This is a genomic window from Sediminibacillus halophilus, from assembly GCF_900103695.1.
Classification (GTDB): Bacteria; Bacillota; Bacilli; order Bacillales; family Amphibacillaceae; genus Sediminibacillus; species Sediminibacillus halophilus.
The window spans coordinates 691054-748724 of sequence record NZ_FNHF01000002.1; the positions used below are offsets into that span (position 1 = coordinate 691054).

Consider the following 57671-nt stretch of genomic DNA (forward strand, 5'->3'; position numbering starts at 1 on the left):
ATAGCCCTGTCCGATTTCACTGCCTAAATACAAACGCGATAATACTTCACGGACTTTTTCCTGTGTTTTATCCGGCTGGCCGGCATAGTTGTACATATATGGAATGTGATGTGCCGGTTGATTGCTGTGACCGTACATTCCCATACGTACATCTCTGGCCTCCCGCATTTCATGAATCAGTCCGCCGTAGTGTCCCGGATGCCCGGCTGTTTCTGGCGTGGTGAAAAATTCGTCCAGTTTCTCGGCAAGTCCTTCTCTTCCTCCATAAAGGTTTGCCAATCCCTGTCCGTCCTGAGGCACATGGAAAGCCATATTCCAGGCATTCGTTTCTGTGTAGTCTCCACCCCAATCAGCCGGATTGAATGCTTCCGCATCCGTCCGCCATTCTCCTGATGGATTGCGGCCCATGAAGAAGCCTGCCTCTTGATTGAACATTTCTTCATAGTTGCCCGCTCTCTCTTTATAATAGGCGGCATCCGTTTCATATTTTTTCTCGCCAGTTTCTTCTGCAAGTTTATTTGCAATATTTGCAATGGCATAGTCATTGATATAACCGTCCATCGCCCACGACATGCCCTCGCCGGTAGCCGTATTGGTATAACGATCAAAAATCGACGAAGCGAGCCCTTTACGGCCCACACTGTCGTCATCGCTGCGGACGGCAGCATTTTTGATTGCCGATTCGTAAAAGGCATCGACATCGAAATTGGTTACCCCTTTAAGATAGGCATCAGCAAAGGCAACGTCCGAGCTGGTTCCGACCATCAAGTTCGCATAGCCTGGAGACGACCATCTGGAAATCCAGCCGCCATCTTTATACTGCTGGACGAAGCCGTCGATCATTTCCCCAGCTTCCGTCGGCCTCAACAAGGAGTACGCCGGCCAAGAAGTCCGGTACGTGTCCCAAAACCCATTGTTGACATATACCCTGCCATTGACGATCTTCGCCCCTGTTTCCGTTGCCGTATTGTCCCCTGCCGGGTCGGAAAAAGAACTGGCATATTGGTATTTCGGTTCTTCTATCGTTCCAGTATTTTCATAGCCGACATTGGGATAGAGGAACAGACGGTACATGTTGGAGTACAACGTGGTCAACTCATCTTTGCTGGCTCCCTCAACTTCGATGATATCCAGCTTGTCTTCCCATGCCTGCTTGGCAGCCTGTTGCAAGCTCTCAAAAGTTTCATCCGGTTGAATGTCCTGTTCCAGATTCTTTTTCGCCTGGTCTACGCTAAGTAAGGATGTCGCGACTTTCATGGTGACAATTTTGCCAGCAGACGTATCAAACGCATAATACCCCGCTACATTGTCTCGTCCTTCGCCAGTCAATTTTCCGCTGTCGATGATATCCTGGTCAAACTCAGCATATACGAACATACGGGTCGCACCTGTGGAAAGACCACTCTTCACATCGGTATAACCGCTGAGTGTTTGTTCATCCGGATTCAGTATCAGCCCCCCATTATTATTGACGTTGTCAAAAATCAGCTTGCTGCTGTCTCCGGTAAAGGTAAAACGCAGCATGGCTGCTCGGTTTGTCGGCGTCATTTCGGTTTGAATACCATTTTCAAAGCTGACGCTGTAATAATGTGGCTTGGCAATCTCATTCGCATGCTTGAAAGCAAGCGCTCGCTTTTCACGGTCCGCACTTGGCTCCTCGGCAGCAGATGGCATTACCTGAAACGTCTGGCGGTCACCCATCCATGGACTTGTCTCATGACTGAGTGAAAAAGCCTCCAATTCCGGCAGATTATCTTCGTTGTTTGCCTGCTGATACGTGTACAGCCAACTGGTCGAGCCAGCATCCGTTACAGGGGCCCAAAAGTTAAAACCGTGCGGTACAGCGACTGCAGGGAAATTGTTGCCTCGTGAAAAGGTAGAATTGGAATTCGTTCCTCGCAAGATATTTACGTAATCAACCGGGCTGTCGTAAACAGGTTCCTCCGGGTTACCCTCAATATGGATATCATCGATACTTCCTTTAAACACGCCAGGGCCCTCCGGATTGTCGTAAGCTATAAGGATACGGTCGATCGTTTTTCCTTCCGCTACTTCACCGATATCAGATGATTTGAAGTTCCACTGATTGGCGTAAAGTGCTTTGGATTCTCCCTGGGCCTGGGGAGTCAACTCCACACCGTGCTGGTCTTTCGCACCGAGCTCGCTTAAATACGTACCATCAGTAAAAGCGAGATCCACTGAAACATACGTACTGGAGTAATCCAGGTGGTCCTCGTCAGCAAACTGTGGATGCACATAATAGGAGAGCTTGGTTTCATCTGTTACCGCTATGTCTACATCAAACACTTTGTTATAAGAATATCCCCTGTCTTCTGCTGTGTGGGTGCCTTGATAAGTCAATGCGTTTTGCCCCGACCATCCGACATTTGTTTTTCCAGTGTAACTGCTATTCGGTCCATCCCCTACCATGGTCTTCATGCCGCCTGTAGTTTCTACAGGTGGGGCATCTTCACCGTTTGAAAGGGCGATCTCCGCTAGTTGCGTCAAGTCTTCACCGGCATTTGCGGTGATTTCAAACCGATAATACTGATAAGCTTGATTATTGCTGAACTCATAAATTTTTCGCTGATAACGCTCGTCGAATTCCTGATCGGACTGTTGGTCGAGCTCTGTCCAATCCTGTTTATCATTGGAACCATAAAGCGTCCAATTTCTCGGATCTCTTCCAGGTACATCATTGGCCGATGTGAACGCATACTTGATCACTTGCTCTGGTTCGGAAAAATCAAGCTCTATCCAAGCGGTCGGCTCAAATGCCAGCCACTTCGACTGACTTGTCTGATCTATGAGCTTATCCGCGACTTCGTTAGGTGGATTCTCAGCGCTGGCTGTTACGTTTTCTACACGCTGGGTGATGTCTCCCTGAATCCCTTCATAGAGAATTTCTCCTTGGACGCCTGATGTCTTTTCATTCCCTTCCACGATTTCCACCGTATCCTCCCAGTCCGGCAAGCGATCTTCCGCTTCAAAAGATGTTGAAAAATCCACTTCTTCCCCTTCTTCTGCATAAGTCCGGTTAATTCCCAAAACAGACAATGTTTGCATAATCAAAAACAAGATAAGAAAAACAGAAATATTTCTCAAAATAAATCTTTTTTTCACAAACTTCCCTCCCCTTAGTTAGATTTTCCGACTTGCATGGATTGTCATTCTTTCCTTTTCACCCCCTATCTGGTGAAGCGCTTACATATATCGAGTTCATTATAAAAGACACGACAAAAATTCCTCAACTTTTATTATATGAATTTTCAGAAAACAGTTAAAAGGTATTACGTTAAGGGGATAAATGTATGGAGTGCAGGACTTATCTCCTACCGTTTAGAGGAATTTAAATGGAAGAAAAATAACCAGAAGCGGATGTTGACACCCACTTCTGGCTATAAATCAATTGTCTAAAAATCCTGGTTGCTCATAGCTCGGATTAGGATAGGTATAGAACCCTTCTCCGGTTGCCGCTCCCAATTTTCCTTTATCGATATACTCCGTTTTCAACAGCTCCGCCAGTTTTTTGAACTGCGGATCGCCTGTTTTGTCTGCTTTCGCTTTGACAATGTTATAGGAAGTCGTAATTCCGACAACATCTAAAATGGCAAACGGTCCTTTAGGAGCTCCGGTTGCAATCATCCATGTTTTGTCGATGGTTTCAACGTCGGCCACTTCATTGGACAATAGCAATTCTGCAGCATCCAGCAACGGAACCAGAAGCGAATTCAGGATATATCCTGGCTGCTCCTTATGTAATGGCAAAGCAACCATTCCGATGGCTTTCGCAAAGTCAATTACTTCTTCAAAATACCGGTTATTTGTTCCAGGGTGCTTCATGATCTCTGCCGTATTGTTCTTCCAGATTTCATTGGCAAAGTGCAGGGCAAGAAATTTCTCCGGACGGCCTGTTGCTTCTGCAAACTGGCTTGGCAGCAAGGTAGAAGAGTTGGTCGCAAAAACCGTTTTTTCCGGTGCCGCTTCTCCCAACTGATTATAAAATTTCGTTTTAATATCGACCACTTCCGGAATCGCTTCAATGACAAGATCTGCATTTTCTGCTGCTTCTGCTAAATCCGAACTAAATGAAATGCGATTGTAAGCAGCATCCAACTCTGCCTCTGCTGCTCCCAAATCTTCCTGATAACTGCCCTTTAGGTTGCGAATTCTCTCTTTCGCTTTCTCAAGTGCTTCCTCATTGATGTCATATACAAATACATTAAATCCTTTGTAAGCAGTCTGGTAGGCTATTTGGCTTCCCAATACGCCGCTTCCGGCTACGGTTATGTTTTGGTAATTCATGAGTATTCCTTCTTTCTGTGTCATTAGGCCTAGATGCCTGTCCTTTTATTATAAACCTTTACAGAAAAAGGATGAATGGAATTGCTTATTACCAAACTGCTGACAACAAAAATAGCGCTGCTGCGACGTTAGAAAAATCAATTTTTCTCCTGTGTTATAATGCAAGGGAAATAATCCAGAAAGAAGTGATAAAAGTGAAAATACTTATTGTCGGGGCAAGCGGGACGATTGGAACGGCAGTCGCCAAAGAATTGGAAAAAAAGCATGAAATAATCCGCGCTGGTCGAAATGGCGCTGATGTTCAGGTGGATCTTCAATCCACAGATAGTATAAAGGATATGTATGAAAAAATTGGAAAAGTCGATGCAGTCATCAACGCTTCAGGAGGGGCAAGCTTTGCTCCCGTTACGGAACTGACTCCAGAGTTAAATGAGGTGGCAATCAGCAGTAAACTGAAAGGCCAAGTGAATTTGGTGCTTTTGGGGATCGACCATGTAAACGACGGCGGCAGCTTTACTCTGACAACAGGCGTGATGATGGATGACCCGATTCCAAAGGGAGTGTCCGCAGCCATGGCAAACGGCGGTGTTAAGGCATTTGTAAAAGCTTCAGCAATTGAAATGCCAAGGGGGATTCGTATTAATAACGTAAGTCCAAATGTTTTGCAAGAATCTCTAGAAAAGTATGGCGACTTTTTCCCGGGATTCGAAGCGGTTCCTTCCTCACGTGTGAGCCTTGCCTATAAAAAAAGCGTGGAAGGAAAACAAACTGGACAAACTTATGAAGTATATTGAATGCATTTAAAAAGCAGGAATACGAAATATCGCATTCCTGCTTATCCTCAACTTATAAGATTACACAACTGCCAAACTTCTGTCCGGTTCTCCGCTGTCTGTACTGATTTTGACCGACTGGCCGCTTTGCAATGACACGTCCTGGTTAAAGTGGCGGAAGGTCAGTGCTTCCCCGGATTTCAACCAATAGGAAACCCCGTCTTTCTCCATGGTGACCGACAACAGTCTGTTTTGGAATTGCAAATTGAAGGAAGCCGTTTCCCAATTTTTCGGAATAACCGGTGAAAAGGATAACCCGGTCTCTTTCAATCGCAGTCCAGCAAAACCATAGACGATCGCCATCCAGGTTCCGCCCATGTTGGCCATATGCAATCCATCCTTCGTATTGCCATGCATATTATCCAAATCAAGGCGCGCCGTTTTCATGAAATAGTCATACGCCTTCTGCTGATATCCAAGCTTTGATGCCATGATGCTGAATATACAGTATGACAAGGATGAGTCATGGGTAGTCACTTGTTCATAATAATCGTACGACTTTTGGATGGTCTCCAGATCCTGCTCATCCTCCAGCAGAAAATGACCGAGAACCGTGTCGGCCTGCTTGCATACTTGATAACGATAAAGCGTCAAAGGATGATAGTTCAACAGTAAAGGGAATTTCTCCTTTGGCGTGCCCGGTAAATCCCAGCGCCGCTTTTGCAAAAAGGTATCGTCCTGGGCATTGATGCCCAACTTTTCATCATAAGGCAAATACATGTTTTCGCCAGCCAATGCCCACTCGCTTACCTCTTGTTCATTGAGGGACAAAGCGGCCTTCAGCTCGCCGAGCAGGACATCGTCTATTTCTTCCATCAGTTTATACGCCTTTACAGCCCAGGTTAAATTGTGTTTAGCCATGACATTGGTATAGTAATTGTTGTTGACGATACACGTATATTCATCCGGACCAGTAACATTGTCAATACGGAACTGTCCTTCATACATATGGCCGGTCTCCATCCACAGCCGCGCTGTTTCGAAAAGGACCTCCGCCATATATTCCTTCAGAAAGTCGACATCTGTCGTTGCCAGGAAATATTGAATGTAACTATAAGCAATATCAGCACTAATATGATACTGCGCTGTACCGGCCGGGAAAAACGCGGAAGATTCGGTACCGGTGATCGTCCGCCACGGGAATAAAGCACCCTTATTGTGCCCCATTTCCAGGGCACGCTGTCTGGCACTGTCCAATGTGGAATAGCGCTGGATAAGCAGATTTTTAGCCAAATCGGGATTGGTCATCAAAAAGACCGGAAACATATAGATTTCCGTATCCCAGAAGTAGTGCCCTTCATATCCCTCTCCGGAGAGTCCTTTCGCTGAAATGTTGCTGACCGGATCCTTCCCGACCGACTGCAGCAGCTGAAATAGATTAAAACGAATGCCTTCCTGCAGTTCTTCATCCCCTGAAATCGTTACGTCGGAATTGCGCCAAAAGTTATCCAGGTATGCCGTTTGTTCAATAAGGAAATCTTCAAAAACGGCACCTTTTATTTTCTTAAGCAAGCCGATTCCTGTCTCCACCAGTTTTTCCTTATGCCGCAACGTGTCAGTGTAAATGTTGAACTTCGTGAATCGGATTGAACCGCTTCCGTTACAACTATACGTTTCTTCCACAGCATTTTCGCCTATTTTTTTTTCATACTGGTATCCTGCCGCTGCATCGACAACGGTCTCCGTTACACAGGAAACCTCCAGCTTCGTCACCATGGTTTCACTGCGGACAATACTGTATGTGTCTTGCTGGCCAGCTTCTTTGACAAAAGTGCGTTTTGCATGGCCTGAAGCAATCCGTGGGTCCTTTTCATCTGTATAATTGGAGACATCGCCATTAAGCGAAGAAACAATCTTAATCTCTTTGATTTCGCTGATTGGTTCTACTTTTATGTCCATCAAGAATAATTCTTTCAGGGCAAAAGAAATCAATCGCCGGAAATGGAGTTTCACTTCTTTTCCCGCTGGAGAAACCCAGTCAATAATCCGCTCGGAAAAACCTTCATCAAAATGGAGATGCTGCTCATAACCGAGTATATTCCCGGCAAACAAAGAAAACCGCTCGCCATCTATTTCGATTCTAACGCTCTGCGCATCGATGATATTGACCAGCTTTTGTTGAGAATCCGGAAAAGCATGCAATTTCTCTCCATAGCTGATTTCCGTTTGATCATGAAATGCATTTATATAAGTGCCGCGAATGGAACGAATGTCTTCCCGATAGCCTTCCTCGAAGTTTCCTCTTACTCCCAGATAACCATTTCCAAGGGCAAACAGACTCTCATTCAACAACAAATTGTTTTCATCTAATGAAGTTCTCGAAATTTTCCAAGTCATCGTATCAAACTCCCCTGCTTACAGATTGCCATAGCCGTAACAACAATGATGTTCATGCAGTAATGCTTTCTACTTATAATTTATGGGGCTTTTACAAGATTGTCCCCTCGTATATAACAATTATCAAGGTTTTTCACAAAATGATTGGGAACTTAAGACCATCCAGTTACCACGATTTTAGAAGCGTAGCAAACAGATCATCAGCGAAGGTTACTTCCGCAACGTAATATTAGCAATCTCATTTTTCATAGTTTAGTAAGAACTAATTTCATACGTAGTAAAAAACCATTGTTAAAAAGAAAGTCATAGACTCAGAGTTACAATTTACACGGAAGGCTTATTATACTCCACTGTTCCGGTGGATGACAATACCATTTTCAAAATTTAACGGACATTTTTTCTGACCTGACATTCTCTGACAAAATCACTTTAATATCAACTGATGAGAGCGTATTCATATATAGCATATGTGGAGAACATAAGAGGTCATTCATCTGCTTCAACTAAAGGTTGAAGATAAACGGGCCGCTTGTACGGTTTCTCTGTTGCTGGCAAGCTGAGCCATTGGCAATAAGGTAATAATCTGTTACAATGCTGTCTTGTGGCTCCCTGTTTTAAAACAGGACGAGCGGGTAGGGAGAGGGCTAATTTAATAGGATAGACCGCCATGAAACATAATTGGTTTAAGCGACTCTTTGAGCTTGAGCAGAATGAGACGACGGTAAAACGGGAAGTGATGGCAGGATTGATCGGCTTTTTTGCGATTGTCTATATCATTGCCGTCAATTCCCTGATTTTATCGGAGGCGGGAATACCGCTGGAAGCAGCCATTTTAGCAACAATCGCCGCTTCGGTCGCCGGCTGCTTTATCATGGGTTTTTATGCGAACGTGCCGATTTTGCTAGTGCCAGGAATGGGAATCAACGCCTTGTTTTCCTATACCATCGTTCAATCGATGGGCGTCACCTGGCAGGAAGCGTTGGCCGTCGTATTTGTTTCCGGCTTGTTGTTCATGTTCATTGCATTCACCAGGTTTGCGAAAACGTTAAGTGAAGCAATTCCCCAGTCGTTAAAAGAGGCGATAACAGTCGGACTCGGATTGTTTTTGATGCTGATCGGACTGGAAAAAGGCGGGTTGGTCGAAAAAGGAACGAATTCGATTATCATGCTCGGCGAGCTGGGGGACCCCCAGGTACTTGCCACGATTCTGACCTTTTTGATTGCCATCATCCTGTTCATTAGAAATGTTCCGGGTAACTTCCTGATTACGGTAGTTGCCGGCACATTGATTGCATGGATGTTCGGCCTGATCAACGTGCAGGCAGCTGGAGAAACATCTTTCTCCTTCGGGGAATACATGGATGTTTTCGGAGCAATGTCCTTTGCGAACATCTTATCGCTAACTTTTTGGATTGCCGTGTTTTTGATCACCATGGTCCTTGTGTTTGAAAATATCGGACTCACCCATGGACATGTGAACTTTATCAACCGACCGGAAAAGTTTTCCCGCGCATTCCAGGCAAATTCTGTGTCCGCAGCATTGTCCGGCTTGTTCGGCACCAGTCCCACTGTTGCAACCGTGGAAACTGCTGCTGGGATGGCCGCTGGGGGAAGAACGGGATTGACTACCGTAACAACAGGGACACTGTTTTTACTGTCAGCGTTTTTCATTCCAGTCATCAAGCTCATTCCCGACAGCGCAATCGCCCCGATTTTGATGATTATCGGAGGATTGATGCTGGAAAATATCCGTCACCTGAACTTGGAAGACTTAAGCGAAAGCTTCCCAGCCTTTTTCATCATCGCCATGATTCCATTCACTTACAGTATTGCAGATGGAATCGCGGTCGGCTTCATCCTTTATCCGATTTTGAAAATTGCCATCGGAAAAGCGAAGGAAGTCTCTCTGGCCTTGTATGTCATCGCCGGCTTGTTTTTGTTTAACTTCGTCTTTCATGTAATGAGTTGATGGAGACAAAATAGATTAGATAAAATCCCCCTTCAGTTGGAACGGTGAGAAAACCTCCAATCGAAGGGGGATTCTTATTAGAATGGAGCGGGCAGGTTATACAAATGTCCATCGTTAAGTGTCCTGTTTTTTGGTAGTACTTTTAAAAATCGCCGACTACTACTCGTTACTCTAACGAGGTCGACAATAATATACTCATATCCTATCCATCACAATCCCATAAGGGACACATCGTTCTACTTTTTGTTTGAAAACCTTCTATTTCGAAAAATAACTACCAACACGAACAAGAAAAAGGGGATAAAACTGATTAGCCTCCATCCGTTTTCCGCTCCATAAAAATAACAAGCTATTGGGATAGAGCAGATGAAGCTAATCAACAACAAAACCCAGGATTTCTTATAGATTCCGAAAAGGAAAGTAGCAATGGAAACCGCTAAACACGTTTGCCAAAGAAGCATGATTACATTAAACGAGTCCATAAAATGCCCCCTCATAATGTGATATAAGAGAAAAAAAGACCAAATCTCATGTGACTTGGTCTGGGAATTCGCGTGTAATTCGTACATTTCCTCTATAAATGAATCTGTTCCTATCGTTCGGTCTTTGTTTTATGGCAGTTTATTCCCTGCCGCCCGGTAAAGCTCATACCATTCTTCTCTTGTCAGCTCAACGTCTGATGCTTTGGCGATTCCGGCAAGACGCTGTACATTCATCGTTCCGACAACAGGCTGGATGTTAGCTGGATGTCGTAAAATCCAGGCAATTGCGATAGCAGAGTCGGTTACCCCTTTTTTCTCAGCCAGTTCTTGAAGTTTCGCATTCAAATCAGGAAACTTGTCATTCCCGACAAACACTCCCTCGAACATTCCAAATTGGAATGGTGACCATGCTTGGATCGTCATCTCATTCAACCGGCTGTAATCCAGAATACTGCTGTCCCTGACAACCGCCGGGTCGTGCTGCATGTTCACATTTAGGCCGGCATCAATCATTGGGGTGAACATAAGACTTAGTTGCAACTGGTTGATGATCAAATCATCTTGCAAGTATTTTTTCAGCAGTTCGATTTGCATCGGATTTTGGTTGCTGACACCGAAATGACGGACCTTTCCGCTTTCTTTTAGCTTGGCAAAGGCCTCAGCCACTTCCTCCGCCTCCATCAACGCATCCGGCCGGTGGAGCAGCAGAATATCAATATAATCTGTATCCAGGCGTTCTAGACTACCATCTACCGAGTCAAGGATATGCTGCTTGGAAAAATCAAAAAATCCGTTCCTGATACCACACTTCGTTTGAATCACGATATCCTTACGGTTGATGGACGTCTCCTTCAAAGCACCGGCAAAGACTTCTTCCGATTTACCGCCGCCGTATATATCGGCATGGTCAAATAAATCCACTCCATGCTCCACTGCATTTTCAATGACATTGGCAGCATCCTGACTGGACAGCTTGTCCATCCGCATGCACCCAAGCGAAACCTCTCCTGTATGTAAGTCACTTGTTCCCAATTTGATCTTCTTCACTGCGCCACCCCTTTTCTTATATTACTATTATTCTATCATGTAGCAGAAAAGAAGTCGTAGTGATTACTCCCCAGCCGCCTTCTCCCCTTACTTATTTAAGACAGTTGTTATTTTTTGCAGAAAGAGGGAAAACGATTATCAACAAGTATCCCCCTCAGGAGGTAGTAGTCATGATCAAAGGAATCGGTCATTTGGCCCTAACTGTGGAAGACATGGAACTTTCGCTCGACTTTTATTGTGGTACTCTTCAATTCCAGCATGTATTCGGGATTAAGGATGATAATGGAAATCCGTGGATCGAGTATATTAAGGTTGGCACAGGACAATTTATCGAACTGTTTTATGGCGGGGATAACCGACCAGAAGCAGATGCAAACCGGATAGGCTTCCACCATTTATGTTTGGAAGTGACTGATATCGAAAAAACAGCCAACCAACTAAAAGAAAAGGGAATCAAACTGGATAGCGAGCCAAAGCGCGGCAAAGACGACAACTATCAATGTTGGGTTTCCGACCCGGACGGCAATTGGATAGAATTCATGGAAATAAGCAATGCGTCCCCACACTGGGCATGGTACGACTAAAAATAAGGAGGGTGTATCGCATGGAGGAATATCACAAACTGGAGGCCTTCCCTACAGAAGATGCAGCTTTTGAAAGAATAAAAGAAATCAAAGCGAACGGAATACCAGAATATCATATTTGGGTTGTTTCCCAACAAAAAGAAGACGCCGGTATGTTGAACGAACTGGCCAATATTCAATATAAAACCGTACAAGGAGCCACCAGGGAAAAATTCGCTTCCCTTTTTTCGGATAAAGCTGTCGAAGAAAAGGTACTGGACAAATTCAACATTAGCCCAGAAGAAAAAGAACAATACATTGACCGGTTGAATGAAGGGCAGCTTCTCGTATATATCGAAGATCCCGATTTAGAAGATAGCGTTTCTTATCTGTCCGCCCAACCAACTTTGTTTGATATTAATCAGAAGAGTAATGAAAAAAAGGCTTAGATAGGGAGTAACGACGGTTTCTCCCTCCGTCTTAGGGTTAATGTGAACAATTTCACAATTTAGCCATATCTTTTTGACTATAATGTGAAATTGTTCACAAAAGTCTTTGCTTCTCTCCAAACCATGATAAGATATAAGTGTAATAAGAAATAAACAAGATCTTGTAAAAAGTAATGTGAAATGTTGAGCAAAATTTATAGCCCTTATCTTATTTAAAAAAGGAGTGTTCTACTATGCTAGAACTATTGAGAAAAAACAATCTTGTCGCTGGTCTGTTAGCTGTCATCCGGATTTACCTTGGTTACCAATTCCTTCACGCAGGTATTGAAAAATTAACAGGCGGTGGATTTGACGCCAGCGGATTCCTGCAAGGGGCCATTGCTTCTGCAACAGGTGAACATCCAGCCGTCCAAGGATGGTGGGCAACATTCCTTGAACACGTCGCACTGCCAAATGCAACGCTCTTCTCTTTCCTTGTCATGTGGGGTGAAGTACTAGTCGGTATCGCCTTGATTCTTGGATTATTGACCAACTTTGCAACCTTGATGGGCATGGTCATGAACTTCGCATTCCTGTTCAGTGGAACCGTCAGCACCAACGGCCAAATGATTTTGCTTGCCATCTTCGTCATCGTAGCAGGAGCCAATGCTGGTAAATATGGCTTGGACAGATGGGCCATGCCTTACCTGCGCAACCACACACCGATTAAGAAAAACCATAAAAAAGAAACCGCAACGGTTTAAACGAATGAACTGACCCGGCCAATCCTATCAGACCAAATCACCAGGTGATTTGGTCTTTTTTTATGGGGATTTTCTTTCCTCCTGTGAAAATCAATTGTAATTTTATGTTAAAATCAGATCAATAGCTCGAAAATTAAAATTTTAGAAAAGGAGACAGTCCATCGTGCGGAAGGAAAATGATTATCAAGCGATGCAATGGTTCGGTTATATCATTGTACTGTTGTCACTGCTAGCAGATCGTTCAATCAGTGGATTCGGACAAGGACCTGTATGGGGTATCTCTTACTTTGCTTGCATAGGAATTATTATACTAGGGGCAACCATTACATTTGTCTCCTCTTATAAAGCAAAAAAATCACAGAAAATATAAAGATGGGAAAACAGGAGTGATCATACTTGTCGTTTTCTGATAGATAAGGAGAAACGTATGGAGAACTGGCTTATAGATATCGTAGATAAATTTGGTTACATGGGAATCATGTTTTTAATTGCGTGCGAAAACATTTTTCCCCCTATTCCTTCAGAAATAATTCTTTCTTTTGGCGGATTTTTAACGACCACTTCCGACTTAACCAAAACAGGTGTCGTCCTCTCCGCCACAGCAGGCTCTGTCCTTGGAGCGATCGTTCTTTATATAATCGGCCTCCAGCTAGACGTTTCCCGTTTAGAAAAGATAGTAAATCGGTGGGGGCACCTTCTCCGTCTGAAAACATCCGATTTGCATAAAGCAGATTCATGGTTTGATAAATACGGACCTTGGACCGTTTTCTTCTGCCGCTTTGTTCCGCTGGTAAGGAGTCTGATTTCCATACCGGCTGGCATGTCCAACATGAATACGGCGGTATTTTTGCTGCTAACAACCGCAGGCACTTTGATTTGGAATGTCGTACTGGTATATGTCGGGGCGTCCCTCGGAGCTTCTTGGCAAGAAATCGCACACTCGATGGAGGCCTACGCCCGTGTTGTTTATCTAGTACTGATTGTCCTGGTTATCCTGCTGGCTATTCTCTTCTTCCGTAAGAGAAAACGCCATGGAAAGTGAATAAAGGAGGTAACATTCGAATGGCAATTTTCACAGGTTATCTTATCGCCCTACTGGCAGCTGCCATCGCTTATCAATTTAGTGAAGGCAAACCGAAAAAGAAGAAATACAAGATTTGGGGATTTACGATTATGCTGGTTATTTCCCCATCGTTAGCTTTTGGATTGGGATTGACGTATGCAGTACTCGTAAAAAGTGGCTGGGCCGCAATGATCATGTTCTATCTATTCCCATTGTTTTTTCTGATCGGCCTTTTTGTTTTACTAGCGGGGATTCGTAAGAAGAAAGATGCAAATTCACGAAAGGATTCTATACATGAATAAACCCTATAGTAAATGGTCTGCCATTCTGGCCATCATTGGTGCAGCAGCTATTTTTGCGTCGTATGCCATAGCCCCTGAACAGCCCGAAGGTATGTTGGTCGTCCTGATCCAAGTATTATTTTTCACCGCAATTATCACCGGGATTCTCAGTCTGGTTTTCAGCTTTGTCGGATTTAGAAAAAATGAACCCGGCTATTTGAAATATATCGCCCCTATTATCGTTTGTTTGGTTATTTTGACGTTTCTTATATCGTTTGCGATTATGGTCGTCAGCTTTTTCTAAGAATTGCTATTTTTTTAAAACGAAAGGAAGTATAACGGTTGATGGCTAACGAGGATCCATTAATAACTGAGACCAATCGGGTGAAACAAAAATTCAAATGGGGATGTCTGATTTGGCTGGGGATTTTCGGGGCTGGCACCCTTGTTCTAGCCATTCTTTTTATAGGCCCTGAGACTCTTTTTGGTTACTCCTATCTTTTTGCACTGCTGGTTCGCATCGTCTTGACGATGTATTTACCCTGGTTGACACTGCCTGCAGCAGTAATTAGTCTAATCCTTCACAAAAATGCCAAAAGCTCCATCACTGCGATAGGCGTCTGCATTTTGCTCGAAGTATTGGAGCACTACGTTCAAAGCGGTCGTGGGCCAGGTGCACGGGGACATCTCCTATTGTCTTTACAGGACGGTATGATTTGGGATTATTTATGGGTGATTGGCTATCTATATCTCGTCTATTGGTGGATAATAGTTGTTAAAAGGAAAAAGAAAAGGGAGGAAAACAATGAATCTTGGAGATGAATACTTAAACATTATTATTCTACGTTTCCAAAGCATTAAAAGTCTTGGAGAAAAAACGATGAATCAACTCTCAGAGAAGGATATTCACTGGACCTACAATCCTGAAACCAATAACGTCGCCGTTCTCGTCAAGCATCTGAGCGGGAATATGGTTTCGAGATGGACGGACTTTTTAAATTCCGACGGCGAAAAACAGGATAGAAACCGGGACGGCGAATTTGAGGATACCGTTTCATCGAAATCAGAACTCCTGGAGATATGGGAGCGCGGTTGGAAAACTTTATTTGATGCATTAAAAGGCTTAACAGAATCCGATTTATTGAAAACCGTTCATATCCGTGGAGAGGGTCTCTTAGTTATCGATGCGATTGAAAGACAGCTGGCGCACTATGCTTCCCATATCGGCCAAATGGTCTATATTGGCAAGCTGGTAAAAGATTCGGACTGGGAAAATCTCAGCATTCCAAAAGGAAAATCCCAGGAATACTTGCAGCAAAAGCTTGATCAGAAGAAAGACTAAACCATTGGAAATGGGGATTAGAGATGGATGCAACCTTTCAAGTCGAACATGCAGTATTTAACTATCGTGCTGCAGCTGTATTAATTAAAAAAGATCATGTCCTGTTGCACAGGCAAGTGAATGAAAGCCATTGGGCACTACCAGGCGGTAGAGTGGAAGTTCTTGAGGATTCCCAAACAACAGTGCAACGGGAACTCAAAGAAGAACTCGGCTGGGACATAGGAGTACGTAACTTACTATGGGTGACAGAAAACTTTTTCAAATATAATGAGCAGGATTTCCATGAAATCGGGATGTATTATCATGTTACACCGCCAGATTCCATAAAAGTTGAGATCGATACTTTTTATGGGGAAGAAGGCAATAGACTTATCTATCAATGGGTTCCACTGGAGGAACTAAAAAATGTGAATTTGGTTCCAGGGTTTCTAAAAAACTCGCTTTTAAAAATCCCGTTGGCTACTATTGAGCATATAGTAATCAAATAAACTTTTGACAATTTCCGGGGAAATAATTTAAAAAAGACAAAGACGGACAGAGGGAATAAAAAACACCCTGACTGGCTCCCTCGCCTAGTTTCAACCGGTGTTATAATGGTTCCTGTAACGAGCTTATATCGGCCGAAGATTTAAAAGAAAGGTATTCCGACAATCTTTTTGTATGGCTCGCCATCTCTTTCTTGTAATCGTCTGGTTTGTCGGACCCATTCTCTCTTTCTCTAAAAGACCGGCTATAAATCGTCTTAACGAACAGCGCCTTACTTATCATCTTTTTATCGTAATGATTACTTTCGGAATTTTATTTTAATGGAAAGGAGCCTGCTATATGGTCAAACCAATACGGTTAAAAAAGGGAGATAAGATAGGAATCATCACTCCATCTTCCCCTGCACCTGTTTATTTCAAACAACGTTATCAAAGAGGTCTGGGACAATTACAGAAACTTGGTTACCAGGTGGTAGAAGGAAAGTGTTCTTCTCATCAGCAGGCTTACCGTTCCGGAACGATAAAAGACAGAGCAGAGGAAATCAATGCATTTTTTTATGATGACGAAATTAAAGCGATCATCAGTACGATAGGTGGTACCAACTCGAACTCTTTATTGCCTTATCTCGATTACACCCTTTTGAAGGATAATCCGAAAATTGTAATGGGATATAGCGACGTAACAGCACTGTTGTTAGGCATTTATGCTAAAACTGGACTGGTCACGTTTTATGGGCCCGCGATTGTCCCTTCCTTCGGCGAGTATCCTGAAATGCTTCCAAAAGGATTAGAATTTTTTCAAGATGTGGCCGCCATGCAAAAATCCGCCCCGTATACGCTGGAAATTCCTGATGAATGGACGGATGAAATGCTCGATTGGCATAAGCAAACCCGAGCTAAAAAGATGTATAAAAACAACGGGTGGACGTGTTTGCGGGAAGGCAAAGCCACCGGAAAATTAATTGGCGGCAACTTAAATACTATGTCAGGTTTTCTGAATACCGAATATTTTCCTGACCTGCAGGGCTCCATCCTCTTTATCGAAGATTCCTTTAAAGATATGGCAATCGAAGAAAGACTGTTCAGCATGTTAAATGTTTCTGGTATCTTTGATAAAATTAGTGGATTAATCGTTGGAAAACACGAACAGTTTGATGATTTAAACGCTCCGTTTACATTACACGAATTGTTGCTGGAAGTGATAGGTGACAGGGATATCCCCATCCTGACAAATGTAGACGTCGGGCATACTTTCCCGTCTCACGTTTTCCCAATCGGGATAGAGGCAGAATTGGATGCTGTTCACAGGAAAATAACCTTTTGGGAAAATGGTGTCGCAGAGCTCTAAATGACAATGAACAGCAATAGAGCTAACCACTCGCTGTCGTCGAGTGGTTTTTTTGTTTGTGATTCGTCCTGTGCCCTTACAGCGTGCTCTTTGCAATTATCTGCTAATCCGATTACATTTAAAGAGATAACTATATTCGAAAGAAGGCCACAGTCATGTCGGAATTTGCGCAAACTGCCTCGGCTAGTAAAACGAAACGGCCGCTCGTACTAGCAGCTTTAGTGATCTCCATGTTCATGGCTGCAATCGAGGGAACGATCGTCGCGACGGCGATGCCCAACATCGTCGGAGACCTTGGCGGTTTTTCTGTTTACAGTTGGGTTTTTTCTGCTTTTCTATTAATGCAGGCGGTCACTACACTTATATACGGAAAACTATCAGACTTGTTCGGAAGAAAACCGATATTTCTCATTGGAGTCGTCATATTTTTGACGGGTTCCCTGTTATGCGGACTTGCCACGACGATGACGATGCTTGTCGTGTTCCGGGTGGTACAAGGTCTCGGCGCCGGTGCGGTCCAGCCCATCGTCACGACCATTGTGGGAGATATGTACACTGTCGAAGAACGTTCCAAAATCCAGGGCTATTTGGCCAGCGTTTGGGGGATTTCTTCCGTTGTCGGTCCGCTGCTGGGAGGCTTTATTGTTCGTTTTTCAGACTGGGCATGGATTTTTTGGATGAACATTCCGTTGGGGATTATCGGGATGATCGGTGTTATTATATTTTTCCATGAGGATGTAACCAAGGAAAAGAAATCAATCGACTACCTTGGCTCGAGCTTGTTTTTCATTGCCATTTCTGCTTTGATTGTTGTCCTTGTTCAAGGCGGGGCAGCCTGGGCCTGGACTTCGCCACAGATACTTACGTTGATTGGCGTCTTTATCATCGGTGCCCTTCTGTTTATCTGGCAGGAAACAAAAGCAACAGCGCCAATGATGCCATTGGGAATTTGGAATAACAAACTGATCACCATCGCCAATTTGGCAACCCTGACATCCGGAATGATGATGATCGGGTTATCCAGTTTTCTTCCAACATATGTACAAGCAGTGATGGGCTATTCTGCCATCGTTGCCGGGTTTACATTATGCACCATGTCAATCGGCTGGCCGATTTCCGCAACCATCGCCGGCCATTTAGTATTGAAAATCGGCTTCAGGCCGACTGCGATTTTGGGAGGAATCGCTCTTGGCATCGGCGGCCTGTTGTTTGTGTTCCTCGATCCAGACAAAGGGCCTGTATATGCAGGGATCAGTTCATTTGTAGTCGGTGTCGGCATGGGGCTGTCCAGCACTACCTTTATTGTTTCGATTCAAGGCAGTGTCGACTGGAAAACCCGCGGTGTAGCAACCTCTTTGAACATGTTCATGCGTATCATTGGAAGTGCACTAGGTGCAGCAGTCCTCGGTGGTGTCCTCAACATGCGGATGAATCAATTGATGCAGGACAGCGTTGGGGCCGGCTCTGATATCATCGATAGCAGCTCTACCAACGCACTGCTGGACGAAACCATGCGCAGCCGTCTTCCGGAAAACGCCCTGGTCCAGCTGCAGGACTCCCTGTCCACAGCATTGCACGCCGTCTATATCGGCCTGTTCGCCATCGGACTCATCACATTCGCCCTGACCCTCTTCTTCCCCAAGATAGAGCGGAAATAAAGTAGAATAAGGGGACAGTCCCCATTCACGTATGGGGACACACCTTGGCTGGTGTTGGGGACTGGCCCTATAATTGGGAGGCCCGTCCTATTGGGATTTCCGTTTACCCTAACCAGATTTGAGCTCGGTTTAGGGACTGACCCCATAGCCATTTAGGGTCAGTCCCCTTTATTCAGTTCCCACTATGCCATCTCCTCATTGTCGACTTTAGGGAGGAATTATGGCAATGTATGATATAACAATTATTTGGAGGTATTGGTATGAGCGAAGGAACGATAATCATCGAAGCAATGTACAAACAGTTGATCAATGCATGGAACGACAGAAACGCATCAGGAATGGCTGAATTATTTCATCCGCTCGGAGAATTAATTGGCTTTGATGGCAGTCTGGCGGTAGGAACTCAGGGTATATCGGATCATTTAACCCCTATATTCAGAGATCATCCTACTCCTCCTTATATATAAAGTAAAGTCCGTACGGCATCTCGACGATAACACAGCGATGCTTAGAGCAATAGCCGGGATGATTCCTCCTGAAGAACAAACCATCAACCCGGACCTCAACGCTCACCAAACATTAATAGCTTCTAAACAGGGGACCGACTGGAAAATCGCACTCTTCCAAAACACCCCTGCCCAATTTCATGGCAGGCCTGAATTGGTCGATGAAATGACGAATGAGTTAAAAGGGCTAATCTTAAGTCTCTAAAGAAGGAAGTGTTTCTTATCGTACAAATTACAGGAGACAAAGTCATCCTTAAAGAGCCTGATCAACAAGCAATCGATGAACTTTATTACTGGAAATATGAAGAGGCAGAACAGGCTGCAAAAAAGTGGAATGGGCCGTACATTCCCGAAGAAAGGGTCAGTAAACAAGAATACGACGTGAGCTGGCGACGGGAAGAGCCGATTGCTCCTGGCGTTCCTGCCTCATTGATCATTTACGTCGAAAATCAGCTGATTGGTTACGTAGGTGCCTATTGGGTTGATAAAAACACAAATTGGCTGGAAACCGGAATTGTCATATATGACAAAGATTATTGGAACGGCGGTTACGGCACCGAAGCCTATAAACGCTGGATTGACTTCTTGTTCCAACAAACCGACTTGCATAGACTCGGTATGTCCACTTGGTCAGGAAATGTCCGCATGATCAAAGTGGCTGAAAAAATCGGCATGAAGGAAGAAGCGAGGATAAGAGACGCTCGAATAGTAGACAATAAGTATTATGATGCCATTAAAATGGGGATGCTGCGAAGTGAATGGAAAAAAAGCAAAATTAACACCATGTAAATGCGAATAGATTTGGAAACATGCAAAAAACACGCTTGATTTGGTCAAGCGTGTTTTGCAATAATCCGGCTATTCGTTTTTCCCCGCAATTCTGGATAACCAGAAGGATGCTTTGCTTTATGAAAACGTCCATCGACTTTCCATTAACTCAACAACATCCAAGTGATATTTATACAGTCGCAGTCCCGCTAGCCGCAGAAATAAGAAATATCTGCTAAACCTTTCACTTTGAACATTTGTCCCTAAATTTTTAGAAAAGAGGATGAATATAATAAACGTTGACACTTATAGGAAATAATTTCCGAATAACTTGAGAGGTATGTTCTCGAGTGATCATTTGCGAAAAGAAACAAAAGAGACAGGATTTACAATATGTAGGTCTACGAGCGAAATGACATACTGATAGTTTTATAGGTGGCAAATATATTAGTGTGAAACAAATTCCTGAGATGACTGATTCCGGTTCATCAAATCAGTTTCTACTACTAATTCTTAATATAAACGTTCTCGTAGTGTGTAAGAGGTCTTTAGTAGACGGGAGACCGGCATAAGAAGGTGTGCAGAGTAGCGACTTATCCATATTACGTACGGTATTCCCCCCACCATCCCAGACTCGATTGTATGAAGGTAAGTTCTGCATTGTTAATGATAGACTAGTGATTGCTATATAACATTATCTTTTTTAGAATTCATTACCGGTACTTTACAAGAACAGCGGTTTTTCGGCTCTAACACCGCCATCCACCCTTTGAACCTTTAAAACTTAAGTATTAATTAAAAGTCTATAAATACGATAAAATTCATAATAAATTGATGAAACAGTGGTTTAGATTTGGTTCTTTAAAACCTAAAGGGAATTCCTGTTTGTTTTCATTTGATTTACTTTTCCACCAATTTTTTGAAAAAAGTAATTTAAATTATTTTTTCAGAATGTTACAATTTATTTATAATTTATATGGAAGGAGGCGTAAAATTTATAGTTAAGGTTTCAGTTTTCTGATTGACTTTTTATCTCTAAAATTACAGAAAGGGTGCTTGTAATGAGAAAAACATTCAAAAATCTATCTAATAGCAGAAGTTTAAAACTTTTTATGCTACTTAGTATGGTATTTATGTTACTATCCAGTAGTCCCTTATCCGCAGTTGCTTCCACTTCTGATGCAGATAATGATTGTGGCTGTAATGGTGATGAAATTAATGAAGAGGGACTTTCTCAAATCGAAGGTGAAGAAAAAATTGAAACTCTTAGCGCTATAGAGACAGACTCTGTTTTTGAAAATAACGTTGATCATGACTCTATTAATGCTGATAAAAGTAAGGTAATAAATTTAGGTGAAAGTGAATATGCAAATGGAGAGGTTCTCCAAGTTACTAGCTTATTTGAGAACTCTATGGAAGAAATTGATTATGATTTGATAACTGTATTCGTTGAAAAAGACAGTAAAAAAGTTTTGAAATTAAGTTATTTTGAAGTTGATGCTGACACAGTTGATTATAAAGACTTTGATGAGACTGGACAGCTTATGATTCATAAAGAGTTTAGTTATGAAGATTTTAGTGAAGGAAACTTAGAGAACGGAACAACTCATTATAGTGTATATGAGGGAGTAACTACTTTTGATGTTGACAAAGACAGTTTCTGGTACAAATTTGCTTGTAGCTTCTCTGGTCAAATAGCTTGTATGTCTGGATGTGTAGCATCATTTGCTGCTGGACCTGGTGCTGGTAGTGCACTATTCACTGTATGTTCGTCAGCTTGTAGTACTGTTTGGAGTGCAGGATTATGTTAATATAAGCAAAACTATACTAAAATACTAAGGAACAAGAGACAAACAGTTACAGGATAAGTTAAGGTCCTGTAACTGTTTGTCTTTTTAAAGTAATACATTTTGAAACCTAACTGACCTTGCGTCAGTTCATTTGGCATTTCCGTTTAGCTCTTTTAATCACTAAATAATAAATTAAGAGAGTTAACCAATATATTAATATATAGAATATTGAAAAATTAACTATTCCATTGTTTTCATTAAAAGATATCCATAGAAAAAGTAAAGACATAGGGAAATACAAGGACAATAAGATTTTTGGAGCAGTTTTCAAAAAAAACAGATTAAAAGTGTCTCTTTTACTAAATAAAAGAAGTGCAACTAAGCCACAAATTACTTGGGGAATCCCTAATGTTATCCAAGCTAATTCTAACTCTTTTTCCAGAATAGGTACGGATAAAACTCCTAGTCCAAGTATTCCTATATTTAAAAGAAAAAATGAAATAGTGGGTTTTTGCTGGATTTTAGTTTCATCGTATTCATCTAAGTACTCTTTGGAAAGGGACTTAGGTGACTGGAATTCACTTAACACTTTGTTAACAGCCACATCATAACTATATCCATCTTTTTTTAATGCATTTATTTTATCTTCTAAATGAACTTCAATCTCCTTTAGAATATTTTTTCTTTCTTCTTCCGGCAATACATTTAGATTATATGATAATTTATTTAAATATTCATTTATAGATGAACACAAACAACTACACCCCCTTTAATGATTTTATTATATTTGATGACTCGTTTAATATTTTTATTCGATTTTCAAGAAGTTCTTCGCCTTTGTCTGTAAGTTGATAAAACTTCCGGCGTGGACCTGTTTCTGGATTATCCCAGAAAGAGTATGACCAATTATTATTTTCTAATCTTTTAAGTATGGGATATATTGAACCCTCTGACAAACTTAGATACGTAGTGTCTTTCAATGTGGATGTTATCTCATAACCATATAGGGGTTTTTTTTTAATCAGTAGCATTATAATTAATTCTATGACCCCTTTTTTAAATTGTAGTTGCCATTTATCATTCTCCATTGTTAGTTCCCTCCCCCCTTAATACTTATTATATATCGAAAAAATATATATAGCAATACCATATATGTTTTTCTGACTTATGTGTGTTAATACAATTGTAGTTGTTAATATAAAGTGGCTCTTACAGATTTTTGTGACGCTTCTTCGTTTGGAGGAGTTGGGTTCTGCTAATCCTGCAGAAGTAATTGATTTGATTGAGTAGCTTGCTACTTTATCTACAAAAAGAAACTTTTCGTATTCCGGGGATGGCCGTTTCCGATTTTGTTCATCATCCAGGTTCGGGCATCCAGGATGTTTTGCTTTAAAGAGTCCTTGGCTTCCGCTAACTCAACGACTTCTATATAATAAGGAATCCTACTATTTTCAAGAGTATCAGGCAATCTTTGCTTAAGAGCAGGGGAAATAGGACGCTCGGCGTCAATAGCGATATCAATATCAGAACTCTGCTTTTGCTGCATTCTTGCCCATGATTCAAATAAATATACTGTCACATCATGATGTGGCATCGTCTTTTCCACAACACGCTTCAGTTCATTCAATGTTCGTTCGTGTGAGTTCACTCACATCACACCTTTCCCCCTTTTCCTTTAGTATATTACACCATCCCTCATCCAAACTGTTGGACGGAATAGGGGGACAGTCCCCAATAAGTAAAAGGGACTGTCCCTCTCTTTCTCATTGGGACACATATACTCGGTTACGGCCGTTCCTTTTCGCTTGATAAAGTGCTTTGTCCGCATCGTCAATTAAATCAGCTGCGCGTTTGGTTGTTTCATCAATATTGGCAATCCCTATGGATACGGTGATATTTATTTGAGCACCGGAATTTAGAATAAAGGTGAAATCCTCGACATTCTTACGGATCAGTTCACTAATTTCGATTGCCTGGTTAAGTCCGCAATCCCGTAAAATTGCAGTGAACTCTTCCCCTCCATTCCAGCTGACGATATCAAACGATCTAGTCGAGCTCTTTAAAATGCTGGCTAACTCTTTTAAGACAATATCCCCTTCTGCCTGGCCATACGTGTCATTTATCTTCTTGAAATAGTCAATATCGATATATAGGAGTGAAATCTTTTCATTTGTTCTTTCCTGGTTGAACAATAACTGATTGAATACCTCATCAAACTTCCTGAAATTATTCAGCCCTGTCAAACCATCGGTGGCTGATTCTGCTTTATATTGATTGAATAGTTCTTGGCTCCGTCTTAAATATTCGATAATAGAAAACGAGATGAACCCTGCTAAGTAGGATACCCCCCAATAAATCGGTATCAAATGAAGCAACAGCTTTATATCATTTAACAGATAGAAGACAAGGACAGTAAAGACGAGATTAGAAAATGTGACCATCCAGAATATCTTTTTCTTTTTTGAGAGTTGCTTGCTGGAAATCAATAAAGAGGCAGCAGAAATAAATGTCACCAGGAATATAGCCGCAAAAGAGGAAGTATTAAATCCGAAGAGAAAACGGCCTAAGATTATCAGCAATCCTGCTGACAACGTGGGCAAAAGACCTCCATAGTAAGCCATAATGAGAATGGGAATATGACGTAAATCAATGATCGTGTTGCCGATGTTCATGCTGTATTGCATCAATATATTACTCAACAGTCCAGCAAATAAGCCTGTAATAATTTTTCTCGTTCGACTCGAGCTCCGGCTCAGCGGAGAAGTACTTGTCACTTGCGTATAAAAAAATAGCAGAGAAGACAAAATCGCTAAGTCGGAGAGCAGTTCCTTCATAATAATCACGTGCATCACCTATGTAAAAATAGCATACATTTCCCCAAATAGAAACAAGAATGTTAACAATTTCACAGAGGGACTGACCCCAAGCGGGTGTGGGGTCAGTCCCTAATAGGGTCTCTTACTGTTTGGGGACTGTCCCCGGGGAATTCACTTGACTGCTTTCCAAATTGTCCAGCGGTCTTTTTCGATTATGGGCTGATTGGATGGCAAGGATTGATCCACGTAGTTAACAAGTTGCTTTAACTCCTGATTATTGAGTTCATGCAAAATACTTCTCCCCGTTCTATTACGCAAATCATCCAGCAGCTGGTGTTTCGTGTCGAACTCTTGTCTTGTTTCCCACAACTTTACTTCTTCAATAGAATGAAATCCAGCATCAATTAGGCTGCTTGTGACTGCCTGGGTTGAGTGACGCCGCTTCCTCTCTATATCCTGCAACCGTGGGAATAGTTCAAACAAATACCCTCTGACATGATATTCACTGCCTATTTGAAAACAATCTTCTGGTGTTCGATCTTGGACAACGAAATAGCCATTTGGCTCTAGAATACGATAAGCCTCTTGAAAACAAGCATCCAAATCCGTTAAATGATGGATCAAGGCCCTTCAAGCACCAAATCACATTGTTCGCTATGTAATTCAGTTCGCAAAGCGTCCCCCTTTCGAAAAGCAACATTCGAATACTCTCTACAATTTTCCTTTGCACCTTCCAACATGGCTTCTGAGTAGTCAACTCCGATGACGAAATTCGTCCCCGAATATCCACTGCTAGTGAAACACTTTCAATAGGTACAAGACTCTCCATCGTTTTACTCCAAGAAGTATCAGCATGTCTCGAGGTATAAGCATGTCGGTTACTACTGTCATGAAAATCAATCCCCATCTCCCTCATCCTCCCCTAAATATCCTTAAAAAATTCAGTTATTTCTGGTTTGTTACCAGCCTGTTTATAATTCATCCTTTGATAAAAGACTTTCGTTCCACTCCAGGCTTTATTTGTTTCCAGCACAATTTTTTGATAATCAAGGAGTTTAGCCCTTTTCTCCAGGAAAGTGACCATTTCTCTGCCAAATCCTTTATTCCTGAATTTATCCAAAACCGATATTCTGACGATTCTGCCAATCCTTGTTTCCTCTTCGACTAATCCACCAGTACATACAATTAACCCTCGATATATACCAGTAAACAGGGTTCTGTCATTTCCTTGGTAATAATCCAATGGAAACAATAAGTCTTCATTGAGTCCGTGATCGACATGTCCAAAATAATCATACAATCCTTCAAGGATAACTTGCTTGGCCATGAACTGGGTTCTGGGTTTGCAGATTTATAGGAACTATTTTAAGATCACTTGTTTTCATCCACTGTTCCCCCTTTCAGCCATTCAATTCATGTTTCAAAGCTTTGATCGCTTCCATAGCCTCCGCTCTGTTCTCTTCATTGTTCCGCTCATTACGAGCGTATAGGAGGACCGGTCTGACCGACTCGATCGAGCGGCCGAATGCCTCCATCCATGAATAACGCGGAACCATCCATGTGTGGAAATGATGGGTAGTATCTTCATTGTAAAAATAATACACAAAGTCAATTCCAAGTATGTCTCTCTGTGCTTTACGAATCCTTGCAAGCAGGTCAATATAATCCAACCGCTCCTTTTCCGTCAGTTCATCCATGCCCTTGAAATGCCGCTTGGAAGCGAGGATGACTAACCCTTTGATTGGATAGGCGACATCCTGGTGGGCATGGAAAAATTCTGTTTCGGCAATTACGCCCCCGTCTGGTTCAATTGCTCCACTGGTCAAGGCGCAGCTGAGACATTCCACTTCGACTGTCTTTCCGTTCGATAATGTAACGGTTCGCATTGCACGTTTCCCCTTTTATGAGAATATGTATTACATTGATTCTGGCAGCTTACCCAAAGAAGGGATGATTGTTGTCAGTTCCGCCAATCCGTCAATGACAGTATCTGCTTGTGCAAGTTCTTCCTCCCGGGCAAAATCAAAATTGCAGCCGATAGACACCAAGCCATTTTGCTTAGCAGCTCTGATATCGGATAGCCTGTCACCAACCACAGCTCCATCCTCTATCCGATATTTATCGACAATCTGTTTGACTAAGTCTCCCTTATTCAACGAGTCTATTTGTTGAATACTGTATGTCTCCGTCACCCAGCGATCAAGCTGGTAAAATTCTATGATAGCGTTAAGATACTCTTTTAAACCGTTGCTTGCTATGTAAATGCTGCAGCCCTTTTCCACCAATTGATGAAACACTTCCCCGACGTCTGGATATAGGGCTCCCTTGCCGTTTTTGATGTTCCTTATCAATTGACTAAGAAAGAAAGCATCTGTTTGTTCCCTGATAGGCTCTGGGTGATTAGGCAATAAAGTCCTCCATACTTCTGGAAGCGGCACTCCCATAATGCTACGATACTTTTCAAGTGGTGTTTCCCCGGTCCATAATGTCCTGTTCCGTAAATCTTGAAAAGTCTCTTCCAATGAAAGGGCCAAAATTCTATCCGTTTGAAATAGCGTACCATCCATATCGAAAATAACATGTTTAATCATCATTCCCCCTCCTCACTCCCATTATTATAACATGTTCACCCCATCACAGAGGGACTGACCCCAACCGGGGGATGGGGTCAGTCCCCAAATAAAAAAGGGACAGTCCCCCATTCATACTCCGGGGTCTGTCCCTTTTTTGGTGGTTCTGTTTACTCTGGGTTGGAGACGACGGTGAAGCGTTCGTTTGGATGTACTGGGTTTTCTATTTCATCCAGTACAGCAATCGCAAAGTCAGGGTAGCTGACGTAGCTGTCGCCATTTGCATTTTGAATGACCTGGTCTTTTCCTTTTTGGTAAGTACCAGTACGCTTTCCGTCCGGGTCAAAGAATGCTGCCGGGCTTAAATAAGTCCATTGAATACTGCTGGTGCTCTCTAAATCTTCAAGATTCCGGCCTGCATTTTTAGCTGTTGGCAAATAAGCGGCAGGAAAATCAGGTGTATCGAATAAGCGAGTCGTTTTCTCTTCGTCCACAAACAAGCTTCCAGCTCCTCCTACAACGAAAAGTTTCGTATCCGGAGCACCTTTTGCTGCCTCGATCAGAACTCTTCCCGCTTCCACATGAAGGTGCTCCTCACCCGGAGACGCGTTGAATGCATTGACTACCACATCAAATGGCTTGAAGTCATCTGCTGTTAAATCAAAAATGTTTTTCTCGAGGACGGAAACCTCCGAATTGCTGATTTTTGCAGCATTTCTCACAATCGCCGTTACCTCGTGCCCTCTGTCCAGCGCCTCCTTTAAAATAAGACCGCCTGTCTTACCGCTTGCGCCAATAATACCGATTTTCATGCGAATCCCTCCTGAACTATTAAATAAAACATGTAATACAGCTGGTTACATGTAATCATTTTAGTTACACGTTCCACATAAGTCAACTGAAAGGGTTTCTTCGCATGATTGGGTGCTTTGCGGTATAATCTACTTGTAATCAATTTAATTACATGAGTGATTTGTATTATTCAAGGTAGGTGACGAGAAATGTCCATCAGCAGCCGCTTTGCTGTAGGTGTCCATATATTAGCACTGCTGGAAGTCAATAAAGGGGAAGCAAACTCCTCCGAATTTATTGCGGCCAGTGTCAATACCAATCCCGCTGTTATCCGGAAAATCATCGGCATGTTAAAAAAAGCTGGACTGGTCAACGTCCGTCCAGGAATTGCCGGCGCACAACCGGCAAAGAATCTTTCGGAAATCACCCTGCACGATGTTTATAAAGCTGTCCAGGTTGTACAGGAAAAAGAACTTTTCAGTGTTCATGACCAACCGAACCCTGATTGTACGGTGGGCAGAAACATCCAGGATACGATTACACCGATGTTTTCGGCAGCCGAACAAGCCATGGAAAAAGCCCTGGACAATGTGACCATTTCTGATGTGGTGGACGATATTTTGCGGAAGGAAGCTGTGCAATAAAAATCTCCAACGAAGCGTATCTCCATTTTTGGTTGGATACGCTTCGTTTTCTACTGCCGAAGTGCGAACACCATCACCGAAACCCCCGATCAAACATATGCCCGCCTCCAGCCAATCATAGAGATTCGATGTTTTTCTGTCGATACCCCATTCCCATAAAAAAGAAAGAACAAAAAAACGCCTCCATAAGCAGCGATACCCTTCCTAATATTCGGAAATTTTGAAAGGTCGCATGACTCTATACAAAGACACCTCAGTAGTAAGGCTTCCCTTCTCTCAACCATAACCAGATCAAATACCCTCGATTTCTGCTATACCGGCTTATATAAATGAAAAAAACCATGAAAATTTGCGAGCAAATCAAATAGAAAAGTTGACGGAAAGCAATACAATAGTATAACCAATCAACAGAAGGAAAAAGGAGATACTGATCGTGCAAAACTGAAAATATAATGTCCACTGATAAACACTTCGCTGCCCTTTATTATCATCCATTGCCTTTGCAGCCATCAGATTAATATAGATTAACCCTGCAGAAAATAACAGGACGGAAACTAAAGGAAATAGAATGGGAGCAACAAGTGTCAGTTCACCGCTTATGTAATAAAATGGTATTCCTAACCAAAAGGATATAAAAAGGCCATCAAAGTAATCACCGCTATTACCAAAAATATATTTTCCTTCGCTACTTTCAACCAAATGAACAATGGTCTTTCCATCCTGTCACCTCCCGCATACTCTTATCTAACTAAAAGTCTTCCACTCAATTAATAAAGTTAGTTTATTCAATGTACAAAGTGACAAAATTCCGTTATACTACTAGTGAAAGCATTTACATTTGATGGAGGGATAAAGTATGACGGAAAACGTTAAACCCAATCAACCTTTGGTAACGCATATTTTTACTGCAGATCCTTCTGCACACGTTTTTGAGGGAAAGGTATATATTTATCCTTCACACGATTTGGATCATAACGAACCTTCCAACGATAATGGCGATCAATATAAAATGAAGGATTACCATGTATTGTCTTTGGAAGATATGAACAGCCCGTGTGTAGATCACGGCCAAGCGCTTCACGTAGATGACATCCCATGGGCAAGTCGGCAGCTTTGGGCGCCAGACGCGGCTTATAAAAACAACACCTATTACTTGTTTTTCCCCGCCAGAGATCACGACGGCATCTTCCGCATCGGTGTTGCGACAAGTGCCAATCCTGCAGGACCATTCAAAGCCGAGGAAAACTACATACCTGGAAGCTTCAGCATCGACCCCGCTGTTTTTGTTGATGACGACGACAAAGCGTATGTCTATTTCGGCGGGCTTTGGGGAGGACAGTTGGAAAAATGGCAGACCGGTACATTCAAGCCGGATGCTGAGGGTCCCGATCCATCCGAACCAGCATTGGGACCAATCGTCGCAGAATTAAGCGACGATATGCTTACCTTTAGACAGGAGCCAAAAGAAATTTCCATCGTGGACGAAAATGGCAATCCTATTCTCGCACGTGATGAAGACCGCAGGTATTTCGAAGGTCCGTGGGTTCATAAATACAATGGACTTTACTACCTTTCTTACTCAACCGGAACGACCCACAAAATCGTATATGCTGTAAGCGAAAATCCCGAGGGACCATTCGAATTCAAAGGTACAATCCTAAAACCGGTCACTGGATGGACAACCCACCATTCGATTGTACAGTTCCGGGATAAATGGTATTTGTTTTACCATGATTGTTCGTTGTCTGATGGCGTAGACCATAAGCGCTCCGTTAAGTTTACAGAATTGAAATACAACGAGGATGGAACGATTCAAACAATTGATCCTTATGGTGATCAAGTATAGAAAGCAGCCGGCTTCTTCAAAGGAGCCGGTTATTTTTTGCCTTCTCTTATTCAAAGATGTTCAACGTCAGTCAGTAAACAGCCCTCTTCTGATCAAGTTCGCAGTAACAGGTTGCCTTCCTAATTCTCTCGACCAAACAGACAACTGGCCTATATGGTGTATTTCATGGGCAATGACATGGCGCATAATCTCACCATGCGTAAAGCTTACTGTTTTCCCGTCGACATCCGTTTCCGAAAAAAGACGGGCCTCCATTTCGTTTGTCCAATTAGCTACGAATGGTTCGACTTCCCTGTGAAGTTTTTCTGAAAGCTCTCTAACTTTATTTAAACTGTTATACTTCTCAAAGGATAGATTTTTCTGCTCCCGATCGCCTCTTAAATCTAAAATAATCCAGCTGTGCTCGACCTCTATGATATGGAATAACGTGTATAAGATACTCCCAACGCCTCCAACTCGTTTTTTCAACAACTCTTCTTCTGGAACATTTTCACACCAATTAAACCAGTCATCACGAACTTGCCAGTTGTATTGGAATAATTTTTCCATAGCGAGGCCTCCCTAACATCCATTCGGATGAGTTTTCTAATCGAGAATAATTTTTATAACTGCTTTGTAACATCTTGGAAAGCAACACATATTGCACTAATCCTTCAGTTTTCTAACTGTTTTTTCGAATCCAATCAATCTTACTTTGTAAAACCTACTCCCCCCCTTTAATTCTTCATAAAGGGAGGTCAATCCTGCTGCCTTTCGGGGTATCTCCAGCAGAGTTGATCTTCTTTTGCAGTTAATTGATCTACTTCGCGAGTCATTTGATCATCTTCGATCGTAAGTTGATCATCTTTCAACTACTTTCTCTCTCAGTTAAACCACCTTCCGTCAAGACACCAACTTCAACCCTATCACAGCACCCAAAATCATAATGATGAACAAGACCCGCTTCCAGTGTTTTGATTCTCCATATAAAACCATTCCAGTTATCGCACCACCTGCCGCGCCTATCCCTGTCCAGATAGCATAAGCGGTTCCCATCGGCAAAGCTTGCAAAGCATAAGCAAGGAAGAGAAAGCTTCCGGCAAACCCAACTATCAGCAAGGCAAATGGCTGCCAGCTATGATCTTTGTGCAATTTATTGATCATGGTGACGCCAAACATTTCAAACAGTCCTGCTACTACCAGTGCTATCCATGCCATCAAGCTTCCTCTCCTTTCTGTTCATCTTCTACCAACTTCAAACCAATGACGCCTGCTAACAGAACGGCGATTAACAAAATCTTTTCCAGTTTAAACGGTTCGCCAAAAAAGACGATATCGGATAACACAGTCCCGACAGTACCAAGACCGACAAAGACGGCATAAGCGCTGCCAACCGGAAGCTTCTCCCCTGATTTCACTAGCAGATAAAAACTAATGACGATCGCTAAAACAGTCCCTGCCCAAGTCCAAAGATTATCAGCGTGCTTCAAGCCAACCACCCAGCATACTTCAAAAAATGCCGCTATGATTACCTTCATCCATTCTTGATTCAATACGATTCCTCCTAGTTGCGTGTTCCCTTCCCAATACAAAAAAGCCCGGAAGATAACTGAATTGACAGTACCTCCCGGGCTTTTATCCCTCCGTGTCACAGCAAGGATGCTGTGTGTTTTCTCTCGGACCATGCCGGCAAACATGCCGCGGAACCCTAGAAAACAAAATAACTATAATGTTGCACTCATTTTACCAGACTTGTTCCATAAAAACAAAATAGCAGGGATGATACATCCTCCCCACACTTTAATTGTCATCACGTGTACTCCAGTATCGGATTAGCTAGCAAAAAGGCCCGATTCCAGTCCCAAAAAAATGTGGAAACTACAGTTTTTCTTCAGTATGGTCTCCTTCTTCCTCTATATACTCCAAAATATCTCCAGGCTGGCAATCCAGGGCTCTGCAAATCCCTTCCAACGTGGAAAAACGGACTGCTTTTGCCTTTCCATTCTTCAGGATGGAAAGATTCGCCATGGTAATGCCCACTTTTTCGGAAAGTTCTGTGACGCTCATTTTCCGTTTAGCCAGCATCACATCGATGCGAATGACAATCGCCATCTTTTCACCTCAAATCGTCAATTCGTTTTCTTTTTTAATTTTGAGCGCACTTGCCAACAATTCTTGTAATACGGCAGAGAAAACAGATATAACGAGTGAAGCAAAAACGATCAGTAACCCTATCAATGCAACACCTGGATGTAATGCCTTTTGGGTAATAAGAAAAAGCATTCCAGCTATGTAAATGCATCCAATGATGATACCACAACCTTTGATCCGCTTCAGGGCAAGAACGGCTCGCTGGGAAAAGGCCTGTTTATGTTCGATGTAACGCAAAAGTTTCCATGCCTGATATAAAGCGATAAAAAACGGAATAACCGGGATATAAATTCCGATTAAGACAGGATATCTAAGATAAGCATACTCCGGATTCATTTCTGCCGCTTCTTTTGCCACTGTGGGTACCCAAAGACATAATGCAATAATGATCAATCCAATGACGATGACTGCCACTTTTAAAAAGATGGTCGTTCCTTTTTTCATACAGCACCTCAATTGTTTGGTATGCCTTTATATTAATACGTTGTTTATCGATTATCAATAAAAATTTATTATGTTTCACATCCAAGTCGGCATTAAAACGTTATTAGCAAAAAGCAGCAGAAAGATTTGAATCAAGCAAAATTAAATCTTGCCATTAAAATAGTATCATAGAACTCACCATCAGATAGCAGTTTGTCCATTTTCAAAACACCTTCTATTTCGAAACCAAGCTTTTGGTAAAGCTGGATGGCCGCTGAGTTGGTTTCTAGTACGCGCAACGTCATTTTGACGATTTTATTCGCTTCTGCCCAGGAAATCGACTCTCTCAAGAGGTTCTTCCCAATTCCATGCCCCCAAAAATCCCTTCGCACTCCTACTCCAAACTCGATCTGATGTGCCATACGCTGTAAATGACTGCCAGCACACCTGGAAAAACCAACTATGTCTGAACCCACCTCGGCGACTAAAAAGAGGTTGTGTTTTGCTTCCTCATCTGCCTTGATAAGTTCCTTGAACCCGAGGGAATCAATGTAATCTTCCCCATGCTCCCGATCCATATTTTCGGTTTCTCCATCGATTTGCAGCCTGACTTTCACCAGTTTTTCCGCATCGGCCTCCTCTGCTCGCCTTATTCGATACGGTAAGTCACGTGTGGAAAAATCCTTTTCGCCTCTCATTCCATCCCCCTTTAAGCAATTCGTTACGCCTAAATGAGAGAGAGAGATGTCTAATACCATCGCTCTCTCATTTAGGCGTTTTATCTATTATACGAAGAACAAAGTAGATAGTTTTCTTTTAAGAAAAAAGGGAATCAGTTATTCCGTCATTTATCTCTTCTCTATAAGCCCCAGTCCTACACCAGTAGGATCAACTAAATAGGCAAGAAAAAAAGTATCAAACTCCATCTTCTCCCTAACCACCATTGCTCCGCACTTTTGGGCCACAGACAGCGTCTCGTCTATGGACTCCACCTCAATTTGAATCCTTGTCCCATGTGGAAAATCACCCGGGCCTTTACTGATCCCTCCGCTTATCCCACTATCATCCTTACCGATTTCAGAAGCTACCGGCCAATATCCCCAGTTGGACTCGGCTATTTCCCAGCCGAATACCCTTCTATAAAACTCAACTGCTTTTTCCGGCTCCTGACTGCTTATCTCAAATCCGACCACCTTCGCCATTCCCTTCTCCCCCACTCTATAAGCTAATTTCATATTTGCTGTGCTGCCCGTATACATTTGCAATACCAACCCGCCGGTACCTCTTTTGATAATACTGGTTCAACCCGCTATTGCTTGCCAGGCAGTCAAAGCGAATGCATTTTTTCCCTTTTTCTTTTGCAACCTCCCTAGCCCATTCCATCAACCGTCCACCGATATTTTTCCCAGCGTAATCACGATGTACCACCATACGATGCACGTATAATGCAGGTACTTCTATCGCTTTCTCTCCCCATATGGAATAATCCCATTCGCTTGGTGAATCATCCAATGTGATTGAAGCTATCGCTTTTCTGCCGCTCTCCAGAATATAAGTATGATGGCGGTTGATGGATTCCTTCACCTCTGCAGTATTCCCCTGTAAATCTGTTACATAGTAATCCCACTGCGTTGTATTTTTTGTCTGCAGCCAGCGGCCGGCCTGTTGAAGCAAAGACAGTACACTATCCAAATCGCTTGCTTCAGCCAGCCTCCATGAAAAGTCCTGCTCATCTATCGTCCACTTCACCTTCCTCGCTCCTCTCCTCCATATTCTGTATTAATTTCGATAAATTCCGCCCCATTCCTGCTTTGACTAATTTGATACAATAGAAAGACAGATAGGCTTAGAAGGGGCTTGAAAAATGGATAGTACAGAAGGTTTTTGGAAGTTTCAAGTCGGCTATAACATCCTTATTCTGCTAGTGGCAGTTGGCATCACGATTAACTATGCATGGCATGACTTTCACGTTTCCTATTTGATTGTCGGGTTAGCTATACTGCTTGGCAGCGGGTGGCGGTTGTACAGGCTATTAAAACATGCAACGTCTGCCAGCTGACGAACTGATGAGCTATATATACCAGAACAAAAGCAAGTTCCTTGCTCATTCCCGACCAGCTTAAGACAAGTCTTGACGTGGCGTTATTTGCCACAGAAAGGCTTGTCTTAAGACCTCGATGGGGTGGCGCGCTGAAGCTGGACGTGGTTGTTCCTGCCAATAATTATCCACAGGAACTTTAATTTGTTATATCCAATAGAATGAAAAAGCAGCTTGACCTATCAGGAAAGATACCCGGGTCAAGCTGCTTTTGCCTTTATAACATTAGGGTTTAACGCTGTTCCAAACGGGCAATCCGCTCATCAAGATCCGGATGGGAAGAAAACAGTTTGGCCATACCGCTTTTGCCGTTGATTTTCATTGTCTGGATTGCTGCATCATCGGTACGGTCATTATCAAGATGAGCTCTGTCTACATAGGATTTCAGCGAACGTAAAGCATGGGCCATTTTGTCACGACCCGCCAAGTCGGCTCCGCCCCGGTCGGCCCGATATTCCCGCCAACGAGAGAATGCACTGACCACGATACTTCCGAGAATCGAGAACAGAATTTGAAATACGATAATCGCTGCAAACCGTACGACCGTTTGCATTTCCGAACGAACCAACCGAGATACAACGATGGCCACAATTCTCGACAAAAATACGACAAAGGTGTTGACTACCCCTTGCAACAACGTCATCGTCACCATGTCTCCATTGGAAACGTGGGCGATTTCGTGGGCAATGACCCCTTCCACAGCAGCATCGTCCATTGTTTGCAATAATCCGGATGATACAGCGACAAGCGAGCGTTTTTTAGTCGGTCCGGTAGCAAAAGCATTCACTTCTGCCGATCGATAAATGCCCACTTCCGGCATATGTGCCAAGCCTGCAGCACGAGCCAGACGGTGTACCTTTTCCACGACGGCACGCTCTTGCGGCGCCAAGGAACCGTCCGGGTCGAGGACTTTGACTTTCATCATTTTTTTCGCTACCCAGCGGGACATGGCCAGCGACATAAAGGAACCAATGAAACCGACAAGCAGACTGAATACCATCAGGGATCCATAATCGATCCCCAAGCCGCTTCCGCCTGTTTCAAACGAACCGCCAATATCGGTGAACGTAGTAATAATCGACCAGACGATGACAATGGTTGTCATGACCAGAATGTTGGTCAATAAAAAGAACAGTATCCTTTTTCCCATCTTTGCACCTCCATTTTCCATCTATTTGTCCATTAGTTTAACATGTTTCCCCCTCCAATACGCTATAGAAACCTGCTGTTACGGAAAAAGATATGCTTTGTTTTCACAAAATCGTCATCTTCTAAACAGTTACCAGCAATTGTCTCTGAAAATTGTCATCTTCTAATGCTTGTATTACCTTTAAAATGCCTTCCGCATTAGGCGGGGAAATAATGAGAATGCTTGGACATGCATCCCTGATGAATCCGGATTCAAAAAGAAACAGAAAAGGTCGATTCAAACATGACTTTTTCTGTTTCTTGCAGGTCTTTAAATTGTAAACTGATAATCTTTCGTAAACTGTTGTAATTCCGTTAAGCGTCTTTCCATCTGTTCAAATTGATTGGTTATTTCTTCCATGGAGCTGCTTGTTTGTTGTGTGCTCGCCGATGTTTGTTCAATACCGGCGGCAGACTCTTGCGCAATTGTTGCGATTTCGTTAATCGACGAACTCAATGCATCACTGTCTTTGGTGATGGTTTGCAAACTTTCATTGACACTCATTACACTTCCGACCATTTCGGATAAAGCGCTGCTGATTCTTTTGAAGTTATCCCCTGTTTTTCGGATTTGTGTCGACCCTTGATCCACTTCTTCGTATCCACTCATCAAGGAATCCGAAACAGCGTTTGATTCTGATTGGATACTGCCAACGATGCCAGTTATATCTGCGATCGAGTTACTTACTTGTTCGGCTAGTTTTCTGACTTCATCAGCAACAACGGCAAAACCTTTCCCTTGTTCTCCTGCCCTCGCTGCTTCAATCGCAGCATTTAATGCTAGCAAATTCGTTTGCTCGGCAATATCCTTAATAACGGACACAAGCTTGGTGATTTCTTGTGATTGTTGGTCCAAAACCTGTACCTTTTCTACAGCGTTTTTAACAATGGATTCTATTTTTTCCATTTGTTCAACTGACGTATCCATCAATTGCGTACCTTCACTCACCATCATGATAATTTGCTCTGCAGCATTATAGATTACCTGTCCATTATTGTTCGCTTCACGAACTCTTTCATTATACTGTTTCATGCCCTGCGATAGTTTGCCAGAATGCTCGGCTTGCAAGCCGGCCCCAGAAGCAAGTTCCTGCATGGTGGTGGCAACTTGTTCAGATCCCCGCTTGACTTCTAAAGAGGAGTGCGTCAATTCCTGGCTGTGCTTGGAGACATGGTCAGAAACAGAAGCAACATTTTCAATAAGCACATTCATTCTGTTTTTCATGTTATCTACTGAAGCAGCGAGCTGTCCAATTTCATCAGTCCGGTCATTTTTTAGATCGATTGATAAATCGCCTTCTTCAACCTGCCTCATTTTGGACTGAAGTTGTTTAATAGGCTTGGTCATCCTACTTGCCAATAAAATGCTCAAGAAAGACGCAACAACGAGAGTCAGGATCAGCCCTATCCCCATGGGAATAATGATTTGGGTTGCCTTGTTCTCTATCTCTGCTTTAACAGTGTTCATGATTAACATACCCTGTAAGCTAATGGCTAAGCCGGATAGAATCAGTACTGCTAAAAATGGTATCAGAATCTGTCTTTGAACCGTGCTGCCAAAAATACGATGCTTTACTTTCATTATTAAAACCCCTTACTTCCCAGATTGACAAACCTTTCATATTATATATCGGTAATTTTTAGCAAAGCATAATACCTATAAAATAATTTTTTCATGAGATAAAATGAGGGTTAGTTGTATGGGAAGACGGAAGCTGAAAATGAGTATGTTGGATAGAAAAAAATAAAAGTTTTTTAAGACGTGAAACCTGGAAAGTACGGTATGATATGTAGGGCATCTAGAGGACCTCTACCAGCAGTCCTGAGGGATAGAACTCTCAATCTGTTGTGATAGTACATCGGACTAAAGTATTCCTTGCTGCTTTAAACACCAAAACCGCTCGGACTTTGCATCCAAGCGGTTTTGTGTTCTTCTGGCATTATAAGTTCCCCAATCAATGCATCACATCGACCACAATCCTCGACGAAAACGATGGGGTTTCATAAATGACGCTGCCTGTCTTTAAATTAAAGACAGCTACAAAGGTATCACCATCCCGCTCGTATTCAATATCATCCACCACAGGACTGTTGCTAATCTGAATTGTTCCACCACGATCATCCAGTTCTCCGCCGATTTCCCCATATGGAACTTCTAAGCGCAGCCTTCCATCCTCTTCCTCCAACTGATAGTTAGTGATGGTTTTATTCAAATCAAAAACAACTCTTGTGTAATCCGCATGCACCCCATACCGAATATTTTCCAGCAAAGTGGTTGAGACATCCACCTGCCGTTTAGCGGTATATTTACCAAAACGAACGTTCAATTCTCCTTTGCCTTCTCCCGAAGCATGGAAAACGCCATCGATTATCTCACCGATATCACCAGTAACTGTCCAGTCAAGTTCGGTCGCATCGATATCGAGTCGTTCTCCGTGTTCATCATATCCTTTTACCGTCAAATCTACGCTTTCCCCAAGAGAGGCTGACACATCCAGCGGCAAAATCCCTAAGACACCTTGTTCCTTGTAAGGTTTCGCCCCTTTGGGATAAGGTTTGTACAATAAATACTGGTTACGTACTTCTCTTGTCCACGTATCCAATTCATCCTGCCAAGATGACATGATTTCTTCCACTGGCTGGTCATCCAAAATCATGGCTGGTACATCCGGATCCCCAATCAAGTTGGCATAGCTGGATGTCATCTCGAATTCCTCTGGTTTTTGATCACGCATGGCATCAACCAAGTGCAGACCAAGCGCCACCAAATCGATTTCAGAAGGATCGTCGATATGAACCTGGACGCCGCCGATCAACTGCCCCTCATGTCTGCCGAACATCGGCGTGTAGTAAGCAGAGCGGAAATGGACACCGGCCAGATCACGGCTGTTCATCTCGGCAGCCAAAGCTTCCCCGTCAATTCCCGGACCGCCGACCAATTCAAACGGCTTAGTCGTTCCAAGTCCGGTAGACAGGTTAGTGTCCTCGACCAATTCAGTACCTGCATATAAATAAGCTGATTCCTGCGTCGGAATATTTGGAGACGTCATGACCCATGGAAGGCCGGTATCTTCGTAATGCATGGTCCGTTTCCAGCCTTTCATTTTAGCCACCTTCAAATCGACACCCATGCTGTATTCATGATTCCACATGGTCGCCAACTCCCCGACTGTCATACCATGTCGAACTGGTAGTAAAAACCTTCCCATAAAACTGACTGTCTCCTCGGAACGGAGCGGTCCTTCCACCCGGTTTCCACCAATCGGGTTGGGCCTGTCCAACACAATAACCTCTTTATCGTATTCAGCTGCTGCTTCCATGGCAAAGCCTAGAGTATAAATATAGGTATACACGTTTGAACCTATATCTTGGATATCGAATAACAGGACATCCACGTCTTCCAACATTTCTTCCGTAGGTTTCCATGTCGGTCCATAAAGGCTATACACAGGAAGGCCCGTTTTTTCGTCAATATAAGACTCTACATATTCCCCAGCTTCCTGGTCACCTCGGATACCATGCTCTGGACCAAAAAGCGCCGTCAAGTTAACATCCGGGTGTTCATAAAGCAAGTCGCTCGTACTGACAAGGTTCCTGTCCACTCCTGTAGGATTAGTGATCAGGCCCACCCGTTTCCCTTCCACCCAGTCCAGGTGGTCCTTTAAAAACACCTCTACTCCCGGTGTGACCTTCCCCTTTTTTCCTGCCTTTCCTTCTGCCTGGACAGTCGCAGCCGATACAGCCAGCAACAACAGGAAAACGACAGCAGCTGTCACAACTTTGCTTTTTCTCATCAAACCCCTCCTTGGATTAGTTTTGTTCCTGAGCATTAACAGCTTCCCATAACCGATTTAGCTTTTTGTTTGTTTCCTGCTGTTGTTGATGCAACAAAATCAATTCTTCAATCAAATCCTTCTCCGACATCACCGTCATCAAATGATCTTGGGCATGCACCAACAGGACTGGCATTGTATCCAGCTGTTCCACCGCATCCTCCTGCAAAAAAGATGTTTGGATTTTATGAGCCTTCAGCAATTCATCGGCTGCCTGTTTCCGCTTCGATTCGATTTCGTCGTATTGTCCATGTTTTGCCGCATGTAAGGCTTCATGTAAATAAGCCTTGGCATTTCCTGCGTGTAAGATGATTTGCATGGAAAGATCCTCTATCTTCATTTACAACCCTCCATAATGGATCAAGCCTACTTCGTGTTGATTGAGCCAATCGCTGATTCGGCTGTCTGTCAGCAGTGCCAGTTCTTTTGCCCTGGTGAATCGATAACTGCTTTTGTTCCCCAGCCACGTATCGATGAAGGCCGGATGGCACATCACTTCGGTAACACCCGGCTCCAGTTCTGAAAATAGCTGCAACAGATATGCAGCGGTTATATGATCTTCTCCATAAAAGTCATAACGGAGACTATCGGTAGTGCGTATGAATTCCTTGATTTCCATTTCACTGAATGTCCGAATCGGCAGTTTGTATTCCTTTGCTACTTCGGTCACTGCTTCGAGCGCGCAGGGAATATGCAAATGCATATGGTGATGACTGTCGATATGGGTTACCTCGATTCCTTGATCAAGTAAAAACTGGAGTTGCGCCTGCAATTCTTCTTTCACATCCTGCTTCTCGGCAGAGGCAATCAACTCCTCACCTTTCAGAAATTCACCATTTTCGGCCATAAGGCTGCCAGGAGACGATGACAGCGGACGGCCTGCGTCCAACACAAAGTGCAGGCCGATCCCTAATGCAGGAAAACGCTTCGCTGCCTGTAAAGCCTCATTGGCAAATTCCGTATTGACCATCACCGTCGTACTGGAAACTATGCCATGCTCATGTGCATAAAGAATACCGGCCGATACACCAGGAGTCAGTCCGAAATCATCGGCATTGACAATCAATTTTCGCTTGGTTTCCATGGCAAAAAACTCCTTATCCTTGCTTGGCAGTTGGGGTTGTATTACCCTCCGCATTGTTTGCTTCCTCGTTTTGCTCTTCTGCCAGCAGCTGTTTGTCATACAAACGGAAGAAAGGATAATAGATGACCATGGCCATCAGGATATTGAAAAGCATTAGTACCCCTCCGCGCCAGTCTCCGGTCGTGAGAATCCCTGAAATCGGAGGTGGTGTGGTCCAAGGGACAATCACATAAGGCTTTCCTACCAAACCGAGCGACATCGAAAAATACGTGACGATCCCTACAGCCAGCGGGGCCAGGATGAATGGAATAAACAAGAGAGGGTTCATCACTACCGGTGCGCCGAAGATGACAGGTTCGCTGATATTGAAAAAGCTGGCACCGATCGATCCTCTACCAAGTCCTTTTAGATGCTTGGAACGTGCCCGCCAGACAAACAGCAGCGTCAAGGCAAAAGCCATTCCAGAACCACCGACAGCCCACCAGATTGCCATAAATGGCTGACCGATGATGTTTGGCAGCTCTTCTCCAGCCTGGTGTGCCGCCACGTTTTCCTCTGTCAGACTATACCAAATCGGGGCCATGACACTGGCCACCACGGAAATACCATGAATGCCGAACGACCATAGCAGGTGAATCAAGATGATCGCGATGATCGCTCCCCACAGACTGCCTCCGGCCATTTGCAGCGGTTCGCGCAAGACGGCACCAACAACTCCGTGAAGTGATAAATCAAATGAAGCCTTTAACAGTAAGTCGATGCCCCAGACAATCGCAATGATGGCCGCTCCAGGGATAAGTGCGGTGAACGCACGCCAAACGGAAGGCGGTACACTGTCCGGCATACGGATGACGATGTTTCTTTTTTCAAAAAAACGATAGACTTCGACCGTAAAAATAGCCAGGAGGATGGCGATGAACAGGCCTTCGCTTCCCATTAAATTTAGTGGGATATTTCCTTCTTCCGATAATGGTGTCGCCACGAAAAATGCTGCGATTGCGAGCACTCCGGCTGACAAACCATCCATTTCGTAGCTTACTGCCAAATTATAAGCAATCGAAAATACGGCAATCAGTCCCAACAACCCAAACGTGGCGTTGACCGGAATATTCAATACAGGAGCGTATTGTGACATGAATTCTGCCCACGAAGGAATTGGCGGGGAACTGATGATGAGAAAAATACTGCCGATGATCAATAACGGCATCACAGCAATGATTCCATCACGAATTGCTTTTAAATGACGCTGCTCTGCCATTTTACCGGCTACAGGCATAAAATAACGTTCCATAAATGCATTAAAACGGTCCATCTCATTTCCTCCCTTAAATGGATTGGTAATCTTTCTTCAGTCTAGGGGGAATATCGCTTTCGCTGCTCTTTTACAGTGGAAAGGACAACACAAGCAATCATGGTGAATGAACATTTTGGTAATAGATGACGACAAGGCGTTAGAGAACGCTGCAACACTTATTGATCCAGAAGTTCCAGTGCCTGATCGAGCACTTTCTCTCCATCCCTGATGCCGTAGGCTTTCATATCGATAATGGCAATGGGAGTGTTTGCTGACTTTGCTTTCTTGTACAACTCGTTTTGTTTATAGCGGATTTGCGGACCGAGCAGGATGACATCGGCCGTTTTCAGTTGTTCATCCATATCATCCACAGAATAAGCGTCCACCTCTACTTCGATTTGCCTGTCGGCAGCTGCCTTTTTTATCCGGTCCACGAGCAGACTAGTGCTCATGCCCAATGCACATAGTAATGCTATTTTCATCGGTTAACCCCCTGTTTGTCTTGGTAAAATTGTGGCAAATATGGTTGATTTACTTCCAGCATTTCCTCCAGCACCGTTTTTGCCTTTTCCGAGGAAGGAACCAAAGGATGAAGGGTCAACGCCTGCAATGCAAGTCCCTTATCCCCTGTTACAGCAGCATCCACTGTCAATTCCTCATAAGCCTTGACGACCTGCAGCAATCCTCTTATCTGCGGTGGGACATAGCCAACCTGCAGCGGTGTGACGCGATGACTTTCCACCACACAGTTCACTTCGATACAAGCATCCTTTGGAAGACAGGAAATCGTCCCATTGTTCCGGACGTTCAGCGTATGGATTCTTTTGGAATTAGTGTGGAGTGAAGTCATCAGCCGTACTGCCGCTTCCGAGTAATAAGCTCCTCCCCGCTGTTCCAGCGCCTGTGGTTTTTTATCAAGTGACGGGTCCTGGTAAAGCTCGAATAACTCCTTTTCCACCTTTCGAACTTGATCTGCCCTAGTCTCATGGTTGTGGTATTGTTCCAATTGCTGCTCCAGCAGCCGGTCTGTTTGGTAATAGTATTTGTGGTAACCACACGGAATGGCCTGCAGAGACTGCAGGAAGTCAAGATCCCAGCCAAAAGACGGGATATTCCGCGCTTCATAGCTGTCGGAGACACCGGTTAGAATATCCTCTATTCGCGATTTTCCTTTTACGTATAATTCGGTTATCCAGATTAAATGGTTGATGCCGACGAAGGTGAGGCTGATGTCCTCCATGTCCACGTTATAGGTATGAGAGAACTTTTTGTAGTAATTAATTGGATTATTGCATAAGCCGACGACTTTGACGTCGCTGTGTTTTAAAATGGCCTCTGTCACCAAGCCGGCCGGGTTGGTAAAGTTGAGCAGCCACGCATCCGGTGCAAGCTCCTCGATATCTTGGCAAATATCCAAAAGAACCGGTATGGTGCGCAAAGCTTTCATAAAGCCTCCAGCGCCTGTCGTCTCTTGGCCAATCACACCGTGCTTGAGCGAAATGTATTCATCGTTCCTGCGCATTTCCAGCTGCCCGACGCGAATCTGGGTAATTACATAGGAAGCATCCTTGATAGCTGCCCGTCGATCGAGTGTGGCAGTCAATTTTATTGGTAAGTCAGCTTTTTTGATCATTCGCCTTGCCAGTTTTTCCATAATCGACAGCTTTTCTTGGCCTTCCGGAACATCAACCAGCCATATCTCTGAAACTCCAAGCAATTCCTGTTGCTCGATAATCCCTTCCAATAACTCTGGTGTGTACGAGGATCCCCCTCCAATCACTGTGATTTTCATTGTTCTCACCCTTTCATTGCAACGTTGCTTATCTCCATTTTACCTTCCAAGCTCATCCACTTGGAGAGAGACTTTTGCCATTGGCAACGGTAAAAAGTTACTTGTAGCTGGTACATCCTTAAAGGAATAAAAAAGGCAAAGGGAATCGACACCTTTGCCTGATCACAGTTTTTTAATTGTTTGCAAAAACTCTTTGTAGCTGGAACATGCTAATAGTTGAAGCAACAGTTTTTCATTATCAACGAGTTTGACCAAGGCCTGAAACATCGGCTTTACTTCCTGCTTTTTTTCTTTGTCGATGTTAAGCAGAAAAATGACTTGCACCAGTTTATCGGACCATTCGATTGGCTTTTTCAACGTCATAATCGACCAGAAAGTCTGATCACCCATCGGCTCAAGCGGGTGGGGAATGGCCACCAAGTTACCGAAGCTTGTCGGTGCATAACTTTCCCGCTCCAATACCGAGTCGATATATCCATCGCCGACTTTTCCATCAACAGCAAGTTTACGCCCCATAAAACGGATGACCTCCTCCGGGGAAGCTAAATCATATTGAAGAAACGTGTACTTTTCGACCATATAGCGTTCGACCAGTTTCTTCTCTTCTATCAGCATATTGCGGATTTTGGTGAGATCACTATCCCCTAAAACCGTTCGGACGAGGACCACCGGGACAGGCAGTTTCCGCTTTATCGGAATGGTCGTTATCACAAAATCGATTCCTTGCAGCATTTGGTCATCCAAGCTGTAATATTCTGTCGTCCCGGCAACTTCCAAATCACTCCCGAAGCGATCCTCCAGTTTGTATAACAGCAGCTGGGCACTGCCAAGTCCGGTGGCACAGACAATCAAACACCTACGTGTTCGGGAAACCCTTCTTTTAGCTCGTTCTTGGGCGGCTTCCAGATGAAGTGCCAAATAACCTACCTCATGCTCATCGACCCTCACGCCAATATAGCTTTGCAGTTCATCTGCAGCAACCAGAGCAGCCTCGAACGAGAGTGGATAATTCTTCTTTATATCTTCAAGAAGTGGATTCCTAATATTCATTTGATGCCTGTGACGATTGATTGCCGGTCTTAAATGGAGGCACATATGCAGCAAAAGCTCTTCATCCTCTGCGAGTTGAAAGGAATAAAGCGCATCTATTTTTACCACCATATTCCTTACCAACCGATACAATTCCGGGTCGACCGCAACAGCTTCTTTCGCAATTTTTTGATCTGATCTGCTCCGCTTGGTCCCCTGTAAATGAAGGGTAAGATAAATCACTTCCTCTTCTGCAAAATCAACGTGCAGGCCGTTCTCCACCGTTTCGATAATTTCCTTTGCCACATCGAACTCTTTTAGAGAACGCATTTCCACCCACTGTTCTTCTGGCACTTCTACCTGATTTTCTTCTTGAATACGCTTACATGAAATGGCAAGGTGTGTGATGAGATTCTGCAGACTAATATCAGAAATCATAATACCGTGCTTGCGCAAGCTTGATAAAATGGCTGTTCGAATGTAATCCAAATCTTCCGGCGGCAAAATGCCCCTCCAGTTATCAGTCGCTTCCATGAACGAGGACTTTTGATTGAATAAATACTCTGAAATGCAAAAACGGATGTTTGTTTCTTTTCCGATTACCTTGATGCCATAGCCGGGACGGTGGTCTATCTCCAGGTCGTACGTTTCCAAAATCGATCGGATATGTTTTAAGTCATTTTGCAAGGTAGACCGGCTAATATACAATTCCTCTGCCAGCAATTCCATTTTCACATAATCGGAATGAAATAATAGCCTTTCCAAGACATAGACCGTTCTAGCCTGTGGATCATCGGGAGGTCGCTGGCTTTCCGTCTGTATGTATTCCTGAAAAAGTTGTTGAAAAGAAGCCTCATCCTTTACCTGCAGGTGATAACCTTTCCCTCGCCGGGATTCAATGGACAAGTTCTGACGGGAAAGTAGCTGGTTCAATGCCTTGATTTCATTCCGCACCGTTTTCGGGCTGACCTGCAGGCTGGCCGAAAGCTCTGCACTGGTAACAGGTTCATTCGCTTCCAAGAACAGCTCGAGCAATTCCTGCCAACGTTCCTTCATGGCAACACCCCTTTTTCAGAAAATTGTTACCCTTACTATAGCATGGTTAGTTTCCGCCAGGCAAAATTGAAAAGAGGAGGGTCAGTCCCTCCTCTTTTCGTTCATAAATTTAATCCAAGCGATATTCTTTCAGCACTTGTCTGAACCGATCAGGATAGTTGGTAAATACTCCGGTTACCCCCCATTCCAGTGCTAAACGCATATCTTCCTCAGTATTGATGGTATAGGGATGGATCAGCAGCCCCTTGTCACGTACCTGACGGATATAATTTGCTCCATTCTCCATTTGCTTGATGCGGTTAAAGCTTGGACCGACTCCGATGGCGTATTCCGCAATTTCACCCAGCCTGCTTGTCCCTTCCTGATCTGGTCGGCTGATCAATTGGACAAGCGGAATAGCTTGATTTATTTCGTTCATTTTTAATAAACTTTCCTGAGAGAATGATTGAATAATCACGTTGCTGGAACGTCCGTTAACACCGGTTAGTTTGTAATCCTCGAGCAAGTCGGCAAGCTTTTCCTCCATTCCCGGGTAGACATCCGGCGATTTCGTCTCGATGTAGTAATGCTTGCTTTTTCCGAAGTGATCAAAAATCTCTCGTAGAGTCGGAACCTCTAACCCGGCATATTCAGGTTTAGCCAATTCCGGATATTGTTCATTAAACCAACTCCCCGCATCCAGCTGTTTGATTTCTCCAAGTGTCATCTCTCCCACGCGGCCCGTACCATCGGTAGTCCGGTCGACGGTTTCGTCATGCATGGCAATCAGTTCGCCGTCCTTTGTCATTTGCAGGTCGATCTCAATATAGTCCGCCTTCATCTCCACGCCAAGTTCATAGGCAGCAATCGTATGCTCGGGTGCATAACCGGAAGCACCACGATGGGAAATATTCAGCACTCTTTCCTCTGGAAAAGGCAAATCTGTTTCACCTCCGGCAGCCTCTGCCTGGACAGTCCCGATTTGAGATGCTCCCCCCATCACGGCAGCCGACACAGCAAGGTATGTTACAAATTTTTTCATTCCCGTTCCCTCCCGGATTTTTCAACTACCGAAAAAAACAGAGAATCTCCATAAAACATTTCTTCAGGGAAAAGGCTCGTTGATGTCGATTCTCTGTTTTCCAATTTTCGATAGTTTCGTAGATTCAGACCAGAATGCGAAACGATCTAGATTGATTCCCGCTTCCTGACCATCCTCTTAATTCAAATCCTATCTGACTTTCTCATGCATCACAATGAGAGACTGGTAGGAAAAAACTTCATAACATTTTTACATTCCTTAGTAGAAAAGTAATGACTTGCATAACCTTCCGGTAGATTCGAACTAACTTAGCGTCGTACCGGCTACTGTCTGTCTAATGAAAAGGTTTCCTTATTATCATTCCACTCGACTGTAACTTCTGCTTCCGTATGTTCCGTGACTTTAGAATGCGTCTGATTGGCTTCATTGCTATAAGTGAGGGTGCCATTCTTCTCCAAAGCGGCACCGCTTCTTTCAAAACTTCCAGAGGTTACGACACGGTAAGTAATTTCTCCAACCGAATCAATATCAGTCCCCTTATATTCAAGCTTGAATTCTTCCGTTTCTAAGTCATCGCTGGTGTGAATCACTTTTAAGTTTGCCGACCAATTTTCCGACTCACCAGAATAAGTGAAAGTATTGGTGGTACATGCGGTAAGGAAGACCAATAATGCTAGCAATAATACTAAATTCTTTCGGTACCAATTAGATCTCCCTATAATAGAAATACCGTAAACTCCTCTTGCTGATTAAATCTTTATTTAAGACAGTTCAAGTATCTTCTTCGGGATTTCTACTTTTCCCTTCAAGACTCTTGGCGATTTCTGATAGGATTATGTTTCTCTGTCTTTGGATTTTGAGGAAACTAATAACCCCCCAGATACTGAATCCTATTAAAAGCAGAGGAAACAACGGGTAAAGCATATAAAAAAACTCAAAAATATTGGACATCATTCGCGCCCCCTTTTTCTTTAAATTGATTTCATCTTACCTTTCATTACTTATTTATTTTTTTGTGCAGTCGTTATTACGATTTTACCATTGCCCATTGCCATAAATCCTTGAAGCAGAGCAAACAGGGAAATAGCAGGATTGGCGTTTGCAGCGAAGAAGCCCATTACTAGGGTAATTAGACTAAAAAACACAAAAAGGAAACCTAGTATGTACGATGAATAACCTATAAACAAAATGACCACCCCCACTGATCCCATTCTCTATAGCACCCTGTTGGTTTCACATCTTTCATTCATGTACTCATCATTCACTTTCGTTATTTCTCCATTTTATGTAATTGTAAGCAAGGTCTATGGAAGCGACTAAGATAAAAAGGATTCCAAGAATGACATATTCATTCGAAGATATAATTCCAAGCCAATATATAGTGAGAAATAACAAAAATACGATTGGAATGCCCCATAATATACGTATCAACTTTCTCCGATAGGTTAATTTATGATAGATCAGCACAAACCCTTTATCAATTTTTTCTGTGTTTTTATAAACGGTGGTGAATATTATCGCGTTAATTACCAAGATTATAATAACCAAACCGATATAATATGCTAAATGATTCAATACATCTCCCACCCTAATAGTATGTTTTATATTTTATGCGTCAAAAGGTTCTTTCTTTAAAGGGAAAATTGTAGAATATTGAGTTACGCTAAATCCAAAAGCTTTGAGAGAGCAACACGATAATTAGGAGATACACATGTTGATTAATTGCTGACTTTTTCAGAAATGTATTAAGTAAATCAGTTGTTTAATAATTCCTTGAACATCTGTATGTTAATATGATAACGTACCTTCCTTCGCAACAGCTGCATACACATATCGACTTACTTTCTCAAGTGTAAAATGTTTACTGGATAATTCCCCCATAACCCTCATCCCCTTTTTTGTTAGAACCACATGCTATAAAAGCTTCGTTTTTTTTTCTATCTATGGAGAACCCTTAGACAACATGACAACCCCTCTTTGTATTCAACGCCTTTGTCTTTAATTCTCTTTAACAATTGTACAAACACTATTACATACCGTTCCTCTTTGTTAGCTAGTAATTCATTCCTTTCTTCCATTGTCATACCTATTAACTTCAATAAAAAAGAGGCGATTTCCTTCTTGAAGAAACGCCCCTCTTTGTTAAAAAATATCCTTTTTTTCAATCGATAGAAAACCAATCATGATAATTAGAATCGTTTACTTTTACATCTGGATAATTTGGATAAGGTTGCCGCAAGTATCATCGAAAACTGCTACTGTCACTTCTCCCATTTTGGTCGGTTCCACGGTAAAATTCACGCCCTTATCCTGTAACCGTTTGTGCTCTTCATAAATGTCTTGGACACCGAACATCGTTACTGGAATTCCGTCAGCAAATAATCTCTGTTGATACTCTTTGGCCGCAGGGTGTTCATTAGGCTCGAGCACTAATTCAGTACCGTCCTGGTCACTGGGAGAAACAAGCGTTATCCATCTATGTTCCCCAGTTGGCACGTCATGTTTTTTTACAAACCCCAGTGTTTCTGAATAAAATTCCAGTGCCTTATCTTGATCTTCTACGAAAATGCTGTTTACTATAATTTCCATCACATTTGCCCCCTTCTAGTTTTCGGTTAGTGTTGGTAAATCACTTTCATTGCCAAACCCATTTCGAATTAATCTATCCAACTCTTCAGCAAATTTTTCAATGGTTCGTTGTTGAATAGAAGTACTCGATACTTCCCCTTTCTTATGGAATTGACAAGCCCGGCATCTTCCAAAACAGCAAGATGCTTTGCTATCGCTTGTCGCGAAATGGAAAGGTCATGCTTCATAATCAGACGTGCCGTAAGTTCATATAACGTCAGCTCGTTGCGTTCCGACAGTTCATCTAAAATAAGTCGCCTAGTCGAATCGGCCAGTGCTTTGAAGATAGCGTCTTTATCCCAGTTCATATGGCTATTATAAGCAACTTGTTGGTTGCATGTCAATGATAAGCAACTATTTGGTTGCATGATATTTTACAAAGACCCTGCCTAACCACAAAAAAGAACAGTGCTTATCATTTTCTTATGTTTTCGCATTTATACACTAAAAAAATCGCCCAAAAGGCGACTTAAAGCTTCTTTCATATGTATTTGGTATGTTTCCTCGTATTGCTCGACAGTCCTGTAGTTAAAGCCTCTAAAGGGGAAGGTACAGTCTTAGGTTTAATCCGGCCTTTTTCTCCCAGAGGATGGGCTATCGCTGTGATAGACCTCACCTAGTTACTTTTCGGACAAATAGGGAGGTCTATTTTTTATTGGTCATTAGTACGACACATAGGATTCGGCCGTTTTTCTATTTCGGTTTGTTCTTATTAATAGAAACCGGACCTCTTAAAACAGATACTAAATTAAAAACCAGCAAAGGTCAGGTGAATCTGAAATAAAAATCGAACGTCTGACAAGATTATAAGCAGCTGAAAGATTCTCAACACCTTTGCATTAAACTCGATCACTCTTCTTTGAAAAATCTCCTTTTCTACTTCTGATCATTTCCTTTACCAAATCCTGATTAGGGCCCCCGGTTACCCTTCTCCTTTCCACAAAGCATGCCGGGTCAATTATCTGCTGCCAATCTTCTTTTTTTAGCTGCACACCTTCTAGCCAGTCATTAATTTTCTCTAAAGAAATTTCATATAACTCCTTACCTGCTGCATCAGTCTTTTTTGCGATAATACTGGCCTGGTGATGTGCTTTTCGAAAAGATAGACCATAATCACGGGTCAGGACATCTGCAAGCTCTGTAATGGTGATCATGTTCTCTCTAGCCTGCTGAAAAGCTCTTTCTCTATTAAACTCCATCGTAAGCACGACAGCCCTCATTAAACGAAGCACCCTGATACCTTTTCGATAGCCCTTGTACAAGTGGGGCTGTAGGTCGTCCTCGGTATCATTAATATCACCGTATGGAGTATTATGAATCATGTGGACTACTGTCATGCCTTCCCCTGCTGCACTGCTTGCCAAGGCCCTGGAATGCTCGATTGAAACGGGATTGCGCTTCTGTGGCATAATACTGCTGATTTGAACATAAGCATCCGATACTTTTAATAATCCTACTTCCTTAGAGGCCATTCGCAGGAATTCCTGTATCCATCTACCCATATTGGTCATCAAACTAATCAAGGCTTGAGCAGCCTCAATTAAATAATCAGCTGTGCCTATAGCATCGTAAGAGTTCTCAACCACTCCGTCAAAATCCAATAATTCAGCTACCCGTTCACGATTTATCGGAAAGCCTGATGTCGTGATTGCTGCAGCGCCCATAGGGGATTTGTTTACCGTTTGATAGGCATTAGTCAGTCTTTTGATGTCTCTATCTAAATTATCCGTTATTGCCAATAGGTAATGAGCGAACGTTGTTGGCTGGGCAGGCTGTGTATGGGTATGTGCAGGCATAATCGATTTGATATGCTGTTCTGCCTGATATAACAATGCCTCTTTCAGGTTTTCAGCTTCCTGCGCAGCTGATGTGATATAATCCCTTATGACGATACGATACATTGCTTCTCCCATATCATTACGGCTTTTGGCAATGTGCATTTTCCCTGCAAGCTCATCACCGATAATCTTACCGATTTGCGACTCTACCAGAAAGAACAAATCTTCAAATTCGGCGGAGTAATCTAGGCCGGCAGTCTCCATCTTCTCTACTTCTTTTATACCTTTAATAATTAAATCTGCTTCTTGCTCTGAAATGATGTGTTGTTCAGCAAGCATGGTCGTATGAGCTCTGTGAATCAAGAACATGGCTTGGAATAAATGTTCCTTTTGATCATAGAAAACATGCTTCAATAAAGCATCTACATATGTCTTTCCCGGGAATTCCATTCCATCTTTCGCTTCAAACTCTTCTTTCAAAGAATCCATATCCAAACACCCCAATGATTTCATTATTAATCGGCACCGTTTTCTACGCGGTTTTTTTACAGCGTATTTTCGGACTTCACGCCAAAAAATTTATAAGAAATAAACAGAACAATCGCAATCAACCCTACCTGAATCATGCCATAAGCAGCCGCCTGTCCTAAATTAAACATACGAAGCTGATTCATGATTTCGATGGATATCGGCCTGTTTCCCAGCGTGTACAAAAGCACCGAAGTAGGGAATTCTCCTACAGCCTGAACAAAGGCAAGAAGCGAACCACTCAATACTCCCGGCATGATATAAGGGAGAACTACCCTGCGAAAGGTGTAGAACCATTTTGCCCCCAGATTTTGAGCAGCTTCCTCTATGGAATCATCCATTTGTTCAAGTACAGCATTTGTCGAACGTACCACCAACGGAATAAATCGCACAAAGTAAGCCAAAGGCAAAATCCAGAAGGTCCCTACAAGAACCTTACCGAATGAAAAAGCAGATGGCTCATTAAATGCCAGGATGAGATTCATCCCCACAACAGTTGCCGGCAAAGCCCACGGAATCATAACCAGGATATCCAACAAATTTTTTCCGATAAAGTTCCTCTTAACAAGGGCATAAGAGGTAATGATGCCAAATACAAAAACTCCGGCACATGCTATTGCCGCCATGATCAAACTGTTCCGCACCGGATCCCAAATATTTGTATCCTCAAACAGCAAACGAAAGTTTTCAAAACTAAACGCCTGCGGGTATGTCTGCCAAGTCCATGCCCCTTCTGGTACGAGTGACAACACTAGCAGGGTGACATGAGGAAGCAATAAAACAATCATCGCAATGATTCCCAGAGACACCATCGACCATTTCAAAAACGGATTACTGACCTCACTTCGGTGAGCACCAATCCCTTTACTGGCCATTCGATAATCTTTCCTATTTTGAAACCAACGCATAAATAAAAGGAAAGCTATCGATACAACAGATAGGATTACAGATTGAGTGGCGGCCATATCTAAATCGCCATTTGTCTTAGAGAAATAAATTTGCAGACTTAGCACCCGGAAACCGCCGGCTAGTAAATATGGGGCACTGAATGAAGCCATCGAAACCATAAACACTAGTAGTGAGGCGGCAACCAATCCTGGTGTTAATAAAGGAAATGTTACTTTCCAAAACACACTTAAACGATTCGAACCCAAATTATAAGCGGCTTCTTCTAAAGACGGATCTATATTATTCAAAGCAGAGGAAGTCGTCATATAAAAATACGGATACATGGTGTAGGCGTGTACCAACAATATTCCGGATATCCCACCGATGCTAAACGGGACTTCAGAAAGATGGAACAAATCTTTTAGCGCATTTGGTATCAAACCCGCTTCTCCGTACAGAAACATAAAGGCCATAACACCCACTAGTGAGGGCAGGACAATCGGCATGATTGCTATATTCGAGAAGAACTGACGTCCAGGAAAGTCATATCGATTAAAAATGTATGCCAAAGGAATACCTATTAACGCACTGAACAAAACGGATAGTAACGATATATAGACGGAATTCCATAATGCTTCAAGATTGGAGGCAGCTTTTGAACCAAAGAAATCAACATAATTTTGCAAGGAAAATGCACCGTTTTTCTTCAAGCTTTCAAACAATGTTTCAATGGATGGATATAATACATACCCTACCAGCACTAATACAATGGGAATCAATAACAGGATGGTTCTTCTTCTTTCAGCATTTAACATATGTACTTCTCACTCCCTCGCCTTTGGAATCACTCTGATTTGATTTTGAGGTAGCTGGAAGCTAACTGGAGTACCTTCTTTTAAATATGTGCTAGGACCATTGTTGAGGTCGGTGGCCCTGATAAGAGCACCGTTTTTCATTTCAATATAGGTATGCACGGAGGCCCCTGTGAATTGGACAAGCGATACTTTTCCTTTGAATACATTGTTTCCATCATCAGAGTCTTTCAGAATTCGTACAGCTTCTGGGCGGATGGACATGACCAACTCTTCTCCCTCAACATAAGAACCAATATTTTCTTCGGTATGACCTACATAGATAGATTTATCAAAATCAGTAGATTGAAAAACCGCGATTCCTTCATTCTCTTTGTCTGGTGTAACCGAAAACAAGTTCGTTTCCCCTATAAAGGCAGCCACAAAATCATTGACCGGCTTATTGTAAATCTCAGAAGGAGTTCCCACCTGTTGGCATTCACCAAAATTGAAAACAGCAATTCTGTCAGACATTGTCAAAGCCTCTACTTGATCATGTGTGACATAAATAGTAGTGATACCATACTCACGTTGCAGCCGTAGAATCTCATTTCTCATTTCATCTCTTAATCTAGCGTCTAAATTGCTTAAAGGTTCATCCAAAAGCAGGATATCCGGTTCAATGACAAGCGCCCGGGCCAAAGCCACACGTTGCTGCTGCCCACCGCTTAACTGGCTTACCTGACGATCAATATACTGATCAAGACGGACCTTGTTTAATACATCCTCTACACGGCTTTTGGTTTCATTCTTGCTTATCCTCCTGACCTTTAATCCAAAAGCTACATTCTCATAAACCGTCATATGCGGAAAAAGTGCATAATTTTGAAATACCATACCGGTATTTCTTTTCTCGGGTGGCACCGTTGTCATATCTTTCTCATTAAATTTCACTTTTCCTTCAGTAGGATAATAGAATCCAGCAATCATGCGAAGTGTTGTTGTTTTGCCGCAGCCACTTGGGCCGAGAAATGTAAAAAACTCGCCTTCTTTTATTTTTAAGTCCAACTCTTTTACTGCTGTTACATTACCAAAACGCTTTGTTATCGTAGATAAATTCACCGTTGACATCGAACAACAACTCCTCCAATTCAGGAAAACTAAGCCCTGGCTGTCACGTAGCTGAAGCTTAGTTTCCCCGTTGTTAATCTATATCCTCAGTGGTGGATAGAGGTTCTATTCTTCTTCACTTTTGTCTTTTTCTGTGTTCTTGATGTTATTATCCCAATAATCCATCCATTCCGGAGACTTTTCCTGGAACGTTCCCCAATCAATTTCCATCGGTTTAATTTCCGTTTCCGTTATCCAATCCGGAAGGTCTTCTACATCCTCCCGAGTCGGAATTCGATAATACTTCTCTGCAAGTAATTTGGCAGCTTCTTTCGTGTTTACAAATTCATAAAATGCTTCCGCCGCTTTCGGGTGCGGAGCGTCCTTTACAATTGCAATACCTTCTGTCAAAACTGGGGTTCCGCTTTCCGGAATGACATAGTCAAACGGATAACCCTTTTCTTCAGCAAGCATAACGGTATCCGGCATGTTCCAAACCGACAACGATCCTACCCCTTTAGCCACCTGGTTATACATCATTTCAGGATTAGCGGAATATTCTTTTGTATTGGCATCCAGCTTTTCCAACCATTCGTATCCTTCTTCCGGACTCTCCGTATCCTTATATGTCCGATAAATCATAGCAGAGTAAATGGTCCGCATTGTTCCGGAAGCTAATGGATAACGAATAATCAGCTCATCCTCCCACTTCGGATCGACCAGTTCATCCCAGTCTTTTGGTACCTCATCTTCTGAAAGCTCTTTGTTATTGTATAAAATAACTTCTGGCGTAATCGAAGTTCCGGACCAATACCAGTCTTCATCATGGTATAACTCGTCTAACGTATCGGCATAAGAGGGCTTATATTCAGCAAGCAGATCCTCTTCTTTTGCCTGGTCAAAGTTGACCTGTGGTGCCCCCCACCATACATCAGCCTGGGTATTATTCGCTTCCGATCGTACCCGGTCCAGTATCTCTTGAGACCCCATATCCAGGAATTCCATCTCGATACCGTATTCCGCCTCGAATTGCTGTTCAAATTCACTTAAAATATCATTCCCATGCGGTGAGTACACAACGACTTTTTCTTCCAAGTCGCCACCTGATGCTGCTGTGTCTCCTTCGCTTTCGCCTTCTCCAGATGCTTCATCATCCGAACTTCCAGCCATACAGCCTGCCATAACAAACAACAATGCAGCAAACAAACTTAATAGCCATGTCTTCTTAACCTTCCCCATAAAAATACCCCCTTGTTAAATAGAAAAAATAGTATCAAATTCCTTTAGAAATAAAGCAACTGCCCCAATAACACCAGCTTCTCTTCCAAATGTTGTAGCTACTACTTTACATCTCTTAGGAGCAAATCTTTCAATGATGTCATTTATCTTCTCGCTAATCACAGAGTAAGACCGGCTTACACCACCTCCTAAAATAACGATTTCGGGATCAAACAAAGAGACGTAGTTTGCAATCCCAAGTGCCAAGTTCTCTACTGCTGGATCAATAACGTCAACTGCGTCCTTATGTCCCTGTTGATACATTTGGAATGCATCTTGTGCTGTCACACGGGAACCGATTTTGTTAGACAGTTGATCCCCAATCGATGATCCGCTAGACACACTTTCCAAGAAACCAAAACCCTCATATACAGGATGATAGTTTCTCGCATAGATCCTATCTGTCACCAGGTAACCAATCTCCCCAGCACTATAATTGCTGCCGCGATATAACTGACCATTGAGCATGATTCCACTACCAATACCTGTTCCGATTGCAATATAAATTAAGTTTTTCTTTTTTTGTCCTGCACCTTTCCAATGCTCTCCCAACACATTGATATTCACGTCATTATCAATATAAATTGGAAAATCAAAATAATGTGTTAGTTTTTCCCTTAGGGGGTATTGCTTCCACCCAAGCGCCGGCGACTCATACACTATGCCTTCCTCTACATTCGTCATGCCAGGGACGCCAACCCCCATACCAAGAATCTTGTCATTGGAAATCCCTAACTCTTCTTTCATTGACTCAATATCCAATCGAATATTTTCCAGCAACCCTTTTTTCAAATTCTTTTGTGTAGGGAATTCACGGTAAGCACAGATCGTTCCGTTTAAATCGCTAATACCTGAAGCAACCTTCGTCCCCCCAATGTCAACGCCAATAACAAAAGCAAAATTGGGATTAAAACAAAGATGGACAGGTTTTCTCCCTCCATTTGCTGATGCTTCACCGCTACCGGTCTCATAAATCCATCCATCTTCCAGTAACTGGTCAACAAGTCCTGAAACAGTGGGTTTACTGATATTGATCTCTTTTGAAATTTCGGCTCTTGATGTTGGTTGCTGCTCAATGATACATT

Annotated in this window: 61 protein-coding genes, 1 pseudogene and 1 riboswitch (2 of these 63 only partly in view); of the genes and pseudogenes, 20 read left to right on the top strand and 42 right to left on the bottom strand. The window is 42.9% G+C overall.

What is annotated here, in order from left to right:
- Nucleotides 1-3123, bottom strand: partial view of a GH92 family glycosyl hydrolase gene (locus BLR82_RS10260; RefSeq protein WP_074598880.1) — the 5' portion only. The gene continues 2001 nt to the left of window position 1, outside the view; only the first 3123 of its 5124 coding nucleotides appear in the window; its start codon is at nucleotides 3121-3123; its stop codon lies off the left edge, out of view.
- Nucleotides 3124-3405: 282 nt separating this feature from the next.
- Nucleotides 3406-4305 (bottom strand): 3-hydroxyacyl-CoA dehydrogenase, encoded by a 900-nt coding sequence (locus tag BLR82_RS10265; protein ID WP_074598882.1) that lies wholly within the window; start codon nucleotides 4303-4305, stop codon nucleotides 3406-3408.
- A 194-nt stretch (nucleotides 4306-4499) separates the two neighbouring features.
- On the opposite strand from BLR82_RS10265, the gene BLR82_RS10270 reads away from it, so the two are divergent.
- Nucleotides 4500-5099: a short chain dehydrogenase gene (locus tag BLR82_RS10270; RefSeq protein ID WP_074599139.1), complete on the top strand. Its 600-nt coding sequence runs from the start codon at nucleotides 4500-4502 to the stop codon at nucleotides 5097-5099.
- A 60-nt stretch (nucleotides 5100-5159) separates the two neighbouring features.
- On the opposite strand, the gene BLR82_RS10275 is transcribed toward BLR82_RS10270, so the two are convergent.
- Entirely contained in the window at nucleotides 5160-7475 is a 2316-nt protein-coding gene (locus tag BLR82_RS10275) for a glycoside hydrolase family 65 protein (RefSeq protein WP_074598884.1), read from the bottom strand.
- A 667-nt stretch (nucleotides 7476-8142) separates the two neighbouring features.
- Here BLR82_RS10275 and BLR82_RS10280 point away from each other — a divergent pair.
- A complete protein-coding gene (locus BLR82_RS10280; protein ID WP_074598886.1) occupies nucleotides 8143-9444 on the top strand; it encodes an NCS2 family permease in 1302 nt (433 codons plus the stop codon).
- Nucleotides 9445-10055: 611 nt separating this feature from the next.
- On the opposite strand, the gene BLR82_RS10290 is transcribed toward BLR82_RS10280, so the two are convergent.
- Nucleotides 10056-10973, bottom strand: a complete 918-nt coding sequence (locus tag BLR82_RS10290; RefSeq protein ID WP_074598890.1) for an aldo/keto reductase — start codon at nucleotides 10971-10973, stop codon at nucleotides 10056-10058.
- A 170-nt stretch (nucleotides 10974-11143) separates the two neighbouring features.
- Here BLR82_RS10290 and BLR82_RS10295 point away from each other — a divergent pair, with 170 nt between their 5' ends.
- The 15 genes and pseudogenes from BLR82_RS10295 (at nucleotide 11144) to BLR82_RS10365 (ending at nucleotide 21990) form a co-directional block, all read left to right on the top strand.
- Nucleotides 11144-11557: a VOC family protein gene (locus tag BLR82_RS10295; protein WP_074598892.1), complete on the top strand. Its 414-nt coding sequence runs from the start codon at nucleotides 11144-11146 to the stop codon at nucleotides 11555-11557.
- Nucleotides 11558-11577: 20 nt separating this feature from the next.
- Complete coding sequence (locus BLR82_RS10300) at nucleotides 11578-11985, top strand: general stress protein (protein WP_074598894.1); 408 nt, start codon at nucleotides 11578-11580, stop codon at nucleotides 11983-11985.
- A 233-nt stretch (nucleotides 11986-12218) separates the two neighbouring features.
- A complete protein-coding gene (locus tag BLR82_RS10305; RefSeq protein ID WP_074598896.1) occupies nucleotides 12219-12728 on the top strand; it encodes a DoxX family protein in 510 nt (169 codons plus the stop codon).
- A gap of 163 nt (nucleotides 12729-12891) precedes the next feature.
- Nucleotides 12892-13098 carry a hypothetical protein gene (locus tag BLR82_RS10310; RefSeq protein WP_074598898.1) on the top strand — a complete coding sequence of 69 codons (207 nt, stop codon included), beginning with the start codon at nucleotides 12892-12894 and terminating at the stop codon, nucleotides 13096-13098.
- Nucleotides 13099-13155: 57 nt separating this feature from the next.
- Nucleotides 13156-13770: a DedA family protein gene (locus BLR82_RS10315; RefSeq protein ID WP_074598900.1), complete on the top strand. Its 615-nt coding sequence runs from the start codon at nucleotides 13156-13158 to the stop codon at nucleotides 13768-13770.
- Nucleotides 13771-13790: 20 nt separating this feature from the next.
- Nucleotides 13791-14093, top strand: coding sequence for a hypothetical protein (locus BLR82_RS10320; RefSeq protein WP_074598902.1), 303 nt, complete (start codon nucleotides 13791-13793; stop codon nucleotides 14091-14093).
- On the top strand, nucleotides 14086-14376 hold the full coding sequence (locus BLR82_RS10325; RefSeq protein ID WP_074598904.1) for a hypothetical protein: 291 nt from the start codon (nucleotides 14086-14088) through the stop codon (nucleotides 14374-14376). The genes BLR82_RS10320 and BLR82_RS10325 overlap by 8 nt, the downstream gene beginning before the upstream one ends.
- A 41-nt stretch (nucleotides 14377-14417) precedes the next feature.
- A complete protein-coding gene (locus tag BLR82_RS10330; RefSeq protein ID WP_074598906.1) occupies nucleotides 14418-14894 on the top strand; it encodes a hypothetical protein in 477 nt (158 codons plus the stop codon).
- On the top strand, nucleotides 14878-15414 hold the full coding sequence (locus BLR82_RS10335) for a DUF1572 family protein (protein ID WP_074598908.1): 537 nt from the start codon (nucleotides 14878-14880) through the stop codon (nucleotides 15412-15414). The genes BLR82_RS10330 and BLR82_RS10335 overlap by 17 nt, the downstream gene beginning before the upstream one ends.
- 23 nt (nucleotides 15415-15437) lie before the next feature.
- Nucleotides 15438-15902, top strand: a complete 465-nt coding sequence (locus BLR82_RS10340) for an NUDIX hydrolase (RefSeq protein WP_074598910.1) — start codon at nucleotides 15438-15440, stop codon at nucleotides 15900-15902.
- A 337-nt stretch (nucleotides 15903-16239) separates the two neighbouring features.
- Nucleotides 16240-17247: a S66 family peptidase gene (locus tag BLR82_RS10345; RefSeq protein WP_074598912.1), complete on the top strand. Its 1008-nt coding sequence runs from the start codon at nucleotides 16240-16242 to the stop codon at nucleotides 17245-17247.
- 155 nt (nucleotides 17248-17402) lie between these two features.
- On the top strand, nucleotides 17403-18905 hold the full coding sequence (locus BLR82_RS10350; RefSeq protein WP_074598914.1) for an MDR family MFS transporter: 1503 nt from the start codon (nucleotides 17403-17405) through the stop codon (nucleotides 18903-18905).
- 260 nt (nucleotides 18906-19165) lie between these two features.
- Nucleotides 19166-19616 (top strand): annotated as a pseudogene (locus BLR82_RS10355) (SgcJ/EcaC family oxidoreductase).
- A gap of 17 nt (nucleotides 19617-19633) precedes the next feature.
- On the top strand, nucleotides 19634-20200 hold the full coding sequence (locus tag BLR82_RS10360; protein WP_074599141.1) for a GNAT family N-acetyltransferase: 567 nt from the start codon (nucleotides 19634-19636) through the stop codon (nucleotides 20198-20200).
- A gap of 1040 nt (nucleotides 20201-21240) precedes the next feature.
- Nucleotides 21241-21990, top strand: coding sequence for a putative immunity/bacteriocin fusion bifunctional protein (locus BLR82_RS10365; protein WP_074598916.1), 750 nt, complete (start codon nucleotides 21241-21243; stop codon nucleotides 21988-21990).
- Nucleotides 21991-22111: 121 nt separating this feature from the next.
- Here the strand turns inward: BLR82_RS10365 and BLR82_RS10370 are convergent, their stop codons facing one another.
- From BLR82_RS10370 to BLR82_RS10410, 10 genes are all read right to left on the bottom strand, one after another.
- Nucleotides 22112-22723, bottom strand: a complete 612-nt coding sequence (locus BLR82_RS10370) for a DUF1700 domain-containing protein (RefSeq protein ID WP_074598918.1) — start codon at nucleotides 22721-22723, stop codon at nucleotides 22112-22114.
- Between the two features lie 4 nt (nucleotides 22724-22727).
- Nucleotides 22728-23057, bottom strand: coding sequence for a PadR family transcriptional regulator (locus BLR82_RS10375; protein WP_074598920.1), 330 nt, complete (start codon nucleotides 23055-23057; stop codon nucleotides 22728-22730).
- 215 nt (nucleotides 23058-23272) lie between these two features.
- The gene (locus tag BLR82_RS10380; RefSeq protein WP_074598922.1) at nucleotides 23273-23617 is read right to left on the bottom strand and encodes a nucleotidyltransferase family protein; all 345 of its coding nucleotides are present in this window, start codon (nucleotides 23615-23617) and stop codon (nucleotides 23273-23275) included.
- Nucleotides 23618-23732: 115 nt separating this feature from the next.
- Nucleotides 23733-24803 carry a GGDEF domain-containing protein gene (locus BLR82_RS10385; RefSeq protein ID WP_245693768.1) on the bottom strand — a complete coding sequence of 357 codons (1071 nt, stop codon included), beginning with the start codon at nucleotides 24801-24803 and terminating at the stop codon, nucleotides 23733-23735.
- Nucleotides 24804-24956: 153 nt separating this feature from the next.
- Nucleotides 24957-25409 carry a class I SAM-dependent methyltransferase gene (locus BLR82_RS21555; RefSeq protein WP_342721470.1) on the bottom strand — a complete coding sequence of 151 codons (453 nt, stop codon included), beginning with the start codon at nucleotides 25407-25409 and terminating at the stop codon, nucleotides 24957-24959.
- Entirely contained in the window at nucleotides 25406-25525 is a 120-nt protein-coding gene (locus BLR82_RS21560) for a class I SAM-dependent methyltransferase (RefSeq protein WP_342721472.1), read from the bottom strand. The genes BLR82_RS21555 and BLR82_RS21560 overlap by 4 nt, the downstream gene beginning before the upstream one ends.
- A 182-nt stretch (nucleotides 25526-25707) precedes the next feature.
- Nucleotides 25708-26112, bottom strand: a complete 405-nt coding sequence (locus tag BLR82_RS10395) for a GNAT family N-acetyltransferase (protein ID WP_074598924.1) — start codon at nucleotides 26110-26112, stop codon at nucleotides 25708-25710.
- Nucleotides 26113-26185: 73 nt separating this feature from the next.
- Complete coding sequence (locus BLR82_RS10400) at nucleotides 26186-26671, bottom strand: HIT family protein (RefSeq protein WP_074598925.1); 486 nt, start codon at nucleotides 26669-26671, stop codon at nucleotides 26186-26188.
- 30 nt (nucleotides 26672-26701) lie between these two features.
- Nucleotides 26702-27376: an HAD family hydrolase gene (locus BLR82_RS10405; RefSeq protein ID WP_074598927.1), complete on the bottom strand. Its 675-nt coding sequence runs from the start codon at nucleotides 27374-27376 to the stop codon at nucleotides 26702-26704.
- A gap of 149 nt (nucleotides 27377-27525) precedes the next feature.
- Entirely contained in the window at nucleotides 27526-28167 is a 642-nt protein-coding gene (locus BLR82_RS10410) for an NAD(P)-dependent oxidoreductase (protein ID WP_074598929.1), read from the bottom strand.
- A 189-nt stretch (nucleotides 28168-28356) separates the two neighbouring features.
- Between BLR82_RS10410 and BLR82_RS10415 the strand changes: the two genes are divergently transcribed.
- Nucleotides 28357-28791 carry an Rrf2 family transcriptional regulator gene (locus tag BLR82_RS10415; RefSeq protein ID WP_074598931.1) on the top strand — a complete coding sequence of 145 codons (435 nt, stop codon included), beginning with the start codon at nucleotides 28357-28359 and terminating at the stop codon, nucleotides 28789-28791.
- Nucleotides 28792-29151: 360 nt separating this feature from the next.
- Here BLR82_RS10415 and BLR82_RS21030 read toward each other — a convergent pair whose 3' ends face one another.
- Nucleotides 29152-29490, bottom strand: a complete 339-nt coding sequence (locus BLR82_RS21030; protein WP_074598933.1) for a hypothetical protein — start codon at nucleotides 29488-29490, stop codon at nucleotides 29152-29154.
- Between the two features lie 157 nt (nucleotides 29491-29647).
- Here BLR82_RS21030 and BLR82_RS10430 point away from each other — a divergent pair, with 157 nt between their 5' ends.
- Nucleotides 29648-30637 carry a glycoside hydrolase family 43 protein gene (locus BLR82_RS10430; protein WP_074598935.1) on the top strand — a complete coding sequence of 330 codons (990 nt, stop codon included), beginning with the start codon at nucleotides 29648-29650 and terminating at the stop codon, nucleotides 30635-30637.
- 66 nt (nucleotides 30638-30703) lie between these two features.
- On the opposite strand, the gene BLR82_RS10435 is transcribed toward BLR82_RS10430, so the two are convergent.
- From BLR82_RS10435 to BLR82_RS10470, 8 genes are all read right to left on the bottom strand, one after another.
- Nucleotides 30704-31186: a DinB family protein gene (locus tag BLR82_RS10435; protein ID WP_074598937.1), complete on the bottom strand. Its 483-nt coding sequence runs from the start codon at nucleotides 31184-31186 to the stop codon at nucleotides 30704-30706.
- Nucleotides 31187-31519: 333 nt separating this feature from the next.
- A complete protein-coding gene (locus BLR82_RS10440) occupies nucleotides 31520-31834 on the bottom strand; it encodes a DMT family transporter (RefSeq protein WP_074598939.1) in 315 nt (104 codons plus the stop codon).
- Nucleotides 31834-32169 (bottom strand): DMT family transporter, encoded by a 336-nt coding sequence (locus BLR82_RS10445; RefSeq protein WP_074599146.1) that lies wholly within the window; start codon nucleotides 32167-32169, stop codon nucleotides 31834-31836. Before BLR82_RS10445 ends, BLR82_RS10440 begins: the two co-directional genes overlap by 1 nt.
- A 69-nt stretch (nucleotides 32170-32238) precedes the next feature.
- Nucleotides 32239-32339, bottom strand: a riboswitch (guanidine-I (ykkC/yxkD leader).
- 155 nt (nucleotides 32340-32494) lie between these two features.
- The gene (locus BLR82_RS10450; RefSeq protein WP_074598941.1) at nucleotides 32495-32728 is read right to left on the bottom strand and encodes a helix-turn-helix domain-containing protein; all 234 of its coding nucleotides are present in this window, start codon (nucleotides 32726-32728) and stop codon (nucleotides 32495-32497) included.
- A 9-nt stretch (nucleotides 32729-32737) separates the two neighbouring features.
- Nucleotides 32738-33211, bottom strand: a complete 474-nt coding sequence (locus BLR82_RS10455) for a DUF2975 domain-containing protein (protein ID WP_074598943.1) — start codon at nucleotides 33209-33211, stop codon at nucleotides 32738-32740.
- Nucleotides 33212-33342: 131 nt separating this feature from the next.
- Nucleotides 33343-33888: a GNAT family N-acetyltransferase gene (locus BLR82_RS10460; protein WP_074598945.1), complete on the bottom strand. Its 546-nt coding sequence runs from the start codon at nucleotides 33886-33888 to the stop codon at nucleotides 33343-33345.
- Between the two features lie 150 nt (nucleotides 33889-34038).
- On the bottom strand, nucleotides 34039-34392 hold the full coding sequence (locus BLR82_RS10465) for a VOC family protein (RefSeq protein ID WP_074598947.1): 354 nt from the start codon (nucleotides 34390-34392) through the stop codon (nucleotides 34039-34041).
- 16 nt (nucleotides 34393-34408) lie between these two features.
- Nucleotides 34409-34939, bottom strand: coding sequence for a GNAT family N-acetyltransferase (locus BLR82_RS10470; protein ID WP_074598949.1), 531 nt, complete (start codon nucleotides 34937-34939; stop codon nucleotides 34409-34411).
- A gap of 115 nt (nucleotides 34940-35054) precedes the next feature.
- Here BLR82_RS10470 and BLR82_RS10475 point away from each other — a divergent pair, with 115 nt between their 5' ends.
- Nucleotides 35055-35249: a hypothetical protein gene (locus BLR82_RS10475; RefSeq protein ID WP_074598951.1), complete on the top strand. Its 195-nt coding sequence runs from the start codon at nucleotides 35055-35057 to the stop codon at nucleotides 35247-35249.
- 271 nt (nucleotides 35250-35520) lie between these two features.
- Here BLR82_RS10475 and htpX read toward each other — a convergent pair whose 3' ends face one another.
- The 19 genes from htpX to BLR82_RS10585 all read right to left on the bottom strand — a co-directional run.
- A complete protein-coding gene (gene htpX, locus BLR82_RS10480) occupies nucleotides 35521-36438 on the bottom strand; it encodes a protease HtpX (RefSeq protein ID WP_074598953.1) in 918 nt (305 codons plus the stop codon).
- Between the two features lie 309 nt (nucleotides 36439-36747).
- Nucleotides 36748-38058: a methyl-accepting chemotaxis protein gene (locus BLR82_RS10485; protein ID WP_083334802.1), complete on the bottom strand. Its 1311-nt coding sequence runs from the start codon at nucleotides 38056-38058 to the stop codon at nucleotides 36748-36750.
- Between the two features lie 373 nt (nucleotides 38059-38431).
- Complete coding sequence (locus BLR82_RS10490) at nucleotides 38432-40270, bottom strand: exo-beta-N-acetylmuramidase NamZ family protein (protein ID WP_074598955.1); 1839 nt, start codon at nucleotides 40268-40270, stop codon at nucleotides 38432-38434.
- A 16-nt stretch (nucleotides 40271-40286) separates the two neighbouring features.
- Complete coding sequence (locus BLR82_RS10495; RefSeq protein ID WP_074598956.1) at nucleotides 40287-40649, bottom strand: PTS lactose/cellobiose transporter subunit IIA; 363 nt, start codon at nucleotides 40647-40649, stop codon at nucleotides 40287-40289.
- Entirely contained in the window at nucleotides 40650-41393 is a 744-nt protein-coding gene (gene chbG / locus BLR82_RS10500; RefSeq protein ID WP_074598958.1) for a chitin disaccharide deacetylase, read from the bottom strand.
- Between the two features lie 13 nt (nucleotides 41394-41406).
- Nucleotides 41407-42705, bottom strand: coding sequence for a PTS cellobiose transporter subunit IIC (celB, locus tag BLR82_RS10505; protein WP_074598960.1), 1299 nt, complete (start codon nucleotides 42703-42705; stop codon nucleotides 41407-41409).
- 158 nt (nucleotides 42706-42863) lie between these two features.
- Entirely contained in the window at nucleotides 42864-43169 is a 306-nt protein-coding gene (locus BLR82_RS10510; RefSeq protein ID WP_074598962.1) for a PTS sugar transporter subunit IIB, read from the bottom strand.
- Entirely contained in the window at nucleotides 43166-44479 is a 1314-nt protein-coding gene (locus BLR82_RS10515; RefSeq protein WP_074598964.1) for a 6-phospho-beta-glucosidase, read from the bottom strand. Before BLR82_RS10515 ends, BLR82_RS10510 begins: the two co-directional genes overlap by 4 nt.
- A 162-nt stretch (nucleotides 44480-44641) precedes the next feature.
- On the bottom strand, nucleotides 44642-46564 hold the full coding sequence (locus BLR82_RS10520) for a BglG family transcription antiterminator (RefSeq protein ID WP_074598966.1): 1923 nt from the start codon (nucleotides 46562-46564) through the stop codon (nucleotides 44642-44644).
- Between the two features lie 109 nt (nucleotides 46565-46673).
- Nucleotides 46674-47585: a glycerophosphodiester phosphodiesterase gene (locus tag BLR82_RS10525; RefSeq protein WP_074598968.1), complete on the bottom strand. Its 912-nt coding sequence runs from the start codon at nucleotides 47583-47585 to the stop codon at nucleotides 46674-46676.
- 323 nt (nucleotides 47586-47908) lie between these two features.
- Complete coding sequence (locus tag BLR82_RS10530; protein ID WP_245693758.1) at nucleotides 47909-48265, bottom strand: hypothetical protein; 357 nt, start codon at nucleotides 48263-48265, stop codon at nucleotides 47909-47911.
- Nucleotides 48266-48586: 321 nt separating this feature from the next.
- A complete protein-coding gene (locus tag BLR82_RS10540) occupies nucleotides 48587-48796 on the bottom strand; it encodes a hypothetical protein (protein ID WP_074598972.1) in 210 nt (69 codons plus the stop codon).
- 994 nt (nucleotides 48797-49790) lie between these two features.
- The gene (locus tag BLR82_RS10555) at nucleotides 49791-50174 is read right to left on the bottom strand and encodes a VOC family protein (RefSeq protein WP_074598976.1); all 384 of its coding nucleotides are present in this window, start codon (nucleotides 50172-50174) and stop codon (nucleotides 49791-49793) included.
- Between the two features lie 68 nt (nucleotides 50175-50242).
- Nucleotides 50243-50521, bottom strand: coding sequence for an ArsR/SmtB family transcription factor (locus tag BLR82_RS10560; protein WP_074598978.1), 279 nt, complete (start codon nucleotides 50519-50521; stop codon nucleotides 50243-50245).
- 531 nt (nucleotides 50522-51052) lie between these two features.
- Nucleotides 51053-52480: an argininosuccinate lyase gene (gene argH, locus BLR82_RS10565; protein ID WP_074598981.1), complete on the bottom strand. Its 1428-nt coding sequence runs from the start codon at nucleotides 52478-52480 to the stop codon at nucleotides 51053-51055.
- Nucleotides 52481-52536: 56 nt separating this feature from the next.
- A complete protein-coding gene (locus BLR82_RS10570) occupies nucleotides 52537-54222 on the bottom strand; it encodes an ABC transporter permease (protein WP_074598983.1) in 1686 nt (561 codons plus the stop codon).
- A gap of 9 nt (nucleotides 54223-54231) precedes the next feature.
- The gene (locus BLR82_RS10575) at nucleotides 54232-55329 is read right to left on the bottom strand and encodes an ABC transporter ATP-binding protein (protein ID WP_074598986.1); all 1098 of its coding nucleotides are present in this window, start codon (nucleotides 55327-55329) and stop codon (nucleotides 54232-54234) included.
- 105 nt (nucleotides 55330-55434) lie between these two features.
- Nucleotides 55435-56547, bottom strand: coding sequence for an extracellular solute-binding protein (locus tag BLR82_RS10580; RefSeq protein ID WP_074598988.1), 1113 nt, complete (start codon nucleotides 56545-56547; stop codon nucleotides 55435-55437).
- A 15-nt stretch (nucleotides 56548-56562) separates the two neighbouring features.
- Nucleotides 56563-57671, bottom strand: the 3' portion of a protein-coding gene (locus tag BLR82_RS10585; protein WP_074598990.1) for an ROK family transcriptional regulator. 64 nt of this gene lie beyond the right edge of the window; the window shows 1109 of its 1173 coding nt (coding positions 65-1173); the start codon falls outside the window, past its right edge; it ends in the stop codon at nucleotides 56563-56565.

What these genes read in the sequence shown, in the direction of transcription:
- BLR82_RS10265 (WP_074598882.1), bottom strand. Translation starts at nt 4,305, where the DNA reads ATGAATTACCAAAACATAACCGTAGCCGGAAGCGGCGTATTGGGAAGC.
- BLR82_RS10275 (WP_074598884.1), bottom strand. Translation starts at nt 7,475, where the DNA reads ATGACTTGGAAAATTTCGAGAACTTCATTAGATGAAAACAATTTGTTG.
- BLR82_RS10280 (WP_074598886.1), top strand. Translation starts at nt 8,143, where the DNA reads ATGAAACATAATTGGTTTAAGCGACTCTTTGAGCTTGAGCAGAATGAG.
- BLR82_RS10295 (WP_074598892.1), top strand. Translation starts at nt 11,144, where the DNA reads ATGATCAAAGGAATCGGTCATTTGGCCCTAACTGTGGAAGACATGGAA.
- BLR82_RS10300 (WP_074598894.1), top strand. Translation starts at nt 11,578, where the DNA reads ATGGAGGAATATCACAAACTGGAGGCCTTCCCTACAGAAGATGCAGCT.
- BLR82_RS10305 (WP_074598896.1), top strand. Translation starts at nt 12,219, where the DNA reads ATGCTAGAACTATTGAGAAAAAACAATCTTGTCGCTGGTCTGTTAGCT.
- BLR82_RS10315 (WP_074598900.1), top strand. Translation starts at nt 13,156, where the DNA reads ATGGAGAACTGGCTTATAGATATCGTAGATAAATTTGGTTACATGGGA.
- BLR82_RS10320 (WP_074598902.1), top strand. Translation starts at nt 13,791, where the DNA reads ATGGCAATTTTCACAGGTTATCTTATCGCCCTACTGGCAGCTGCCATC.
- BLR82_RS10325 (WP_074598904.1), top strand. Translation starts at nt 14,086, where the DNA reads ATGAATAAACCCTATAGTAAATGGTCTGCCATTCTGGCCATCATTGGT.
- BLR82_RS10330 (WP_074598906.1), top strand. Translation starts at nt 14,418, where the DNA reads ATGGCTAACGAGGATCCATTAATAACTGAGACCAATCGGGTGAAACAA.
- BLR82_RS10335 (WP_074598908.1), top strand. Translation starts at nt 14,878, where the DNA reads ATGAATCTTGGAGATGAATACTTAAACATTATTATTCTACGTTTCCAA.
- BLR82_RS10340 (WP_074598910.1), top strand. Translation starts at nt 15,438, where the DNA reads ATGGATGCAACCTTTCAAGTCGAACATGCAGTATTTAACTATCGTGCT.
- BLR82_RS10345 (WP_074598912.1), top strand. Translation starts at nt 16,240, where the DNA reads ATGGTCAAACCAATACGGTTAAAAAAGGGAGATAAGATAGGAATCATC.
- BLR82_RS10350 (WP_074598914.1), top strand. Translation starts at nt 17,403, where the DNA reads ATGTCGGAATTTGCGCAAACTGCCTCGGCTAGTAAAACGAAACGGCCG.
- BLR82_RS10365 (WP_074598916.1), top strand. Translation starts at nt 21,241, where the DNA reads ATGAGAAAAACATTCAAAAATCTATCTAATAGCAGAAGTTTAAAACTT.
- BLR82_RS10375 (WP_074598920.1), bottom strand. Translation starts at nt 23,057, where the DNA reads ATGGAGAATGATAAATGGCAACTACAATTTAAAAAAGGGGTCATAGAA.
- BLR82_RS10385 (WP_245693768.1), bottom strand. Translation starts at nt 24,803, where the DNA reads ATGAAGGAACTGCTCTCCGACTTAGCGATTTTGTCTTCTCTGCTATTT.
- BLR82_RS21560 (WP_342721472.1), bottom strand. Translation starts at nt 25,525, where the DNA reads ATGTTGGAAGGTGCAAAGGAAAATTGTAGAGAGTATTCGAATGTTGCT.
- BLR82_RS10395 (WP_074598924.1), bottom strand. Translation starts at nt 26,112, where the DNA reads ATGGCCAAGCAAGTTATCCTTGAAGGATTGTATGATTATTTTGGACAT.
- BLR82_RS10400 (WP_074598925.1), bottom strand. Translation starts at nt 26,671, where the DNA reads ATGCGAACCGTTACATTATCGAACGGAAAGACAGTCGAAGTGGAATGT.
- BLR82_RS10405 (WP_074598927.1), bottom strand. Translation starts at nt 27,376, where the DNA reads ATGATTAAACATGTTATTTTCGATATGGATGGTACGCTATTTCAAACG.
- BLR82_RS10410 (WP_074598929.1), bottom strand. Translation starts at nt 28,167, where the DNA reads ATGAAAATCGGTATTATTGGCGCAAGCGGTAAGACAGGCGGTCTTATT.
- BLR82_RS10415 (WP_074598931.1), top strand. Translation starts at nt 28,357, where the DNA reads ATGTCCATCAGCAGCCGCTTTGCTGTAGGTGTCCATATATTAGCACTG.
- BLR82_RS10430 (WP_074598935.1), top strand. Translation starts at nt 29,648, where the DNA reads ATGACGGAAAACGTTAAACCCAATCAACCTTTGGTAACGCATATTTTT.
- BLR82_RS10435 (WP_074598937.1), bottom strand. Translation starts at nt 31,186, where the DNA reads ATGGAAAAATTATTCCAATACAACTGGCAAGTTCGTGATGACTGGTTT.
- BLR82_RS10440 (WP_074598939.1), bottom strand. Translation starts at nt 31,834, where the DNA reads ATGGCATGGATAGCACTGGTAGTAGCAGGACTGTTTGAAATGTTTGGC.
- BLR82_RS10450 (WP_074598941.1), bottom strand. Translation starts at nt 32,728, where the DNA reads ATGGCGATTGTCATTCGCATCGATGTGATGCTGGCTAAACGGAAAATG.
- BLR82_RS10455 (WP_074598943.1), bottom strand. Translation starts at nt 33,211, where the DNA reads ATGAAAAAAGGAACGACCATCTTTTTAAAAGTGGCAGTCATCGTCATT.
- BLR82_RS10460 (WP_074598945.1), bottom strand. Translation starts at nt 33,888, where the DNA reads ATGAGAGGCGAAAAGGATTTTTCCACACGTGACTTACCGTATCGAATA.
- BLR82_RS10465 (WP_074598947.1), bottom strand. Translation starts at nt 34,392, where the DNA reads ATGGCGAAGGTGGTCGGATTTGAGATAAGCAGTCAGGAGCCGGAAAAA.
- BLR82_RS10475 (WP_074598951.1), top strand. Translation starts at nt 35,055, where the DNA reads ATGGATAGTACAGAAGGTTTTTGGAAGTTTCAAGTCGGCTATAACATC.
- htpX (WP_074598953.1), bottom strand. Translation starts at nt 36,438, where the DNA reads ATGGGAAAAAGGATACTGTTCTTTTTATTGACCAACATTCTGGTCATG.
- BLR82_RS10485 (WP_083334802.1), bottom strand. Translation starts at nt 38,058, where the DNA reads ATGAAAGTAAAGCATCGTATTTTTGGCAGCACGGTTCAAAGACAGATT.
- BLR82_RS10490 (WP_074598955.1), bottom strand. Translation starts at nt 40,270, where the DNA reads ATGAGAAAAAGCAAAGTTGTGACAGCTGCTGTCGTTTTCCTGTTGTTG.
- BLR82_RS10495 (WP_074598956.1), bottom strand. Translation starts at nt 40,649, where the DNA reads ATGAAGATAGAGGATCTTTCCATGCAAATCATCTTACACGCAGGAAAT.
- chbG (WP_074598958.1), bottom strand. Translation starts at nt 41,393, where the DNA reads ATGGAAACCAAGCGAAAATTGATTGTCAATGCCGATGATTTCGGACTG.
- celB (WP_074598960.1), bottom strand. Translation starts at nt 42,705, where the DNA reads ATGGACCGTTTTAATGCATTTATGGAACGTTATTTTATGCCTGTAGCC.
- BLR82_RS10510 (WP_074598962.1), bottom strand. Translation starts at nt 43,169, where the DNA reads ATGAAAATAGCATTACTATGTGCATTGGGCATGAGCACTAGTCTGCTC.
- BLR82_RS10515 (WP_074598964.1), bottom strand. Translation starts at nt 44,479, where the DNA reads ATGAAAATCACAGTGATTGGAGGGGGATCCTCGTACACACCAGAGTTA.
- BLR82_RS10520 (WP_074598966.1), bottom strand. Translation starts at nt 46,564, where the DNA reads ATGAAGGAACGTTGGCAGGAATTGCTCGAGCTGTTCTTGGAAGCGAAT.
- BLR82_RS10525 (WP_074598968.1), bottom strand. Translation starts at nt 47,585, where the DNA reads ATGAAAAAATTTGTAACATACCTTGCTGTGTCGGCTGCCGTGATGGGG.
- BLR82_RS10540 (WP_074598972.1), bottom strand. Translation starts at nt 48,796, where the DNA reads ATGGGATCAGTGGGGGTGGTCATTTTGTTTATAGGTTATTCATCGTAC.
- BLR82_RS10555 (WP_074598976.1), bottom strand. Translation starts at nt 50,174, where the DNA reads ATGGAAATTATAGTAAACAGCATTTTCGTAGAAGATCAAGATAAGGCA.
- BLR82_RS10560 (WP_074598978.1), bottom strand. Translation starts at nt 50,521, where the DNA reads ATGAACTGGGATAAAGACGCTATCTTCAAAGCACTGGCCGATTCGACT.
- argH (WP_074598981.1), bottom strand. Translation starts at nt 52,480, where the DNA reads ATGGATTCTTTGAAAGAAGAGTTTGAAGCGAAAGATGGAATGGAATTC.
- BLR82_RS10570 (WP_074598983.1), bottom strand. Translation starts at nt 54,222, where the DNA reads ATGTTAAATGCTGAAAGAAGAAGAACCATCCTGTTATTGATTCCCATT.
- BLR82_RS10575 (WP_074598986.1), bottom strand. Translation starts at nt 55,329, where the DNA reads ATGTCAACGGTGAATTTATCTACGATAACAAAGCGTTTTGGTAATGTA.
- BLR82_RS10580 (WP_074598988.1), bottom strand. Translation starts at nt 56,547, where the DNA reads ATGGGGAAGGTTAAGAAGACATGGCTATTAAGTTTGTTTGCTGCATTG.